Raw genomic sequence first — 54,179 nt, 5'->3', positions numbered from 1 at the left:
AGTGGTGCCAATAGTGGTGCCAATAGTGGTGCCAATAGTGGTGCCAATAGTGGTGCCAATAGTGGTGGTGGAGGAGTCACGATCCACCAGCGCGACGCCGAGCTGCTCGCGGGACGCCTCTCGCCCGGCATCGAGGTAGCGGTGCCGGCCGCGCCCCACGTGCACGTGTTCGTCGCGGTGGGGTCGGCCGAGCTCGACGGCGCCGGCAGGCTCGGCACTGGTGACGCGGCACGGCTCACCGATGAAGGCCCGCACACGCTCGTCGCGGGAACCGCGGGAGCCGAGGTGCTGGTCTGGGTCACGGCATAGCCGCGTGCGCGTCGTCGCGGTCGACTGGTCCGGACGCGCGAAGAGCGAACGACGCGCGATCTGGTTGGCGGAAGCCCGCGACGGTGAGCTCGTCCGGCTCGAGGACGGCCGTAGTCGAGACCAGGTGGCAGATCACGTCCTCGCGCTCGCCGCCGCCGATCCCGAGCTCGTGGTGGGCTTCGACTTCTCGTTCTCGCTGCCCGCGTGGTTCTTCGAGGAACGCGGCTTCACGACCGTCGACGAGCTGTGGGGCGCGGCCGCGCGCGATGGCGAACGATGGCTCTCCGACTGCGACCCGCCGTTCTGGGGTCGACCCGGCCGGCCACGCCCCGATCTGCCGTCGCACCTCCGGGTGACCGAGGCTGCGATCGCGTCGTCCGGCGGCGTACGCCCGAAGTCGACGTTCCAGGTGGGCGGCAACGGCAGCGTGGGTACGGGCTCGATCCGCGGCTGGCCGGTGTTGGCTCGGCTGCGGCGGGAAGGCTTCGCGATCTGGCCGTTCGATCACGCGCGCGTGCCGCTCGCCGTAGAGGTCTACCCGCGCGCGTGCACCGGCGCAGTCGTGAAGACCGACGCCCGGCAGCGCGCCGCGCTGCTCGACCAGCAGTTCCCCAGCCTCGATCGTGGGCTACGCGACTTCGCGGTCGCGAGCGACGACGCGTTCGACGCTGCCGTCACCGCGCTGGTGATGGCCGCGCACGCCGACGGGTTCACCGAGCTCGCGTGGCCCGCCGAGCGCGCAACTCGCCGCGAAGGCTGGGTCTGGATGCCGTAACGTTCGCTCGAATGGCGACGACGGGCCTGCTCCGCGCGGTCACCGTCATCGTCGGCGGCACGCTGTTCCTGCTTCTGGTCCAGATCCTCTGGGGACCTCCCGCGGGGATCGTCGTGCAGGGCGCGCTGCTCGGCGGGCTCACCGCGCTCATCTCGCTCGGGATCGCGCTCGTGTACCGCGCCAACCGGATCCTCAACTTCGCGCAGGGCGATCTCGGCGCGGCACCCGCTTCGCTCGCGGTACTGCTCGTGGTGAGCAGCGGCGCGAGCTGGCTCGTCGCGTTCGTCACCGGCATCGCCGCCGCAGTGCTGCTCGGTGCGGCCGTCGAGCTCCTCGTGATCCGGCGGTTCTTCCGCGCGCCGCGCCTCATCTTGAGCGTCGCCACGATCGGACTCGCGCAGGTGCTCGCGGGCATCGGGCTCCTGCTGCCCCGCTGGTTCGACGTGAGCACGCCGCCGCAGAGCTTCCCCTCGCCGATCGACGCGTCGTTCAAGGTGGGTTTGGTCCGTTTCGGCGGTAACGAGCTGATCGCCGCGATCGCGGTGCCGCTGGTGTGCGCGCTCCTCGCGCTCTTTCTGCGCACGCGCGTGGGCGTCGCGGTGCGCGGTACCGCCGAGAACGCCGATCGCGCCGCGCTGCTCGGCATCCCGGTCCGCCGGCTCGAGACGGTCGTCTGGGTCATCGCCGCAGTCCTCGCCTTTCTATCGGTGTTCCTGCGCGCGGGGATCGTCGGACTCCCGATCGGCACCGTGCTCGGTCCCGCGATCCTGTTGCGGGCGCTGGCGGCCGCGGTGATCGGCGGGATGGAGCGTCTCCCGACGATCGTGATCGCTGCGGTCGGGCTCGGCATCGTCGAACAGTCGGTGGTGTGGGGTTGGGGGCAACGGCAGTACATCGAGCCTGTGGTGTTCGTGATCGTGCTCGTCGCACTCGTGGTCACCCCTGCGGGCCGCGGCCTGCGCGGCCGCATCGAGCCGTCGACGTGGCGAGCGGCGCGGGAGCCGCGGCCGGTACCGCGCGAGCTCGCACGTCTGCCGGAGGTGCGCGCGACGGGCATCGGGCTCGTGCTGTTGGTCGCGCTCGCGCTCGTCACCCTCCCCGCATTCCTGAGCGAGAGCCGCATCAACCTCGCCGCAGTCGCGGTGATCTACGCGGTGATCGCGCTCTCGTTGGTGGTGCTGACCGGGTGGGCGGGCGAGATCAGCCTCGGGCAGATGGCGTTCGTCGCGATCGGCGCGGCAGTCGGCGGCTCGATCACCGCGCGCTGGAGATGGGACCTCGGTTTCGGGTTGCTCGGCGCGGCTCTGGTCGGCGCGGCGGTGGCGACGCTGATCGGCCTACCGGTACTGCGACGGCGCGGCCTCACCATCGCGGTGGTCACGCTGTCGTTCTCGCTCATGACGACCGCATGGCTCTTGAACCCGCGGTTCTTCGGCGAGGGTGCGCGCTTCGACTGGCTGCCGCCCGCGCGCGTCGAGCGCAGCGATCTGTTCGGTTTCGTCGACGTCGGCTCCGAGACGCGCTACTACTTCCTCTGCCTCGTGGCACTCGGGCTGGCGATCGTCGCGGCGCGCGGGATCCGCCGGTCGCGCACCGGGCGCGTGTTCGTCGCGATCCGCGAGAACGAACCGGCCACGAGCGCGTACGGCGTGAACACGCGCCGCACCACGCTCCTCGCGTTCGCGATCTCGGGCTTTCTCGCCGCGTTCGCGGGCGCGCTGTTCGTGCACCATCAGAACGGCCTCCAGCTCGACACCTACTCGGCGTCGGAGAGCCTCGTGGTGTTCGCGATGGTGGTGATCGGCGGCCTCGGCTCGATCCCCGGTGCCCTGCTCGGCGCGCTCTACGTGCGTGGCGTCACGTGGGCGCTCCCGCTCGATTGGCAGATCTTTGCCACCGGTGCGGGGCTGCTGGTCGTGCTGCTCCTGTTCCCCGGCGGGCTCGGCGCCGCGTTCGCCGACCTGCGCGACCTCCTGCTCCGATGGGTCGCGCGGCGGCGCGGTCTTGCCGAGCTCGCGGCGATTCCGGGTACGCCGGCGATCACCCCGCCTTTCCGACCGGTACCGGCCGCCGAGCCCACAGGTGTGCTCGTCGTACGTGGGCTCGACGTGGAGTACGACGGCGTGCAGGTGCTGTTCGGCGCGGACCTCGACGTGCAGGCGGGCGAGATCGTCACCGTGCTCGGCACGAACGGCTCCGGGAAGTCGACACTCCTGCGCGCGGTGTCCGGCCTGGTCCGTCCCCGGCACGGCACCGTCACGATCGACCGGCGAAGCACGACGCACGTGTCGCCGGAGCGGATTGCGGCCATGGGCGTTGCCCACGCGCCGGGCGGCGAGGGCGTCTTCCCATCGCTCACGGTCGCCGAGCATCTGCGGCTCGCACGCTGGCTCGTGCGCGACCGACGCGCCGCCGCCGCCGACGTCCGCGACGCGCTCGAGCGGTTCCCTGCGCTCGCGGCGCGAATCGGCGAGCCGGCCGGCAATCTCTCGGGCGGTGAGCAACACCTCCTCACGCTCGCGATGGCACTGGTTGCCCGCCCACATCTGCTGCTCGTCGACGAGCTCACCCACGGGCTCGCGCCGGCCGCTGCCGAACAGGTGGTCGCGCTGCTCCAGCAGCTGCGCGCGTCGGGCACGACCATCGTGGTCGTCGAGCAGTCGCTCGACCTCGCACTCCGCATCGCCGACCGCGTGTACTTCCTCGAACACGGCGAGGTCCGCTTCGCGGGAGCGCCGGCCGACCTCCTCGAGCGACATGACCTCGTACGCGCCGTGTTCATCGGGCAGGCGCACGGTGCGCCGGAACCCCGACCCGACACCGGAACCGACACTCTCGAGCGCGTGACGCGGCTGGCAGTGAACGGGCTGCGGAAGCGTTTCGGCGGTGTGGTTGCACTCGACGACGTGTCATTCACCGTGGGAAGCGCCGAGATCGTCGGCTTCGTCGGTGCGAACGGCGCGGGCAAGACCACGCTCTTCGACGTGCTCTCGGGCTTCACGCGCGCCGACGACGGCGCCATCACGCTCTACTCGGACACCGGCGCGGTCGTCGACCTCGCGCATCTCCCGACGTACGCACGGGCCCGGCTCGGACTCGGACGATCGTTCCAGGACGGTCGCCTCTTCCCCGCGCTCACGGTCGCCGAGACCATCGCAGTAGCCCTCGAGCACGCCGTGCGGGTGCGCAATCCGGTCGCCGCGGCGCTGCATCTGCCCGCGGTGTCGCGATCCGAAGCTGCGGTCACGCGCCGTGTCGAGGAGCTGGTCGCGCTCCTCGGGCTCGGTGCATACGACGATGCGTTCGTGCACGAGCTCTCCACCGGAACTCGTCGAATCGTCGATCTCGCGTGTGCCCTCGCACACGAGCCGTCGGTGCTCCTCCTCGACGAGCCGTCGAGCGGCATCGCGCAGCGAGAGGCGGAGGCGCTGGCACCCCTGCTCGTGCGAGTGCGCGACACGCTCGGCACGAGCCTGCTCGTGATCGAGCACGACGTGCCAATGCTCCGCGCGGTGTCGGAGCGGCTCGTCGCCCTCGACCTCGGCCGGGTGGTGGCAGTCGGCGATCCCGACACGGTGCTCCGGAACCCGTCCGTGGCGCGGACGTTCCTCGGCCCCCGCGCGCCCTGACCCTGCGCGAGGCGTCGGCCGCGCGACGATCTCCCCATGCGTCAGGGGCAACGTTGGGTCGCGGTCCTGACCGTGATCCTCGCCACCCTCGGTTCCGGCGTCGTTGACGGGGCCTCCGGCACCACTGACGGACGCCAAAACAGGGATCCGAGCGCGCCGCTCACGTTCGACCAGGCGAAGGCCCAGGGCAAGAACGTCGACTGGGGGCCGAACTGCGACACGAGCACGGGCCGCCTCGCGGTGCCGAGCGGCTACGCGCCTCCGTGCGTGGAGCCGTGGAAGGGGGGCGACAACGGCGGCGCGACGGCGCGGGGCGTCACCAAGGACACGATCACCGTCGCGCTCTACCAGGCGCAACCCGATCTGCTCCAGCAGACGTTCTTCGCGAACACCGGCAGCGACGAGAGCCTCGCCAAGGAGCGCGACACCACGCAGGAGTACATCGACTACTTCTCCGCGCACTACGAGCTCTACGGCCGCAAGATCGAGCTCGTCACGGTGAAGGCGAGTGGTGCGCCCGACGACGACGTTGCGGCCAAGGCCGACGCGATCAAGGTGGCGACGGAAGTGAAGGCTCTCGCGTCGTTCGGTGGTCCGGGCGAGACGAGCGCGTACGCCGAGGAGCTCGCGGCGCGCGGCGTGCTGTGTGTCGGCGACTGTCTCATCGCGCAACCGCAGCGCTTCCTCGAAGAGCACTCGCCGTACCTCTGGCCCACCCTCGCGTCCCCGGAACAGGCGAGCGAGCACTGGGCGGCATTCGTCGGTAAGCAGCTGGCGCGCGGCAAGGCCGTCCACGCGGGCTCGCGCGAGCTTGCGGCGAAGAAGCGCGTGTTCGGTGTCGTCCACTACGACGACGACGCGGGCACGTTCCGGCGCAGCGTCGCGCATTTCAAGGATCTACTCGGCAGGTACGGGGTGAAGCCGGCGGTGACGGTCCCGTACACACTCGACATCGGGACGGCACAAGAAGACGCACGGCTCGTCATCACCAAATTGCAGACGGCGCGCGTCACGAGCGTGATCCTCGCCGGCGATCCCCTCTTCCCCACGTTCCTCACGAAGGAAGCCACGACCCAGGGCTTCTTCCCCGAGTGGGTGGTGCTCGGCTACGCGTTCACCGACACCGCGGTGTTCGGCCGCCAGTACGACCCGAAGCAGTGGTCGCACGCGTTCGGCGTGTCGTTGCTGCCGGCGCGCACAGCCGACGACGTCGACGAGCTCGCCAATCTCATCACGTGGCAGACGGGCCAACCGCCCTCCGCGAAGACATTCCGCGAGCTGGTGCAGGCACCGTTGGTGTTCTTCACCGGCGTGCACCTCGCGGGGCCACGCCTCACCGCGAAGACGTTTCGGGCGGGACTGTTCCGCTTCCCGTCCGCGACCACGACCACGCCCACGCGCCTGCATCTCTCGTGGGGCAGGCACCGGACCTGGAAGGGGATCGACCTCACCGGCAGCGACGACGCGACCGTGGTGTGGTGGGATCCCGACGCAAGCGGTCCGGACGAGGTCGGGCGCGCCGGCTCGGGTCTGTACCGCTACGCCGACGGGGGGAAGCGGTACCTGCCCGGCAACTGGCCCGCGAAGCCGGTCGGCCTGTACGACGACGCGACGTCGGTGACCGTGCTCACGAAGCTCCCGCCCGAGGACGCCCTGCCTGCCTACCCGTCGCCAACCTAGATCATGGGTCGCTCACTGCGCGCCGGGGTACCCGGCTCGCAGCCGTTCGCTCCTCAGGCACCCGCACCCAACCCTCGCCGTCGACGTAGCGGCGGATCACGCGCGCGGGGCTGCCGACGGCGACGCTGAAGTCGGGCAACGGGCCGGTGACCACCGAGCCGGCGCCCACGGCCACGTGGCGGCCGATGTCGGCGCCCGGCAGGACCACGACGCCGTGCCCGAGCCAGGACCCGTCACCGACGCGCACCGGCTTGGCCTCGCCGAATTGCCGGCCGATCGGGAGCGTGACGTCCTCGTAGCCGTGGCTGGCGTCGGTGATGTAGACGTAGTGGCCGGTGAAGACGTCGTCGCCGATCTCGATCGAGTCGTGCGTGACGATGCCGCTGCCCTTGCCCAGGAGGCACCGGTCGCCGATGCGGAGCCGGGGGACGTTCCCCAGCGTGTGGCCGGGCATGATCCCGGCCGACATCGTGCAGTGCGGACCGACGATGGAACCCTCGCCGATCTCCATGTACTCCTCACCGAAGAGCGCGGCGACGGGAAAACAGATCGCGGACCGCTCACCGAATCGGCGGAATCGTCGGGCCCGCGCGCTCCCGGGTTTGATGGTTGCGGCGCGGGCGAACCCCTCCCACGCGTAATGGACGGCGTCGCCCGCGAGCACGCGGAGGCGGTCGGGCAACGACGGCACGCCCGAGCGTAACTCCGGCAGCGTACGATGCGCGCGGGAAGGGGCCGCCATGACGACGGAGCCATGATGACGACGGCGCCGGTCACACGCAGTGATCCCACGGTCAAGCTGCTGATCCCTCTGCTCGCGGGCGGCGCGGTCTCGGTGGCTCTCGGCGTGTACAGCCACGTGCACGACCCCACCGGCGAGAAGCCGTACACGCTGTTCTTCACGGGGACGATCGAGCTCAAGGTGTGGTTCGCCACCGCGGTCGTGGTGCTCGCGGTCGCGCAGCTACTGCTCGCGATGCGCATCTACGGCAAGCTGAACGTGCCACGCACTGTGCCACCATGGCTCGGTGACGCCCACCGGCTCGTGGGCACCGCCGCGTTCGCGCTCAGCCTGCCGGTCGCGTACCAGTGCCTCTGGGGCATCGGCTTCCAGTCCACCGACTCCCGGGTGCTGGTCCACTCGATTCTCGGCTGCGTGTTCTACGGCGCGTTCACGGTGAAGGTGCTGGCCGTACGAATGCACGGCCTTCCCGGCCGAGCGCTGCCGATCGTCGGCGGCCTCGTGTTCGCCGCGCTCGTGGGGATCTGGCTCACGAGCAGCGTCTGGTTCTTCACGTCGCGGCCGCCGGCCATCCCCCTCTTCTGATGTTCAAGCGCATCGTGAACGTGGTGGAGGTACTGGCGCTGGTTGCAGCCGCGGTGTTCTTCCTGCTGCTGTTCACGAACGAGCCATCGGAGTCGGGTGGCAGCAGCGGTGCGAACGCGTCACCGGGCGCCGCGTTGTTCGCCGCCAACTGCGCTCGGTGTCATGGCAGCGACGGCGGTGGTGGCCTTGGTCCACAGCTCTCCGACGGGGCGGTCGCGAAGCGCTTCCCGAACGTCGCCGACGAGGTGAAGTTCGTCACGCGCGGCGCGAGCGGCATGCCCGCGTTCGGCGGCCAGCTGTCGGCCAACGAGATCCAGCAGGTCGTCGACTACACGCGCTCGCTGTGAACCATGAGAAGGCAGAAGAAGGAGAGGTGGCGTCATGGGTGGTCTGATCGCGATCATCGTGGTGGTCGTGTTGATCATCGCGATCGTTCTCAAGTCGTTCCATTCGATCGGCCCGGCCGAGGTGGGACTGGTCTCGAAGCGGTTCGCGTTCCGCAAGCTCTCCGAAGACAACCCGATCGGGTTCCGCGGCGAGGCGGGTTACCAGGCCACGCTGCTCATGCCGGGGTTGCGTCTCAAGCTGTGGCCGATGTTCGGGGTGAAGAAGTTCCCGTGGGTGCAGGTGCCCGCAGGTGAGATCGGCGTGGTGATCGCGCAAGTGGGAGCGCCGCTGCCGATCGGCGCGAAGAGCGCCGAGTACAAGACCGAGTTCGGCAACTTCTCCGCACTCCAGGGTTTCGTCGAGGGCGGCGGGCAGAAGGGCGTACAACGGCCGGTCCTCCCACCGGGCACCCTCGTGCCCATCCACCCCGTCGCGTTCCTCGTGGTCACCACCCAAGGCGTGTACGGGTTGCCGGTGTCGCCGGAGCTCGTCTCGCAATCGAAAGGCGGGATGCTCTCACCGCAGTCGTTCGGTCTGTCGCCCGATCAACTCCGCGTGGTCATCATCGCGCCCGACGGCGCGATCGACCTGATCGGCGTGGTGACCACGCTCGAGGGACCACCGCTGCCGTCGGGCGACATCGCGAGCCGGCTGGGCGGGTTCGACGACATCGCCGAGATGGAAACCCGTGAGGGAGGCGTGCAAGACGCCGACCTCATCGAAGTGCTGCTCGGCAGCAAGAACGAGGTGCACAACAACTACCAGGACTACCAGGCCTTCCTCGACGCCGGCGGAAAGATCGGGCTGCAGCACGACCCGCTGCTCTACGGCGCGTACCTGCTGAACCCGTTCCTGGTGCGCGTCGATCTCGTGCCGATGCTCGTCGTGAACCAGGGTGAGGTCGCGGTGATCAAGGGCTTCGTCGGTCTTCCCACGCTCGACACGTCGGGAGCGGAGTTCAAGTTCGGGTCGATCGTGCGACCGGGCCACCGCGGCATCTGGCAGGAGCCGTTGCGCACCGGCAAGTACCCCATCAACCCGCGCGTCTACGCGGCCGAGATCGTTCCCACGTTCATCCTCACGTTGAACTGGGCCGACGCGACTTCCGAAGCACACGACCTCGACGCGCAGCTGTCGTCGATCGTCGGCAAGAGCCGTGAAGGATTCGTGTTCCAGATCGACCTGCAAGTGCAGATCCACGTGCCCGACACGCGCGCGCCCAAGGTGATCTCGATGGTCGGCACGATGCGGAACCTGGTGAGCGAGGTGCTCCAGTCGGCGGTGGGCAACCACTTCCGCAACACGCTCCAGGCGCTCGAAGCGGTGAAGTTCATCGAGACGCGGCGCGAAGTGCAGGCCGCGGCACTGGAGGCGATCACGCGCTATCTCGTCCAATACGAGGTGGAGACGCGGGGTGTGTACATCCAGGACGTCGTGTTCCCACCCGAGCTCGTGCTCGTGCTCACCCAGCGCGAGATCGCGAATCAGGAAAAGGCGACCTTCGAGGAGCAACAACGCGCGCAGACCTCGCGCATCGAGATGGAGAAGGCGAAGGGCACCGCCGACATGCAGGCTCAACTCGCGGGCGCGCAAGTGGGCGTGCAGATCAAGGCCAACGAAGCCGAGGCACGAGAGAACGAAGGCAAAGGCGAGGCCGCGTACGTCGAGCTCACCGGTCGTGCCGAGGCGACGAAGGTCCAGGCGATCGGGCTCGCCGAGGCGAAGGCCACCGAGGCCCTCGGCCTCGCGCGCGCGATCGGGTTCGAAGCCCAGACCAAGGCGCTCGGAGGCGGCGCCACGGCGGTTGTCGCGGTCGCGAACGCGGTGGCCGAGGGCCACATCACGGTGGTGCCCGAGGTGCTCGTCACCGGCGGTGGCGGGGGTGGGGGCCCGATCGACGGGCTCGCGGCGACGCTCATGCGCTTCTTCTCCAATGGTGGTAGTGGTGGCGGCGGCGGAGGAAGCGGGAGCAGCGGCGGTGGCAGCGACACGCCGGCGGCTCCCGGCACCGTTGCCATCGGCGCATCCGAAACGGTCCCCGAACCGGTCCCGGAGCCGCCGAGCGGCCTCGACGAGCCCCCGATGAAGGAATGAACGTCCTCGATCGAGGAATGAGTGTCTTACCCCGGCGCGATGCTCGCGGAGTGAGCATCCACAGCACCGGGAGGCACTTCATGGAGAGCGTGATCGAGAACACGATCGAGGCCGGGGCACTGCGGTTCGAAGCCTGCGCGCAGTTCCACCCGTCGGCCGACGATCTCCTGATCTGTGCCTGTGGCTGGCTGGAAGAGGACCACGGCGAGCTGGCCGCCGTCCGGGTGAGGCGCCGCCACCGCCGCTCCGAGGTCATCGCTCCGGAGCGCAAAGCCTCGTAGTCGTTCCTACTCCGGTGCGCCCGAGGAGCTTGCGGCGGCAGAAGCCGAACTTGGTCTGCGGGCCGGCCCTCACGCGTGAGCGCGCTCGTTCTCGACGCCGGCGCGCTCGTCGCGGTTGACCGTGGCGACCGCGCCATCACGCGTCGACTCAGAGTCGCACAGATACACGGTCTCGAGCTGCGCACCCATCCGCTCGTCGTCGCGCAGGTTTGGCGCGACGCGAGCGGGCGCCAGGCCAACGTTGGCTGGTTGTTGAAGGCCGTCGACGTGGTGCCCATCGACGATCAGTTGGGCCGTGCCTGCGGAGTACTGCTGAGTGTCGCCGGTACTGGCGGCGCCATCGACGCAGCGGTCGTCCTCGTCGCCCGCGATGGCGACGAGATCATCACGAGCGATCCGGACGATGTCGGGCACCTCGTCACCGCGGCCGGGCTCTCCGTGCGCGTCGTCACCGCGTAGGCATCGTCAACACGTCGACGAGCGCGTCGGGGTCTTCCACCGACACCAGGAGCACGCGGACCCGAACAGGGAAGCCCGTCACCCGGCCATGCCCTGCGGGATCCAGCTCGATGCGCACGAGCCCCGACGACGAGCCGTTCACCAGCCATGTTCCTCGCCAGCCGTGCACACCCCAGGCCCACACGCGGCGGTCGTCGTGCGCCGCGGCGCGAACGTTCGCGCGCGGTACGTCGAGCCGGAACGCCCACGCCATGCGCACACGGAGCTCCCCCTCGTCAACTTCCACTCGGCAGTGGTCGGGCACGATCCCGAGCAGCACCATGGCGCGGTTCGCCCAGGTGAATCGGATCGGGAATCGCGCGGGCATGGCCATGGTCAGGAGTCCGCTCGCGTTCCCACCGCGATGTAGTGAGGGTGTAGCCGCCCGCGGTCGAGCCGACGCGCGTCAACGGTGAGCCCGGCCGCCGTCATCGTCGCGACCACTTCGGCGCGCGGGATCAGTTCGAGCTCCTCGCCTTCCGTGATGCGCATGACGCGCGTCGCGAGCAGCTCCTGGAACCGGCTCCACCGCGCCTTCCACGCCGGCGTCACGTCGAGCTCCTTCACCACGAGGCGACCGCCGGGCGCGAGCGCCGCTGCTGCGATGCGCAGCCACTCGGCTGAGCGCGTGCAACCGAGGAGGTAGAGCATGTCGACCTCCACGATCGCGTCCCACTGCGGGTCCGGACGCCAGTCGGGATCGACTCGTTCGAACGTCACGCGCTTCTCGACGTGCGCCGCGGCCATGGCTCGACGCGCCACCACGAGCTTCTCGTCGTCGATGTCGACGCCGGTGATGCGGCGCTCGGGTGCCTGCGCCGCCAGATAGAGGCTGAGGAGGCCGTGGCCGCAGCCGGCGTCGAGGATTTCACCGTGGCACGGCACCACGGCGGCGACGTCACGGAACGGGCAGGTGCGCCACCGGAGGGCGGTGTGCACGCGCGTGCCGATCGACTCGGATGCGTACGCGCGGCGGGCAGTCGCCGCCGCGGCGTCGATCACGTGAGATACCAGTGGCGCGCGAATCCGAACGCGCCGATCACGAGGAGCGTGCCCGCTCCGACCAGCACCGGCGTACGCACCCGCGGTCGTTCGGCGAGCAGCGTGCCCGCGAGCGCGAACACCGGGAATGCCCCGAGCAGGTACCGGCCCATTCCCTGGAAGTTGCTGGTCGCGACCGCGGGGAGCGCGACCGCGGCGAGCGTGTACGCACCGTACGACGCACCAAAGCGACGGGCGACGAGCGGAACTGCGACCAGCACCACGAGCGTGAGCAGCGCCTGCACGACGAGCCCGGCGCGGTAGCCGAAGTCGGAATCGTGGAGCACCTGATAGCCGAAGGTGAGCTTGAACCAGGTGTGTGGTCCCTCTGCCTGTTGCCACGCCTTCTGCACGGTGGAGTACGCGAAGGGGTCGTCGAACCGGGCCCAGAGCCACACGGACCACGCGACCAGGCCCGCGGGTGCGAGGAGCACCCACAGGTCTCGGCGTTGCAGCGCGCGGAGGTCGAGTCGTGCCGGGATGCCGAACGCCCCGAGTCGCGTGCTGTCGGTGCGCGCGGGAAGCCCACCTCTCCGCTCGATGGCGCGCAGGAGCAGGCCGACGGCCACCGCGACGCCGACCGGTCGGGTGGCGCCCGCGGCCGCCCCGGCGAGCCCGGCGAGCAACGCGTGATCGCGTTCGAGGAGCACGAACGCGCCGATGGCGAGCGCGAGGAACAGCGCATCCGCATACCCGGCGCCGTAGAGGAACCACCCGTACGGGTAGAGAGCGAAGCAGGCAACAGTGGTCAACGCGGTGCGTCGCTCGAGCCTCGTCGCGCACCAGAACGCGAACAGCATCACGGTCGCAAGGCCCGCGACCCACGTGACCATGATCAGCGCGAGCGGTGTGTTGTCGATCAGCCGCGCGAGCGGACGCGCGACCAGCGGATAGCCCGGGAAGAAGGCAACCGACGACTGAGTACCGGGAATGTAGAAGTACCCGCGGTCGGCGATGTCGACGTACCAGCCGCAGTCGTAGTGACACCACCCGGCGAGTACGTCGGAACCGCCGAACTCGAGCGTGCCCTTCGTATCGGGAAGGCTCGTGGCGAGCGCGCCGACAGCCGTGAGCGCGATCGCGATCGCGACGTAGGCGAGCGCGGCTCGGCGGACGAGCCATGTGGCGCCTGACCGGTCGGTGCCCTCCGCAACAAGCGCAGCTCCGTGCGCCGGCTCGGTGAGCACGAACCGCAGCCTACCGGCGCGTCTCTCGGTTGGCCTGCCGCGGCATGCCGAGATCGGCGAACGTACCGAGCCGGAAGCCGGCGCGTTCCACGGCGGCGCGTGCCTCCTTCGACACGAGCGCGTCGAGCTCGTCTTGGCCGCGGTAGTTCCATCCGAGCGCGGCGAGCTCGGTGTCGGCATCCTCGCTGGGATGGCAGACGAGCTCTGCGCTCGACACGCCGAGCTTGGCCAACCGCTGGAGCGAGCCGCGGAGCCGCTCGAGATCGAGCCGCCCCGCTTCGTCGAACCCGGCGGTGGCGTCGGGGAACAGCACGTTGGCCTTCTGGGCGCGCGCCTCGAGTCGCGTCGAGAGGTGTCGTACGCCGAGCGCGATCGGTGACCACCCAGCTGTTCGCGTCACGCGAATCGCCGAAATGCCGCTCGTCGACGCGAGCTCGACGGTGACGCGCGCGATGCTCGGCCACAGGTGGAGGTTCTGGTGCGTGTCGAGGTGCGTGAGCGTCAGACCGCAGGCGCGGAGCACCTCGACCTGCGCGGTGAACTCGCGGCGCACATCTTCGGGATCGATCCGCCTGAGCGCGCAGCGCGTGAGGAAGGGCCGCCAGCCCGGCGCCAGGTGGCCGTACCGGTCGACGAGCGTCGGCACCTCGCGGGCTTCGAGCACCGGGGCTTGGTGGCCGACGACCGCGAGGTGGGCGCCCACGCCGAGGCCGGAGTCGCGCAGCGCCGCTGCGGAACCCGGGAGCGCGGCGCCGTTGGCGAGGGCCGACGTGCTGGTGACGATCCCGCGCTCACCCCCGCGCAGGACGGCGCGACAGAGGTTCGCGGTCAGACCAAAGTCGTCGGCGTTCACGATGAGCAGCGGCCCCGTCATGGCGGGGCCGAAACTAGACCAGCCCCGCTCGTTTCAGCGTGAGTTGCCGATGCCGGGCGGCCCCAAGCGGCGGATCTCCGGGGCGAGCGCGCGCCATTCGCTGAGGATGCCCGAAATCGTCCCCCACGACGACAGCGTGGAGACGCCACGCGAACGCGCGAAGTAGTCGAGACCGACCTGCACGATGCTGAAGCCCATCCGGTCGGCGCGGGCCATGAGCTCGGCGTCGATGAACGAGCCCTCGCTCTCGAGCTGCACCGCGTCGAGCACCCGTCGGCGCAGGAGCTTGCACGCGAAGTTCACGTCGCGCACCCGAAGACCGAGTGAGAGCCGGATGAGGCCGTTGTACACACCCGAGTAGAGCGTGCGGCGGAAGCCCTCGCTCCGACGATCGAGCCGGTAGCCACTGAGCACGTCGGCCTGGTACGTGCGCACGATCCGCATGAGCCGCCCGATCTCGCGCAGGTCGAACGGGAGATCGGCGTCGGTGTAGAGCACGAGGTCGCCGGTAGACGCAGCGAGCCCCGAGCGGACCGCGCCGCCCAAGCCACGATTGCGCTCGTGACGGACGACGTGAATGCGTGAGTCGGACGCCGCGAGCTCGTCGAGCAACTTGCCGGTGCCATCGGTCGACGCGTCGTCGACGAGGACCATCTCATAGCCCCCGAGCTCGGCATCGGCGACGAGAGCATCAAGGGCCGCGCGCGCGACGTCGACCATGACCTGAATGGCCTCCTCCTCGTTCCAGATCGGAACGACGAGGCTCAACCGTTCGTCGATGGGGGTAGGCATCAACACTCGCTCAGTGTCGGCGGAACGAACAATGTACGCCGGCTGAGCAGCGTCGAGAGCCCATGGCTCCGTGTCACGCACTGGTAGCGTTCCGCCGGGTCATGGCCGAGCAGCGTGCAATCGGATGATCACCGGGTTGCGCCGCTTCTGGGGCCGGCCCATCGGCGTGGCGTGTGCGAGCGGAGTCATCGCGCTGCTCGTCGTCGCCGGGATCGCGCTCGCGTCGGAACACGGCGTCTCCGGTTTTGTGCACGCGGCGCCCCCGTGGACCGATCCCGCGGCCGCTCCGAGCTCGCTCGAGGTGCTCCCGCGCGGCAGCACGTTCGACGGGCAGTTCTATTACCGCATGGCCGTCAGGCCGTTCTCCACCGCCGAGCGCGTCGAGGGCGTCATCTTCGACACGCCGGCGCTGCGCAGCGCGCGGATCGGGTATCCGCTGCTCGGGTACCTCGGGAGCTTGGGCGACCCCGACCTGGTGCCGCTCGCGCTGATCGCGGTCAACGTGCTCGCGATGTTCGCCCTCGGATGGTTCGGAGGCGCGCTCGCCGTGGACAGCGGCAGACCCGCGGTATGGGGGCTGCTCCTGCCGCTCTATCCGGGCTTCGTCTACTCACTCGGGTTCGATCTCACCGAGATCGTCGCCGCGGCTTCGCTCGCGGGAGCCGTGCTGGCGCTGCGCCGTCAGCACACCGTGGTCGCGGTGCTGTTGGCGACGTACGCGGTGTTGACGCGCGAGACGGCCGCAGTGCTGCCGATTGCGCTCGTGGTGATGTGGGTCTGGGAGTTCGCACGCCGTCGCATCGGCGCGGGCGAGCAGCGGGCGCAGCTGATCGTCGGTGTCATCCCTCTCGCGGTCGCTGCGGTCTGGCAGATCGCACTCCGGTTGCAGTGGGGAAGTTTCCCGATCGGCGACTCCGGCAACACGAACATCGTGGTCCCACTCTCCGGGCTCATCGACGCGCGCGACAAGTTCTCACCCTCGAGCGGTGCCGGGCTCTTCCGTGACGCGTCTCTCGCTTTTCTCGTGCTCGCGATCACGGTTGCGGCTGTCTCGCTCGCGCGTTCCCACGCGCGGCCCTACGAGAAGGCGGCGTTCGTGTTCGCGGTGGTGGTCGCCATGTTGCCCAACCACTTCATCTGGGCCGGCGCCACGTCGTTCATGCGCGCGGCCACCGAGGCCTATGTGTTCGCGGTCATCGTCGTCATGGGCGCGCGGATCGCCGCCGACAAGCTGCTCGCGGCGTCGACGGTGGCAATGTTCGGGCTCACCGTCGGCTCCGAGATCAGCAAGGCGAAGTAACCAGCTCAGGCCGATCTTCGCGTGCGCTTGGCGGTGATCTTCTTCGCCGAAGCCTTCTTCGCGGCTGCCTTCTTCGCGGGTACCCCGCGCTTCGACGACTTGGCGGAGCGTGACGCAGCCGTCTTCTTGGCGGAACCGCGTCCGCTACTCGCCTGTTTCGCGCCCGCGCGAGCGAGGCTCGCTTCGAGCGCGGCCATCAGGTCGAGCACCTTGGCCGGCTCTTGCGCGGTGGGGGCAGCGACGATCTCCTCGCCGGCAGCTTTCTTGTCGATGAGTGCGAGCAACTCCTCGCGGTATTCGTCGTGGTACTTCTCGGGATCGAACTTCGCGGTGAGCGAGCCCACGAGTTGACGCGCCATCACCATCTCGCGCTCGGTGGGCTCGCTGGCCGGCTCGGCCAGCGGCTGCTCACGGTCGGGCGCGAGCACCTCGTCGGCGAAACGCATCGTCTCGAGCACCAGCACGCCGTCGACCGGACGGATCGCGACGAGTGCCTCCTTCGAACGGAGCACGAAGCGTCCGATCGCGACCTTGTAAAGCTCCTGCATCACGTCGGCGAGCAGGCGGTACGCCTTGGCGTTGTCTTTGTCGGGGATGAGGTAGTACGGCTGCTCGAAGTAGACGGGATCGATGTCGGCGAGGTCGACGAAGTCTTCGATCTCGATCTGGCGGCTCGCCTTCGGCTTGAGGCCTGCGATCTCGTCGGCCTCCACCACCACGTAGCGGCCGGGCTCGAATTCGTATCCCTTCACGATCTTTTCGTTCGGGACCTCTTCGCCGGACTGCTCGGCCACGCGGCGGTAGCGGATGCGGGAGCCGGTGCCTTCCTCGAGTTGGTGGAACCGGACGTCGAGGGACCGCGTCGCGGAGATCATCTTGATCGGCACGGTGACCAGCCCAAAGCTGATCGAGCCGCGCCAAATTGCGCTGGGCACGGGGTTTCTCCTGGGTCGAATCGGAGGTCGAGTCAGCCCGCTTCAGGGGCTACTACCTTCGCAGGTCGTGGCCACTCGGTCCAAGGGTACGGGACGCGCAGGGGCGGAAACGCTCGTCGAGGTCGGCGGTCGCCAACTCCGGCTGACCAACCTCGACAAGGTGTTGTACCCCGCGACCGGCTTCACCAAAGGCCAGGTCGTCGATTACTACACCCGGGTCGCCTCGGCGCTGCTCCCCCACCTCGGGGACCGCCCGCTCACGATGGTGCGGCTCCCCGACGGCGTAGAAGGCGAGCGCTTCTTCGAGAAGCGCTGCCCCGGCCACCGTCCGCCGTGGGTCGAGACGGTGCCGCTCGACGCGGGCTCCGACATCCAGGCGTGCTCGATCCAGGACGTTCCGGGGCTCGTGTGGACGGCAAACCTCGCCGCGCTGGAGCTCCACACCCCCCAGGCACGTGCGAGCGACCCGTGGCACCCCACCGCGATGGTGTTCGACCTCGACCCGGGCGCGCCGGCTGACATCGTCGATTGCGCGCGTGTTGCGCTCGACGTGCGCGAGCTGCTCGACCAACTGGGTCTGCACGTGGTCGCGAAGACGTCGGGCTCGAAGGGGATCCATCTCTCGGTCGGGCTCCGGCCGTCTGTAGACGCCGAAGCCACGAAGGCGTTCGCGCTCGCGGTCGGGCGGATCCTCGAGTCACGCGACAAGAAGCACGTCACGGTGACCATGGCGCGCGATCAGCGGAACGGAAAGGTGTTCGTCGACTGGAGCCAGAACGACCGGCACAAGACAACCGTGTGCGCGTACTCGTTGCGCGCGACACCGGAGCCGAGCGTGTCGACGCCGGTCACGTGGGACGAGGTCGGGACTGCCGCCGAGAGCGGCGACGGCGACGCGCTGCAGTTCGATCCCGCCACGGTCCTCGCTCGCGTCACCGAGCACAACGACCTCTACGCCCCCAGCCTCGCCCAGGACCAGGAGTTGCCCGAACTCAGCTGATTCCGCCGTGAACTGACGTGCGAGTCAGCTGAGGATGTCTTTGCGGCGGAACCACCACACCGCGATCCCGGTGAAGAGGAGCACGTAGCCGAACATCAACAGCGCGCCGCGCGCCATATCGGACGTAGCGTGACCCTGGAAGATGAGGGCGCGCCACGCGTCCAGGTAGTGCGTGGGTAACACGTACCGCAACGATCCGAGCGGCTCGATCGCGTCGAGAATCTGCGACGCGATGTAGAGACCGACGCCGGTGACGGTGGCGGCGGCCGGCGAGTCGGTCATGCACGAGAGCAGGAACGTGAACGCGACGAGACCTGTGAGCATCCACGCGATGTAGGCGGTCGCGATCCCGAGGTTCACGAGTTGATCGCCGGTTGTTTGGTTCAGAAGCGTCAGTGGCTGCCAGCCAAACGCGATGGCTCCGGCTGCGAGCCCGACCAACGTGACGGTGAGTACCGCGGCCCACGACACGAGCGCCGCAACCAGAAGCTTGGCCGCGAGCAGCTTGACCCTCCCGACCGGCCGCATCAGGATGAACCGCAGGTTCCCCCACGAAGCGTCGCTCGCCATCGCGTCGCCGCCGAAGATGGCCACGATGATGATGAGCATGAACGTGCTCATCAGTGCGAGGGCCGCCGCCGGCATGACGAGCCCCGAGAAGCGCGCGGCGAGGAAGAACAGACCGCCGCCACCGCCATGCTCCTCCCCCGGATCGGGCGGGTTGGCCTTGAGCGCGACCGTCATGATGATCGGGATCACCACCACCACCGCGAACGCGATGTAGGTGCGCAGGCGGCGTGTGGCCTTCACCGTTTCGGTGCGGACGAGCCCCATCAGTTCTCGCCCTCCACCAGCCCGAGGAACGCATCCTCGAGGCGGCGGCGCGACATCACCGTCTCCACACCGACACCCGCGCGCACGAGCGCGGCAACGAGCTCCGAGCGTGAACCGCTGTTGATGCCAACCGTGAGCCCGGGCGGTTCGGCGTCGACCCGCGTCACGGTTCGGACCTCTTGCAACACCCGCTGCGCGGCGGCGACGTCGTCGACCTCGAAGTAGATGGAACCCGAGACCCCGATGAGCTCGGTCACCGAGCCGGACGCGACCAGGCGACCCTTGTCCATCACCACGGCATGGGTGCAGATCTGTTCGACCTCGGCGAGGACGTGGCTCGAGAAGAGCACGGTGGCGCCGGCGTCGGCTACGCGGTGCACGAGCTGGCGCACCTCGCGCATCTCGCCGGGATCGAGACCGTTCGTCGGCTCGTCGAGCACGAGCACCTCGGGCCGGCCGAGCAGCACACGCGCAAGGCCGAGCCGTTGGCGCATGCCCTGGGAGTAGGTCTTCACCTTGCGGTTGATCGCGTCTCCGAGCCCGGCGATCGCCAGCGCGCTGTCGAGATCAGCGTCGGCAAGACGGGCGCCGCCCGCCTCCCACCAGAGCTCGAGGTTCGTCATCCCCGAGAGGTGCGGGACGAACGCCGCGGTCTCGATGAGTGCGCCGACCCTGCCGAGCAACGGGGTACCTGGGCGAACGCGCCGGCCGAAGAGGCACGCCTCACCGGCGGTGGGGTAGATCAAGCCGAGCAGCACGCGGAGGGCTGTGGTCTTTCCCGCGCCGTTCGGGCCGAGCAACCCGCAGATCTGACCCTGGTCCACCTGGAAGCTCAGATCGTCGACCGCGAGGACACCCGCGCCGAAGCGCTTCGAGAGGCCGCGCACCTCGATGATCGGCCCGCTCATCGGCGCACGCGGCGCGACAGGCTGCTGGTACGCGGGGGCGGCACGCGCGGAGCCTACCGTGACGGTCGATGGACGGTTCCGCAACGTCTCAGGATGATCTCAGGGGGCCGCGCCGTCCTCGCGATGCGCAGCGGACGCGCCTGTACCTCGCCGAGACTCCGCTGCCGTCGAGCCCGCTTCCGGGACTCGAAGCCTGCGCGCGCTTCGTCGACCGCGTGGTCGGCTCGATGTGGTGGCACCTGCGCTTTCCCGACCGGAACCTCTCGACGGTGCCGCGCCTGCGCCCGGGCAACGGCGCTCGCCAGGCTTTCTACCGTGAAGAGGAAGCGGGCCCGACGATCACGCTCCCCCGCCGCTACCGAACGAAGGGCGTGGTGCTGCACGAGCTCGTGCACTTCGCGCTCGGACTCGACTCCGGTCTGCCGCACCATGGCCGGACGTTCGCGCGCGTGCTCCTCGACGCCACCGACGAGTTCTGCGGACCCGATCGAGCGACCGCGCTCGCCGACTCGTACCGCGAGCATGGCGTGCATGTCGGCCGCGCCGCGCGCGTCGGACCCGATGGGCGCCTCCGGTACGGCTGGGACGAGCGGATCCGACTCGGACGCGGGCGCACGCTTTGTATCGCGTGCACCACACCGGATGGGGCGCCGCAGTCGGTCACCGGACGGCTCGAGGGCTACGAGCGCGGTTCGTCGATCGTGCGCATGTCGGCGCCCGACGGTACCGTCACACGGGTCGCGACCGCCTCGGTGTGGGACGTCGCCGATGCATGACGGGACTCGGCGGGCAATCGTCGCCGCGTTCCTCGCCAACCTCGGCATCGCAGCGGCGAAGTTCCTCGCGTTCGCCGTCACCGGATCGGCTTCGATGCTCGCGGAGGCGGTCCACTCGGTGGCCGACACCGGCAACCAAGGACTGCTGTTCCTCGGTGGTCGACGCAGCCGGCGCGCGCCCACCAAAGTGCACCCGTTCGGCTTCGGACCGGAGCGCTACTTCTGGGCGTTCGTGGTCGCGTTGGTGCTCTTCTCGCTCGGTTCGCTCTTCGCGCTCGCCGAGGGTGTCGACAAGTTGCGCAACCCCGAGCATCTCGATTCGCCGCTGGTGGCCTACGCGGTGCTCGGAGTCGCGATCGTGCTCGAAGCACTGTCGCTCCGGACGGCTCGGCGCGAGGCCCTGCCGATGCGCGAGGGCCGGTCGTGGTGGAGCTTCATCCGCAACACCAAGAACGCGGAGATCCCCGTGGTCCTCCTCGAGGACACCGGCGCGCTGGTCGGCCTCGCCATCGCACTGGTCGGCATCACGATCTCGGAGGTCACCGACGATCCGCGGTGGGACGCGGCGGGAAGCCTCGGCATAGGCGCGTTGCTGGGCGTCATCGCGGTGGTGCTCGCGATCGAGATGAAGAGCCTGCTCATCGGCGAGGCGGTCACACCGGAGTACGACGAGCAAATTCGGGCTGCGATCTCCGACGGACCGGAGGTCACTCGCATCATCCATCTGCGCACGATGCACCTCGGTCCTGACGACGTGCTCGTCGCCGCCAAACTCGAGCTCGCGTGCGACACAATACGGGGGCTCGCGCGCGCGATCGACACGGTCGAAGCGCGCGTGAGAGCCTCGGTGCCCGTCGCCAAGCTCATCTTCGTCGAACCCGACATCTACCGAAACCCAGAAGACGACACAGGAGGCCTGATGGCTCACGACACCACCGCGACAGTCGCGGCCGTCGAAACGTTCAACGAGGCCTTCAACCGTCACGACGTCGACGCGGTAATGGCGGCGATGACGGACGACTGCGTGTTCGAGAGCACGTCGCCACCGATGGGCGAGCGCCGCGTTGGACAGTCGGCGGTGCGCGCGGCATGGGAGGACTTCTTCGGTTCCACCCCCACCGCGCACTTCGACGCGGAGGACGTGATCGCGACCGCCGACCGCTGCGTGGTGCAGTGGCGGTTCACGTGGAAGAACGACGACGGCACCGAGAGCGCCGTACGCGGCGTCGACGTGATCCGGGTGCGCGACGGGAAGGTCGCCGAGAAGTTCGCCTACGTGAAGGGGTAGGCCGTGAAGGGTCAATCGAGCCGGCGCAGTTCCTTGCGGTACCGCACCGCGTTCGCGACGTAGAGGCCCGCGATGCGTTCGATCTCCTGGGTGTCGGCCGAGTCGGGGCGCAGCTTCGCCGGCACACCAAGCGCCATCGCTCCCGCCGGCACGATCATGTCGTTCGGCACGACCGCGCCCGCACCCACGAGCGCACCCGACTCGACCACTGCGCGGTGCAGCACGATCGACCCGGTGCCGACAAGCGCGCGGTCGTGGATGATGCAGCACTCGAGGTGCGCGAGGTGTCCGACAACGCAGTCGTCGCCGATGATCGTGGGGTACTCGGCGGTGCAGTGGACCACCGTGCCGTCCTGGATCGAGGTGCGGGCCCCGATCGTGATGTAGCCGTAGTCGCCCCGGAGGACGGCTTGGGGCCAGATGGTCGACTCCGCTCCGATCGCGACGTTGCCGATGACGGTGGCATCGGGGTGCACGTAGGCGGCGGGATGGATGCGGGGCTCGACGTCGCCGAGCGCATAGAGCGCCACGGGACTGACCCTACAGGGACGCAGGTAGGAGGCCGATACCCGGGGAACATGGCCGAGGCGCCCACGCTCGACACGCTGACCCCGAAACAGCTGGGCAAGCACCTGCGCGACGTCCGGCGGCGCAAGGGCTTGTCGCAGTCGGAGGTGGCACGCGGCGCGGGCCTGACGCGGCGTGAGCTGAACGCATACGAGAAGGGTCGCATCCCGATCCCCGACAGCGACCTGTTCGTGCTCGCCGGATCGTGTGGTGTCGACGTGTCGGAGCTTCGAGTGCCGGCGTCGACCCCCGAGCTCGAGGCTGCACTCGCGACCGACACACCGGCACCGGCCGTCGCCGACCTGCCGATGCCCTCGAGCATCGAAGACACCGTCGCGCAGCTTCGGCAAAGCCAAGAAGTCGCGCCGCCGACCGTCCCGGCTGTCACCGGGCGGCGGCGAGCGCGCGCCATCGCAGCGGCGAGCGAGCCTGCACCGGCCGAGGACGACTGGCCGATCGAGCGGATCGATCCGCTCGAGGCGGTGCGGTGGCCGGGCGACGCGTCGATCCCGTCGCCCGCCACGCCCACGACCCCGTCGCCCGCGGAGCCCGTCGATGTCTTCGAGGAGCTCGCGCGGCTGCCCGAGCCGTTGCCACTACCGAGCGACGAAACGAACGACGACCCCTTCGCGAAGTCGCCCGAACTCGTCACACCGCCGCCTCCCGGCGCGGTCGAGGACGTCGACGCACAGCCGTACGACGAGTGGCCGACGTTCGAGGCTGACTACAAGTCGGAATTCGAACCGGACGACACCGACGAGGAGGAGTCGGAGTCGGTGCTCGTCGAGATGCCGAACGCGCAGAGCACCGTTGCCGATCTGACGAACGCTGCGGATGCTCCACCGATCGACGTCGCGATGCGGGGCGAGTCGTACGTGTCGCCGTGGGATGCCTTGCAGGGCCCCTCGGGGTTCGACACGCCGGCCGACACGCCCGCTGAGCTCCCGCCCGATATCGAATCCGAGCCCGGCGTCACCGACGCGTGGGATCCGGTGCAGCCGACCTGGGCCACACCCTGGTCCGAACAGCCTCCTGTTGTCGCGACACCGGACACGGACCCGGCGGCGTTCGGCGTGAACGAGAACGACGCGTGGGCGACGGAAGCCGCGGACACCGTCGACGTTGCGACGCCGACCGAGGTCTTCGATCCTCGGTTCGCGACCGCGACACCGTTCGAAGCCGTTCCCGGACCGTGGGCGCACGAACCCGACCCGGAGGCGACGAACACCGGGTTCTACATCGACTGGGGCGATGCGGAAGCCGACGCGCCGGTGGCGATCGAACCGGGACCCGCGTCGTGGGATCCCCTCACGCCGAGGCCAGTCGGCGAACCGGTGGCGGAGCCGGAGACCGAAGTCGGCCGCAACTCCGTCGCCGAGGTCGCCGCGGAACCCGCGGAACCCGAAACCGACATCGAAGTCGCCGCGCACGAGCCCGAGCTCGAAGTCGAGCTCGACGCTGTCGAAGACATCGATGACGAGCTGCCGCTGATCAGCTGGCGCCCACAGTGGGACGACTCGCCCGCCGCGGCGATCGGTGCGGCCGCGTTCGCAGTCGACGAACCTTCGGTGCCCGAGCCCGAGCCCGAGGAGCAGTTCGTCGTAGCCGGCACGGAGTGGGTGCTCGGCAACGCAGTCCCGCTCGTGGAAGTGCGCAGCACCGGCAGCCTCGTGATGCGCCGCGCCGACGAACGCTGGGCCTTGGCCGACGTGACGGCTGCGTCCGACTTCGCGCTCGAGACGTACGTCGACCTCCGGTCAGGCCCCGGATTCGGCCTGCTCTTCCGTGCGATGATCGACGACGACGGCCGCATGTCGGGCTACTCGTTCGACGTCGATCCGGTGTACGAAGGTGGCAGCTACCTGGTGCGCGAATGGCGCGCCGACCGCGAGCTGTGGAACCCGATCGCACGGGTTCCCGCGTCAGACCCGGAGGCGATGCACGGGCTCCTCGCCGTGCGCCTCACCGTCGACGATGAGCGACTCGTCGCGTCGGTGAACGGCGAGACCGTGCTCGAGGTCGACAGCCTGAAGCAGGCCTCGGTCGACCGCGGACGCGAAGGCGCATTTGGCAACCGCGTGGGTATCCAGGCCTGGTCGTCGACCGATCTCGTCATCGACGAGCTCCGCGTCGCGCAGCGCTGATTCGCGTCGGCGGTACCCTCCCGGCCAGTGGAGGTCGAGGAGTACGCGCGCATTGCGACGGCCGAGGACGAGCACTGGTGGTACCGCAACACGCGGGCACTGGCGGCTGATCTCCTGGCGTCCCGCCTGTCCGATGCCCGTCGCATCCTCGACGCGGGATGCGGACCGGGGGGAAACGGGGCGTGGCTCGCGCAATACGGCACCCTCGTCGGGATCGACGTGTCGTCTGACGCGCTTGCGTTCGTCCGCGCGCGCCGGCCACAGATGCGTCCGGTGCAAGGGTCGCTCGAGGCGCTCCCCTTCCCCGACCGGAGCTTCGACGCGGTGATGGGCATCACCGTGCTGTACACCGTCCACGACGACGTGCTCGCGTTCCGTGAGCTGGCGCGTGTGCTCGCGCCCGGCGGTGTGCTGTTGCTGCTCGAGCCCGCCTTCGAGTCGCTCCGGCGCGAGCACGACGTGACAGTGCACGGACAGCGGCGCTACCGACGGGCGGAGCTCGTGGAACTGGCACGCGACAACGGCCTGACCGTGCAGCGCTCGACGTACGCCTACTCGTTCCTCGCTCCGCCCGCCGCGGTTCTCGGTGGGCTCGAACGGATGCGACGCCCGGCGACCGCGACGGCAACCGCAACCTCGACGGAGTCCGACGTGGCGCGCCGCTCGCTCGACCGCGTGTTCGCGCCGCTGGCAAAGGCCGAGCGGCGCGTGCTGTCGCGTCGGGACATGCCATTCGGCACGTCGGTGATCGTCGTGGCGTCTCGGGGATCGCGCTAAGAGCGAAGGGGGCGGGGTTATCCCCGATTCGCCTGAGCGACCCGTATGTCAGCGGCCGCGCCGCAGTACGACGAGGCCCACCCACAAGCCCGCGAGGGCCCAGAGCGTGCGGGCGATCGCAGGAAGGCGGAAAAACTCCGACTTGCCGTAGACGCGACGGTAATGGTGGACACCCACCTCGGTGAATCGTGCTCCGGAGTCCTGGAGCTTGCGCACGAGCTCCACGCAGATCACGCCCGTGGTGTGCACGAGCTCGATCTGGTCGAGCGAGCTGCGGCGGATCAGCCGGAAGTCGCAGTCGGTGTCGCGGATCCGCAGCCCGAAGAAGAACGCCACAAATCGGTGGTAGAGGCGGCCGATCACGCGCCGGAGCACGCCGTCGGCTCGACGCAGCTTGTAGCCCTGCACGACGTCGACATCGTCAGACCCGTTCCGCACCAAGAGCTCGAGCTCGGCGGGATCGAACTGACCGTCACCGTCCGTGTAGAAGACCCACTGCTTGGTCGCGTTGGCGAAGCCCGACAACAACGCTCCCCCGTAGCCGCGGTTCTGGTCGTGCGTGACGACGCGCAGCAGCGGCTCCTCGGTGACGAGCTCGGCGAGCACCTTTGGCGAATTGTCGAACGATCCGTCGTCGATGACGATGACTTCGGCATCGCACACGCCGACGCGCTCGAACGTCGACACCGCGAGCCGCACCATCGAGGCGATCGTCGCCTCGTCGTTGTAACAGGGAAAGAACGCAGAAATGGCCTCGACCGCCGGGTTCAGGGGAGTGCTCGACACACCACCCCGATCTCGTCGTCGGTCATCTCGGGGAAGCACGGGAGCGACACACACTCCGCCGCCCACGCCTCGGCTTCGGGGCAGGGAGCGCTGACGAACTGCAGGTACGCGGGCTGCTCTGTAAGCGCTCGCGGGTAGTGCACGCCAGTGCCGAACGGCATCCGCGCGCGGAACGCATCACGATCAGGGACGCGCGACACGCACAGGTGGTACACGTGGTGCTCGTGCGGCGACTGCCACCGGAGATCGGGTGCGGCGTCGCGGTAGCGCGCCGCGATCTCCCGACGGCGCTCGTTCTGCGCGGCGAGCCGGCGCAGCCCGACCCGCAGCGCGGCGGCTTCGATCTCGGACATACGCGCATTCGTGGAGATGCGGACGTGCGTATACGCATCCGTGACGCCGTGCGCGCGGAGCAGCCGTACCGTGGCCGCGAGGTCGTCGTCGTCGGTGACGACCGCGCCACCGTCGCCGATGCCACCGAGGTTCTTGGTGGGATAGAAGCTGTACGCCGCCGCCGCCGAGCCCGAAGCCGGATCCAGTGCGCCATGCGCCTGGGCGCCGTCTTCGAGCACGGGCACCCCGAGCTCGGGGATCGGCGCAGGGCGACCGTAAAGGTGCACCGGGATGACCGCGCCCGTGCGCGGGGTCACGGCCGCGGCGGCCGAGTCGGGATCGATCACCGCGGTGTCGGGATCGACGTCGACGAGTACGGGAACCGCGCCCGCCGCGCACACTGCGGCGGCGGTCGGAACCGCGGTGAACGCGGGCACGATCACCTCGTGACCGGGCCCGACGCCGAGCGCGATCAGCGCGAGCCGCAGCGCGTCGCTGCCGGATGCGACGCCGACGGCATGAAGCCGGCCGGTGAACGCCGCGAACTCCGCTTCGAACGCCTCGAGCTCGGGCCCGAGGAGGTAGTGCCCCGACCGCACCACGCGGCCGACCGCCTCCGACAACTCGGGTTCGAGCGCGGCCGCGCGCCGCGCGAGGTCGACGACGGGGACCTTCGTCGACGTGGTCACCGGTACCACGAACGGCGCGAACGGTAAAACGCGATCGTCCGCTCGATTCCCTCCGTGAACGCCGTGCGCGGCTCCCAGCCGAGCATGCGCTTCGCCTTGGACGAGTCGCCGAAGTACGAACCGATGTCGATGGAGTCGCGGTCGGAGGGCCACTCGACGTGCTCCACCCGACCCGACCCCGCCGCGCGCACGATCGCCTCGGCGATGACGCGGAGTTCGAGGTGCTCGTCGTTCCCCACATTGAAGAGCTGCCCGGGCGCGTCGGGCGCGATCGCGGCGAGAAGGAGGCACTCCACCACGTCGTCGACGAACAGGCAGTCGCGTTCCTGGCGGCCGTCGCCGAACACGGTGATCACATCGCCGTCGAGCGCGCGCCGAACGAAGATCGGGAGGAAGCCCTGGAACTCGTCACGCAGGCGCTGACGTGGTCCATACACGTTGGTGAGCCGGACCGCGCACGCGGGGAGACCGTAGACCTCGTGATAGAGGAGATGCAGCTGCTCGGTCGCGTACTTCGTGATGCCGTTCACGTCGACGGGCGCGACGGGATGTTCCTCGTCGACGGGGAGGTAGCGCGGCTTGCCGAACAGCTGGCGAGTCGACGTGAACACGACTCGCGTCGACAGGTTCTCGCGCCGAAGGAAGTCGAGGAACGCGAACTGGCTCGTGGTGTTCGACTGGAGGTCGAACAGCGGGTCGTTCATCGAGTCGACGTGGCTCACCTGGCCGGCGAGGTTGAACACAACTTCGGCACCCTGCGCTACGGCCCTCACCTCGGGTCGCTCGACGTCGGCGAGATCGGCATCGAGCACCGTGATCCTCGCGTCGGGCTCCGTGCCGCCGTCGGGCACCAGGTTCCACGGGTTGGCGCCGTGGCGTGGCACGCGCGCGTCGAGGACCGTCACCGCCGCCCCCTGACGCACCAGAGCCAGGGCGAGGTTCGATCCGATGAAGCCGAGGCCGCCCGTAACCAGGCACCGACGACCGGCGAATGCGTCACGCGGTATTGCGTCCAGAGCGGCGGTCAGCTTAGGCGAATCCTTCAGTCGTCAAGTAGAGACGCGCGGGGACCGATATCGAAGGGTCCCGCGCATCCATGGTCGCGCGGGCCTAGCCTCGGCGTCGCGATCGGGGCGGAGGGTGAGAGGAGAGTCCCGCTTGTCGCGCTTCCTCGACCGGCTCGGGCGAAATGCCGCACGGCACCACTGGTGGTTCATCGGCGCATGGTTCGTCGCGGCCGTCGTCGCCGTTTTCGTCGCCGCCGGTCTCGACGGCCAGACCAACGACAGCTTCCAGATCCCCGGCGCACAATCGCAGCAGGCCCTCGATCTCCTCGAGACGCGGTTCCCCACCCAGGCGGGCGCAACCGCCACCGTCGTGTTCGATGCGCAACCGGGACTCGACAACCCGCAGGTACAGCCGCCGATCCAGTCGAGCATTACGGCACTTGGGAAACTGCCGCACGTCGCGAGCGTCGGCGCCTTGATCACCGCCAAGAAGGAGCCGTACGCAGGGAAGATCGGCCTCGTCACCGTGCAATACGACACGCAGGTGCAAGACGTCGGGCTCGACGCGTACAAGCAACTGCAACAGGCCACCGAGCCCGCGGCGAAGGCCGGAGTGCGGCTTGCGTACGGCGGCGCGGTCGTCGACTACTCGAACCGTCCACCGCAGGGCAACGCCGACCTCGTCGGCATCATGGCTGCGGTGGTGATCCTGCTGTTCGCGTTCGGATCCGTCGTCGCGATGGGGCTTCCGATTCTCACGGCGCTCTTCGGGCTCGGCGTGGGCATCGCGCTGATCCACGTGATCGCGGCCGTCACGACGATCGGCACGCTCGCACCCATACTCGCCACGATGATCGGGCTCGGCGTGGGCATCGACTACTCGCTGTTCATCATCACTCGTTACCGCGAGAACGTGGCCGACGGTATGACGATCGAGGCGGCGGCGGGACACTCGGTCGCGACCGCAGGTCAAGCAGTGCTCTTCGCGGGCTGCACAGTGGTGATCGCGATCTGCGGTCTCGCGATCTCGGGGATCCCCTACGTCGCCAAGCTCGGTTACATGTCGGCGCTCGTCGTGGTCGTGATGATGATCGCCGCGATGACCCTGCTCCCAGCGATGATCGGTCTCGTGGGAAAGTCGATCGACCGGTGGCGCGTCCCCAGCCCGTTCCATCATCACGATCGATCCGGCCATTCACAAACGGAGTCGATCTGGGCCCGCTGGGCCACCACGGTGGCGCGTCACGCCTGGGGGTTCGCGATCGTGGGCATCGCGATCCTCCTCCTGCTGGCGTGGCCGGTGCTGAGCATGCGGCTCGGCGAGTCCGACGACGGCAACCTGCCCACCTCGACCACCCAGCGCCAGGCCTACGACCTCATCGCCGACGGCTTCGGCGCGGGAACGAACGGTCCGTTGCTCGTGGTCGTGCAGCTCCCCACGGCGAACGACACCGAGCTGCTCACGAGCATCTCCCAGGCAATTTCGAAGAACAGCAACGTCGCCGACGTCCTTCCACCCGACCTCAGCCCGAACACAACGGGCCCGCGGGTCGCGGTCCTCACGGTTTTCCCCAAGACCTCACCCGAAAGCCCGCAGACATCCGCACTCGTGGAGGAACTGCGGAGCAGCGTGCTCCCGGCGGTCATCGCCACGGGCGGCGCGCAAGCGTACGTCGGCGGGCTCACCGCCGCCTACATCGACATCGGCAACCGGATCAGCGACCGGCTCCCCTACTTCATCGGCGCCGTCGTGCTGTTCTCGTTCCTGCTGCTCATGCTGGTGTTCCATTCGGTGCTCGTGCCGCTCACCGCCGCGGTGATGAACCTGCTGTCGGTCGCCGCGGCGTACGGAGTGACGGTGGCGGTGTTCCAGTGGGGCTGGGCCAAGGACGTCATCGGGCTCGAGAGCACGGTGCCCATCGTGCCGTTCATACCCATGATGATGTTCGCGGTGCTGTTCGGGCTCTCGATGGACTACCAGGTGTTCCTGCTCACGCGCATCCGCGAGGAGTACGACCTGAGTGGCAACACTCGTCAGGCCGTTGTGCTCGGGCTGGCACGCACGGCGCGTGTCATCACGTCGGCCGCGCTGATCATGATCTTCGTGTTCGGCGCGTTCATCGCCAACCTCACACCGGAAGTAAAGATGTTCGGCTTGGGCCTCGCGTTCGCAGTGCTCGTCGACGCGACGATCGTGCGCATGATGCTCGTGCCCTCGATCATGGAGATCCTCGGCGACGCGAACTGGTGGTTCCCCAAGTGGCTCTCCTGGCTGCCCCGCCTCGACATCGACAGCGCAGCGAAACCCGCGCCGAATCCCCAACCCCAGCCCCATCCCGAACCGGCGTCAGTAGGCCGCGGATAGCGCCGAGGTCTGCTGACGCCGGTTCGTAGGAGAAGTCAGTCGAGGAGTTCGAGGACCTTCTCGCTGGGGCGGCAGATGAGGGCGCGATCGCCGTGGAACACCACGGGGCGCTCCATGAGCTCGGGGTGCGCGAGCAGCACGGCGACGACCTGCTCCATGGTCTCGTAGTCACCCTCGTCGAGACCGAGCTCCTTGAAGCGCTTGTCCTTGCGGACCAGTGCCGACGGGGGGTCAGGGATCGCGTCGACGATGCGCTCGAGGTCGGCACGACTCGGCAGCTCCTTCAGGTACTCGATCACCTCGAAGTGGGCGCCCTTGTCCTGCAGGATCTCGACCGCGCCGCGCGCTTTGCTGCAGACCGGGTTGAAGTACACGATCATGTCTTCTCCGGGCATGTCTTCTCTGGGCATGTCTTCTCTCGGCATGTCTTCTTTGGGCTCGTCCATGGTTCGGGAATCTACTCGGGGACACCCGAGAACACCTCGGGCTGCGGCAGGGCGATCGCGGCTTCGAGTCGGCGGAGGTACTCGTCGCGCGGCACGTCGACCGCGCCGAGCGACTCGAGATGCGGCGTGGTCCACTGCACGTCGAGCAACGTTGCACCCCCGGCGCGCATGACGTCGACAAGCCCGACGAGCGCGACCTTCGACGCGTCGCGCTCGCGGTGGAACTTCGACTCGGCTGCGAAGAGCCCGCCGATCGCCACTCCGTAGAGTCCGCCCGCGAGCTCGTCGTCGCGCCACGCCTCGACGCTGTGTGCCCACCCGAGGCGGTGCAACGCGACGTACGCAGTGACGAACTGCTCGTCGATCCAACCGTGTGGACGTCGCGGGTCCGCGCACGCGCGCATGACTGCTTCGAACGCGGAATCGACACGTATCTCGAAGGGCCGGCACGAACGGCGCAGCGATCGGCTCACGTGCAGGGCGTCGAGCGGGATCACTCCACGCGGGTCAGGCGACCACCACGCGAGCGGGCCTTGCGCGCGCAGGCGCATCGGGAACAGCCCGGTGCGGTAGGCGCCCAGGAGCGTGCCCGGCTCGAGATCCGCCCCGATCCCCACGATCTCGCCGTCGACAGGCTCCCGGGGTGACGGGAGCGCCCACCGGGTCGGCGCTGGCTCGGTCACCAAGAAGACTGACGCTACCGTGTTGCGATCCCGCAGAAGATGCTCGTCCCTACGCGCGCGACGATCGTCGCCGTCATTGCGCTCCTCGCGTTGCCGCTGGTCGGTGGGCCCGCGCGCGCGGCCGACGCGGACGGCGAGCAGAGTATCGCCGCGCTGCGCTCGCAAGCCGACGCCATCGCGGGTCGCTACTTCGACGCGCTCGCGCGATACGCGACCCTCGATCGCGAGATCACGGCGAACCGGAAGGTGGTTGCCGCGCTCGCGGCGGGTGCACGCAGAGCACGGGCCGACGCTCGCGATCGAGCGGTGTCGGCGTACCGGACATCTTCCGCGCAGTTGTCGAGCATCGTGGACAGTCATGACTCGCTCGCAGCCGCGCGCCGGGTTCGGCTCATCGACCACGTGAACGAGCGCGATCAGGCGATCTACTCCCGGCTGCGCGCGACCACCAAGGCGCTGAGCATGAGGCGCCGCGCACTCGAGGCCGACCGCAAGGCGCAGGCCGACGCCCTCGACTCGCTCCACGAGCAGAGCACGGCGATGGAGGCGAAACTCGCGCTCGCGCAGCAGCAGCAGCAGCAGCAGCAGGAGCAGGAGCAGGCACGGCTCGCGGCCCAAACCATCGCGGCGCCGGCGACGACGGCCGCACCGCCGGACAGCACGTTGCCCACCACGACTGCCCCACCGCCAAAGGTCGTGACGCCGGCCCCGCCCCCCAACTACCAGGGAACGCCGGGTGTCCACCCCAAGCACGTCGACCCCTTCCTCACCTGCGTGCGGACGCGCGAGAGCGGGGGCAACTACCGCGCAGTGAATCCGGCAGGTCCGTACCTCGGCGCCTACCAGTTCCTCCAGGCAACGTGGAACGGCGCCGCGAACCACGCGGGACGCACGAATCTCGTGGGGGTCCCGGCGAACCTCGCGACGCCCTACGACCAGGACGACGTAGCGTGGGCGCTCTACCAGTGGCAGGGTGCCGGCCCGTGGGGTGGAGCCTGCCCATGATCCCACGTGCGGAGAGCGGGGAGAGATGACCGAGACGAGCGCGAACCCGCATCACATCACCGTGGAAGACGTCGACGACGTCGTGCGTGTCGAGGTCGACGGCACGGTCCTCGCCGAGTCGTCCCGCGCGCGAGTGCTGCGCGAAGGCGCGATCACTCCGCGCTACTACTTTCCGCCCGACGACGTGAACACGGAGTTCCTCGTCGCCACCGACAACAGCTCGACGTGTCCGTTCAAGGGAGATGCGTCGTACTGGTCGGTCGTGCTCGGCGACGTGCACCACAAGAATCTTGTGTGGAGCTACGAAGCGCCGATCTCCGGCATGGAGCCCATCACCGAGCTCCTGTGCTTCTACAACGAGCGCGTCGACCTCTACGTGGGCGGTGAGCTCCAAGCCTGAGCATCGACGGTTCGCGTCACACGTACCGCCTCGAGCAGTGCGCGGTCGTGCGACACGAGCAGCAGGGTGCCGTCGTACCCGTCGAGCGCAAGTTCCAGCTGCTCGATGGCAGGCAGGTCGAGGTGGTTCGTGGGCTCGTCGAGCACCAGGCAATTCACGCCCTGCGCGGCGAAGCTCGCGAGCACTGCGCGTGTCCGTTCGCCCGGGGACAGCGTCGCCGCCCTACGCAACACGTGGTCGGCACCGAGTCCGAACTTCGCGAGCAACGAGCGCGCCTCGCCGCGCGTCAGGCGTGTTGCGGTGACGAACGTGTCGAGCAGGGGACGGTCGGACACAAACGCCGATCGCGCCTGGTCCATCTCGCCGACCACCACACCCGGTCCGAGCCAGCGTTCCCCCACCGACAGCGGCACGTCCCCCAGCAGCGCCCCGAGCAGCGTCGTCTTGCCCGAGCCGTTCGGCCCGACGATGGCCACCCGTTCTGCCCATCCGATCTCGAGATCGACCGGGCCGAGCCGGAAACTGCCGCGTTCGATCACCGCGCCGGCGAGCCTCAGCACCACGTTGCCACTGCGCGACGCGGTTGCCACGGTGAAGCGGAGGTCCCAGCTCTCCCATGGCTTCTCCACCGCCTCCAGCCGAGTGAGCGCGTGGCCGGTTGCCCGCACCTTGGATGCCTGCCGCTCTGAAGCGTTGATCCGGAAGTCACGCTGCATCTTGTCGTTGTCGGGGCTGCGCCTCGCCTTCCGCACGCCCTCGACCGCCCACTGGCGCTGCGTGCGCGCCCGCGCCTCGAGCCGGCTCCGTTCGGCCCGATAGGCGGCGTACTCGTCCTCGGCATGACGGCGCGCCGTCGCGCGGGCTTCGAGGTAGCCGGACCAGCCGCCACCGAGCTCGGTCCCGGTGCGCGCGTGTTCGTCGAGCTCGAGCACGCGGGTCACGGTCCGATCGAGGAATGTGCGGTCGTGGCTCACGACGACCACGCCGCCGTCGAGCCCGTCGAGGAACCGCTCGAGCCGAGCGAGGCCCGCGAAGTCGAGATCGTTCGTGGGCTCGTCGAGCAGGAACACGTCGAAGCGGCTCACGACGATCGCGGCAAGGGACGCGCGCGCCGCCTGACCACCGGACAATATCGCGGTGGGCGCGGAGAGCAGTGCCTCGGGCAGCCCCAGGTCGGCGCACGTCGCGCGCGCACGAGGGTCGAAGTCGGGACCACCCGCGGCGAGATAGTCATCGAGGGCGCGCGCGTATTCGTTATCGCTACCGGCCGCGCCCCTGGCAAGCGCGGCGGTGGCGCGCTCGAGCTCGGCGTCGGCCGCGCTGACACCCGAACGCCGACCGAGGAACTCGAGCAGCGTTTCGTGCGCGGATCGCTCGGGCTCTTGTGGCAGATAGCCGACGCGCGCGTTCGGCGGTGTGCGCGTGACGGTGCCGCGGTCGGCTTGGTCGAGCCCCGCGAGGAGCCGCAACAGTGTGGTCTTGCCGACGCCGTTGGGCCCCACGACGCCGAGGCGGGTACGCCGGCTGACGGTGAGGTCGACGCCGTCGAGCACCGTTGTGCCACCTCGGAAACGCGCGAGGTCACGGGCGACGAGCGAGAAGGAGGAAGGAGACATGCGACGATCCCGGTTCGCAGAGACGAGGAAATGGCGGGGATCGGGCGTGTTACACGCCGTGAGCGTACCCTGCGCGGTATCGCACGAGACGAAGCATTGCGCGAAGAGCTGCTCGGCATGGTTGCGACCGGGCCCGACCCCGAAACCCTGCGCGCCTACGCCGAACGTCTGTGGGAGATCCTCGACGACTACGAGGTGTGGCCGGGTCGACGATTGGTCGGCGGCGACGGCTCGCGCGCCGCGTGGCTCATTGCCCAGTTTGCGATCGAAGACCCCGGGCTGCAGAAGCGGTGCCTCGAAGCACTGGAGGTCGCGGTCGCGTACGGCGACGCCGATCCAGTGCACTCCGCGTACCTCGTCGATCGCGTGCGCATGGCCGACGGTCTCGATCAGCTCTACGGATCGCAGTTCGTGACCGGCGCCGACGGCGAGTTGATGCCATGGCCGGTCGACGACCCGGTGAAGGTGGAGGCAAGGCGGCAGCGCCTCGGACTCCCGCCGTTCGCCGAGCACGCCGCCGAGATGGCCGCGCAGTGGCGTCGCCGTCAGCCGGCGCCGAACTGATCGTCGGCGGCGCGCCAGCAGTACCACGCCGCGACCGACCGGTGCGGGCGGAACTCGTCACCGAGCGGCTGCAGGGCCCGCGGTGTCGGGAGCTCCGCGAGGCCGTACAGCCGCGCGTAACCCTTCCGCACGCCGAAATCGTCGACGGGCCAGACGTCGAGACGACCGAGCTGGAACATCAGGAACATCTCCGCCGTCCACCGGCCGATGCCACGCACCAGGGTGAGCTCCTCGACGACCCGCGCGTCGCAACGCCGCGCGATGCGATCGAGCGCGACGGTGCCGGCGACCACGTGCTCGGCGAGGTCGCGAATCGACGCCACCTTCGACGCCGAGAGCCCGACCCCGCGGAGTGTGTCGACCGACGCCGTGAGCACCCGCTCCGGTGTGGGATCGCCGTCGAAGAGACCTTCGAATCGTCCGTGGATCGCCCTCGCCGCAGACCCGGCGAGCTGTTGGTAGCACACCGCGCGGGCGAGCTCGGCGAAGTGCGTGCGGCGCAGGCGGCCGCGTCGCAGCTCGCACGGACCGGCCGTCTTCACGATCGCAGCAAAATGCGGGGAACGACGAGCGAGGTCGTCGCTCGCCTCGACGAGCTCACGGCGCGCCATCAGGGCGGCACCGTATCCGCGGCGACTTCCGCTAGTCTTCTCGCCTTGTGAACCGCCACATCCGCCCCGCGTTTGCCGCCGTCGTCACGCTGAGCCTCCTCGCTGCCGGTTGTGGCGGACGGGGCGACGCGTCGCTCGGGCGCACCGTGGAAATCACGACCCCGCCCCCGACGGCGACCGGAGCCACGCAGTCACGGTTTCCCTTTGTGGCCAAAGCGATCGTGCCGCAGCTCGCGGTGTACAACGCGCCCGAGGACAGCCAGGCCGACCGAGTGCTCGACAACCCCTGGGTCCTCGACCCTGCCTATCCCGACCAGACGGTCCCACAGGTGTTCCTCGTGAAGGAGCAACGGGCCGACGGTTGGGTGCGAGTGCTCCTCCCCATCCGCCCCAACGGGAGCACCGGTTGGGTACGCGCGACCGACGTAAGCCTCACACCGAACCCCTTTCGCGTGACGGTCGAGCTCGGCGCACACCGGATCACGGTCACAAACGACCAGACCGTCCTCTACCAGGGCGACATCGCGATCGGCACCGGCGACACGCCCACGCCCACCGGCGCGTACTTCGTACGCGTGAAGATACGGGCGATCGATCCCACCACGGTGTACGGGCCGTATGCGTGGGGCCTGTCGAGCCACTCAGATGTGCTCGAAACGTTCAATGGCGGTGACGGCGAGATCGGCATCCACGGCAACAACGACGCCTCGGTACTCGGCCGCGACGTCACCCACGGCTGCGTGCGGATGGACAACGACGCGATCACCACGCTCACGAACACGATCACGCTCGGGACACCCGTCGACATCGTGGCTTGAGCGCGCGTCGCCGCTTGCGGTTGCACACCGCGCTGCTCGTCTCGGCCGTCGCAGTCGCCGTCGTCGCACTCGTTACGGTCGCTTCGGCCACCTCGACCGCCACGGCCGCCCCCAAGAGCGTCGCCAAGGAGTTTCCCCCGTCGAGCCGCAAGGAACTGGTGAAGATCTTCGCGCCCAAGATCGCCCCGCTCGGGTTGCACATCACGCGCGCGGCATTGGTCGACAGCAAGAACCGTCGCTCCACGACGGGCACGCATCTCGCGGTCTACGTAGAACCCGACGGCGAGTACAGCCCTGCCGAATATCTGAACGGCATCGCGACCGTGAGCCGCGTGTTCCTGCCGTTCGTCTTCGACCGGTGGCCGGGTCTGCGTTCCTTCGACGTGTGCCAGGAACCGCTCCCCGAGCGCGACAAGCGGTCCGAGCCCCCACCGGAGACGCAGGTATTCGTGCTGCGCCGCGGTGTCGACGCGGTCGACTGGGAGCACGTCGACCTCGCCGAGCTGCTCGCCCGTGGGGCCCGAGCTTCCCGGAAGGCAGGTGACTCGGGGCGGGTCGAGCTCTCGGTGTTCGTCGCCAAGCGTCTGCAGACGGTTCCCGAGTTCACGGACGCGTTCTCGCGCGCCGCCGACGAAGTCCAGACCAAACCGACTTCGTCGACCCGGTACCGCTGACCGCCCGCATCGCTGACAAAGGAGACACTCGTGCGGATCGAGGGTTCTCGAATCATCGTCACCGGCGCGTCATCCGGGATCGGTGCGGCTCTCGCGGAGATGCTCGCCGAACGCGGCGCCACCGTCGGGCTCGTCGCCCGCCGCGAGGACCGGCTGCACACCGTGCTCGCGGCGTGCCGGGAGCATGCGCCCGACTCCCGGTACTGGGCCGCCGATCTCGCCGACCTCGAGCGTGCCGAGCAGGTCGTGCACAAAGCGTGGGACACGTTCGGCGGTGTCGACTGCCTCGTCAACAACGCCGGGATACCGAAGCGCACACCGGTTCCGCGCCTGACACCGTCCGACGTGGCGCACGTGATGGACGTGAACTTCCACGCGCCGGTTCGCATGACCCTCGCCTTGTTACCGCATTGGCTCGAGCGCGGTGCGGGTTGTGTCGTGAACGTCTCGAGCCTCGGAGGTCGGCTCCCGATCGCTCATGAGGCCGCGTATTGCGCGAGCAAGTTCGCGCTGTGCGGGTGGAGCGAAGCGATGGCCGTCGACCTCCACGGCACCGGCGTCGACGTGAAGCTGATGCTCCCCGGCCCGATCGACACCGAGATCTGGGACCAGCCCGACAACGACCCTGCGCCCTTCAAGGGTCCGTTCGTGCCGGCGGTCGAGTGCGCCGCCGCGATCATGGAGGGCATGGAGGGCGACGGCTTCGAGTACTACGTGCCAGCTGCGTTCCCCGGCGGCGGCACGCAGTACGACGTTGTCGTGAACAAGACGGCCGACACCGACGCCTTCGTGAGGCTGATGGGCACGCTCGACGAGTCCACTCGCGGGGACTGACGCGCTCAGGAGCCGGATACGCTGGCACGACCGAGAGCGGGATCGAACGAGGAGATGCCGATGAGCGAGCCGCCTGCCGTCCTGCGCTACGGGGAACGTGAGCTCGAGCTCCCGCTCGTCGTCGGTACCGAGGGCGAACGGGCGCTCGACATCTCGAAGCTGCGCGCCGAGAGCGGTTTCGTCACGCTCGACAACGGCTTCGTGAACACCGCGTCGTGCGAGTCGTCGATCACGTTCATCGACGGCGAGGCCGGCATCCTCCGCTACCGCGGCATCGACATCGAAGAGCTCGTATCGGTACCGGTCCCCTCGTTCCTCGAGACGTCGTATCTGCTCATCTATGGCGAACTCCCCAACACCGCGCAACTCGACGACTTCCGGTTCGGGATCCGCAAGCACACACTGCTCCACGAAGACGCGAAGCGCCTCTTCGACGCGTTCCCCAAGGACGCGCACCCCATGGGCACGCTGTCGGCCGCGGTGAGCGCACTGTCCACCTTCTACCAGGACAGCAGCGATCCCCACGACCCCGATCAGGTGCAGCTCTCGATCATCCGCCTGATGGCCAAGCTGCCCACGATCGCCGCGTACTCGTACAAGAAGTCGATCGGCCAGCCCTTCCTCTACCCCGACAACAGCCTCGACCTCATCGAGAACTTCCTCACGATGATGTTCGCGGTGCCGTCGGAGCGTTACGAGGTGAGCCAGACCGTCGTGCACGCGCTCAAGGAGCTCCTCATCCTGCACGCCGACCACGAACAGAACTGCTCCACGTCCACGGTGCGGCTGGTGGGTTCGAGCGAGGCCAACCTCTTTGCCTCGATCGCGGCCGGGATCAACGCGCTGTGGGGTCCGCTCCACGGCGGCGCCAACCAGGCCGTGATGGAGATGCTCGAGGAGATCCACGCGAGCGGCGACGACATCGCCCCCTACGTGAAGATGGCGAAGGACCCGTCGAACGCGTTCAAGCTCTCGGGCTTCGGCCACCGCGTCTACAAGAACTACGACCCGCGCGCCCGCATCCTCAAGGAAGCATGCCACCGCGTGATCGGCGAGCTCGGCAGCATGGACCACCTGCTCGATCTCGCGCTGCGGCTCGAAGACGTCGCGCTGAACGACGAGTACTTCGTGGAACGAAGGCTCTATCCCAACGTCGACTTCTACTCGGGCCTCATCTACCGCGCGATGGGATTCCCCAAGCAGATGTTCCCTGTGCTGTTCGCGATGGGCCGGCTACCCGGCTGGATCGCGCACTGGAAAGAGATGATGGAGAGCCCCGCCACCAAGATCGGCCGACCGCGCCAGATCTACGTGGGCCCCACGAAGCACCCCTACGTTCCGATCGACGAGCGCGGCTAACCGGCCGGGACTCGCTCGTTGTAGTCGGCGATCACAGCAGTGCTGTCCGACGCCGCAGCTTTCACCGCAGCATCGGGACTCTTGCCCTCGAGGAACATGCTGTTCTCCGCGTCGCGTACCACATCGCGGACCTCAACATACGGGCCGATCACCGAGCCGGCAGTTGCCGGGCTGTTCACCCCCTGGAGCAGCTGGTTGTACGCCACCTCGTACCCGGGGTTGTTCGCCCAGAAGTCCTTCACGGTGGTGCTCGCCGCGGCCTTCTTGACGATCGGGATGTAGCCGGTGCCCACGGCCCACGTGGCCTGTGACTCCGGCGTGTCGAGGAACTTCATGAACTGCCATGCCGCCGCCTGCTTCGCAGGTTCCGACTTGTTCACGATGTAGAGCGAGCCCCCACTGACGAGCACCCCACCCTTGCCCGACGGCCCGGGCATCGGGCCGACGCCGATCTCCAGGCCCGGGTACGCACCACTCGCCACCAACTGAGTGATGGTGCCGAGTACGGCACTGGTATCGATGGCCATGGCGTGGTTACCGTTCGCGATGCCGAAGAGATCGTCGTACTGGCTGGCCCCGCTGTCCGGATTGACCTCGGCGAGCCCGTCCTTCACCATGCCCGACATCCAGGCGAAGATCTCGCGACCCACCGCGTCGTCGAAGGCGGCCTTGGCGGCCCGGGCCTTCCGCCCGTTGCTGTTGTTCACGAAGAGCTTGTTCGCCATGGCGCGCCAGTGCTCGAAGAACCCGGGCTCGGTCACGAGCCCGAGGCCGGCGTTCTTGACCGCGCCGCTGCTCTTGAGCTTCTGGGCATACTGCCGAACCTCGTCGAGCGTTGCCGGCGGCTTTTCAGGATCGAGCCCGGCTTTGCGGAACGCGTTCTTGTCGTAGAAGAGGACCGGGCCCGACGTGTTGAACGGCATCGCGTACATCTTCCCCTTCACGGTGAAGTAGCTCACGACGCGAGGGAGGAAGCCGGAGAAGCTGTAATGGTCGGCCTTGGCGCAATCACCAGAGGGAACAACGGTGCGCGTGTCGATCATCTGCTGCTGCTCGGTTTCTTGCAGCTGCACGATGTCGGGAAGATCACCGCTCGACAGGCCGGCCTTGTACTTCGTGAACGTGTCGTCGTAGCTCACCTGGTAGACGAGCGTCACCTTCACGGCCGACTGCGACGAGTTGAACTTGTCGGCGAGCGCGGTGAGGGTCTCTTCGTTCGCACGTCCCATCGAGTGCCACATCGTGATCTCGACCGGTTTCTTTGCCTTCTTCAGCGCGGCGAGCGGGCACGAGTCGGCCGCACCGGCCGGGTCGGCGCCTGCGACCGTCACCAGACTCGCACCGATCACCAACACGGCCGCGGCAACGCCCGCCAGCTGCTTCGAACTCCGCCCTCGCATCATCAGGTTCCCCCTCGTCGTCGTCGTACCCATTCTTGTCAGGTTTTCCGCTCTCGGGGCTTCGCCTCGGGGCGCTCTACTCCACCTATACCGAACGGCTCGCTGCGGCGCACGATACGTGCGCCGCGGACGCTCGCCTCAACCTTTCACCGCTCCGGCGGTCAGGCCCCGAACCAGTTGCTTCTGGAACACCAGGAGCAGGATCACGAGCGGGAGCACCGCGATGATCGCCCCCGCGAACGTGATGTTGACCTGGTCGATGCTCACACCCTGCAGCTGCTTGAGTCCGATCTGCACGGTGCGCAGAGAGTCGTCCTTCGTAACCAGCAGCGGCCAGAGGTACTGGTTCCACGCCGCCAGGAAGGCGAAGACAGTCAACGCGGCAACGGCGGGCCGCGCGAGGGGTACCGCCACGCGAGTGAGGAACCGCCAGTGGCCGTAGCCGTCGAGCGCGGCTGCGTCGCGCAGATCGTGGGGCAGAACGAGGAATGCCTGACGCATCAGGAAGGCGCCGAACCCGGTGGCGAGGAACGGCACCGCGAGGCCAGCGTAGGTGTTGTACCAGCCGATGTCGCTGACGGTGGTGATGTTGGTGACGATCGTGACCTCGAACGGCACCATCAACGTCGCGAGGAACACGACGAACAGCGTGCGCTTGAACGGGAACGAGAGAAACGCGAACGCGTAACCGGCGAGGATCGCGGTGACCACCTGCCCCGCGGTGATGATGAAGGTCACGATGAAGCTGTTCTTCAAGTAGGTGGACATGTTCCCGTAGTCCCACGCCTTGCTGTACGAGCTCCACTGCGGGTCAGTGGGGAAGAGCTTCGGCGGCTGTCGAGTGATCTGCGCCGGCTTGAGCAGCGAGTTCACCAGGGTGATGTAGATCGGGAACAGCACGATCACCGCGAGCACCGTGAGCAGCGCGTAGCGCGCCACCTTCCGCGCGATGAGTTTCCTGCGTCCGACGCCGATCTCTGCGGCCTCAACGCTCATAGCTGACCCGCCGCTCGAGGAGCCGGATCTGGGCGAGCGCGAGCAGCAGCGTGAGCAGGAACAGAGCGACCGCGAGCACCGCGGCCTTTCCCGGATCGCTGTTCAACTCGGTGTAGACGAAGTACGTGAGCACGTTGGTCTTCTTCAAGGGCCCGCCCTGGGTGAGCAGGTCGATCTGGCCGAACGTCTGGAAGGCGAAGATCGATCCGATGACCACTGCGAAGAAGACGGTGGGCGAGAGCATCGGGAGGGTCACGTGCCAGAAGCGCGACCATGCACCGGCGCCGTCGACGCGCGCGGCTTCGAGCAGGTCGTCGGGCACGCTCTGGAGGCCGGCGGACATCAGGATGAACGTGAGCCCGAGCGTCTGCCAGACGGTGACGCCCGCCACCGCGGGCAGCGCCCACGTGGTGTTCTGGAGAATCGGCGGCTGCGTGGTGATCCCGAGCCAGGGCAACAGGCCGACCTGCGGGCTCAGCAGCGTTCCGAAGATGACCGCAGCGACCGCGACCGACGTGGCGACCGTCGACGAGAAGAACGTGCGGTAGATCCCGATCCCGCGCAGTTGCTGGTGCGCAAGTACCGCGAGGCCGAGGCCGAGCGCGATGCCGGTGGGCACCGTCATCACCGCGAAGAGCACGGTGGTCTTCAGGCTGTCGAAGAACTCCTGCGAACCGAGGACGTCCTTGTACTGGTCGAATCCCACGTATCGACTCGGCAGCCCGGGGAACGGCGGGCTCCGGTAGAACCCGAGGTACACGTTGTGGATCAGCGGGTAGAAGATGAAGACGGCGAAGATCACGAGCGCGGGCAGCAGCATCAGGTAACCGAGCCCACGTTCTTTCCACTTCGTCTTCGCGCCGAGCACCCGATCGTCGACGACGGCCGTCACGGATCGATCCGGTTGCCGGAGGTGGGATCGAAGACGTGCAGTACCTCCGCGTGAGCAATGAGCCGCACGTTCTCCTCGGGCGCGGGCACATCGGCCTCAGCGCGTTGGCGCACGATCACCAATTGCCCGTCGGGGAGACGGCATGCGACATGGCACTCGTGCCCCAACGCTTCCACCACCGCCACGGTGGCCGTCACTCCCCCTTCGCGACCGAGCCGGAGGTCTTCGGGACGCACGCCGAGCACCACGTTCTGGAACCCCGCAGCTTCGACCGCGCGCGCGAGTTGCGGCGTGAGCGGCGCCCTCCCCCCGGGCAGCTCCACCACGAGGCTGTCTCCGACGCGCGCGATGCGACCGTCGACCGTGTTCATGGGCGGACTGCCGATGAAGCGCGCCACGAACAGGTTCGCGGGTCGCGCGTACACGTCCTGCGGCGGGCCTACTTGCTGGAGCACGCCGGCATCGAGCACTGCGATGCGGTGTCCCATGGTCATCGCTTCGACCTGGTCGTGCGTGACGTAGACGATCGTGGCGGACAAGCGGCGCTGAAGCTCGACGAGCTCGGCGCGCGTCTGCACGCGCAGCTTGGCGTCGAGGTTCGAGAGTGGCTCGTCCATGAGAAACGCCTGCGGTCGCCGCACGATGGCGCGCGCGAGCGCGACTCGTTGGCGTTGACCACCCGAGAGCTGGGCCGGCTTCCGTTCGAGGAGATCCTCGAGCCCGAGGCTGTCGGCGGCGTCCGCGACGAGTTGGTCGCGGTCGGCCGACGCGACACGGCGCGATCGCAGCGGGAACTCGATATTGCGGCGCACGGTCATGTGCGGATACAGCGCGTAGCTCTGGAACACCATCGCGATGTCGCGATCCTTCGGCTCGACGTCGTTCACGACACGATCGCCGATCGTGATCGTGCCCGCAGTGGGTGTCTCGAGGCCGGCGATCATGCGCAGCGCGGTGGACTTGCCGCAGCCCGACGGGCCGAGCAGCACGAGGAATTCCTCGTCGGCCACCGCGAGGCTCAAGTCGTCGACCGCGGTGGTGGCGTCGAACCGCTTGGTGACGTGCTCGAGCGTGACGCGCCCCATGGGTTTCAGCTACCGGAGTCGGCCTGTTTGGGCGGGCGCCAGAACGCGAGCAGGAACAGCGCTGCACCACCGATGCCGACGACCGCGGTGATGAGCAGCGCCTTCTTCGGGTCGAACGGGAACGAAAAGTCGGCCGCGTCGTCGAGTGACCACTGGCCCGGGCCGAGCGTCCCGAGCGAGATCGACAACACCGCGACGGTGACGACGTACTCGTAACCCTCCTTCGCGCTGCTGAGGAAGAAGCCGTTCTTCAGATGGTTGGTGAGGAACGCCACGAGCATGAGCGCCACCACACCCGCGTACATCAGAGGCGTGAAGAACCCGAGGACGAGCCCGACGGGAATCGCGAGCTCGGTAGCCGTGACGAGCTGCGCGTGGAGCGGGCCGGGCTTGAGGCCGAGGCTCTCGAACCAGTTCGCCATCCCGGGGCCCGAACGGATGGACTTCACGTGCCGCCACCCGTGGGCCAAGATCATGATGGCGATCCAGACCCGCGCGAGCAGGAGCGCGAAGTTGATCGAGTCCCCGTACCCGTACACCCGCATGCCTCCCGGTCCGTCCCCTGGGCGCTCGCAGGACGCTACCCCGCTCGGAACACCGACGCCGCGGACCCGAACGCGGCTGCCTCAGCCGCTGGCGGCGCGGTGCCGCAGGCGGGGTACGAGCCCCGCACCCGCGAGCATGCGTACTGCACGCTCCTCTTCGACGTCGATCACGAGCGCCTCACCCGGCCGTCGCCCGACGACGAACGTGACCACGCAGTCGTCGCACGCGGTGGTGTGGCGCATCACGCACTCCGCACAGTCGATGGTGAGCATGCCGAGAGCATCACACGAGGGTACGACACTTATTCGACGGCCTCGACCGGCATCTCGTCAACCGGCATCTCGTCAACCGGCATCTCGTCAACCGGCACTTCGTCAACCGGCACCTCGTCGACGGGGATCTCCTCGATCGACGCTCCGGAAGCCCCGCACCATCGGCACGTGACCTCTTCCACCCGGGCGTCGAGGACCTCTTCCCCCTCGATCGAGAGGTCGCCGCCCACGCTGAAGTGGTGGAACGCGCGCGTCCGCCGCGACGAGACGACGTCGAAGCGCGTGAGGTTGCCGCACCCGGAGCAGCGATAACGCGCCGATACACCGTTATCCGGCACGGCCGCTACCCGGAGGCGCCCACGCTGCCGAACGCCGCAGTGTCGTGTCGCCGTCGGCGCCGTTGGGCCCACGAGCGCCCGCCCTCGATGAACGACTGCACGAGCAACGCGGTGACCAGCGCCCAGATGAGAGTGCCGACGGCGAGACGCGTGTACCGGTCGGTACCCGAACCCACGAAGACGTCGAGCACGTCGTTCTTCTTGATGAGCTCGAACTCGTACGCGGGCCACGCCGTGATCATGAAGCCGAGGGGCACCGCGACCAGCCACGCGACGAAACGCCAGTACCAGCGGACGCGACGGCGCGGGGCGGAAGCCGCAGGAGACCGCTTCGACGGTGCCGACGCGGGCGGTCGGCCGTCGCTGTCGGTCGCGGACACGGTCGCGCTCACCGCGATGACCTCACGCGCGGGAGGGATACCCGGCGCGCGCCGGCGCGGCGGTGGCGCGATCGCTGAGGCGCCGCTCGACGCCGCGACCGCGGCGGGCACCTTGAGTGTCTGCCCGCAGCGTTCGCATCGGAATGTAGACGCCGGCTCGAGGTCGTCGAGCCGGTGCTTCGCGCCACACGCGGGGCACTCGAGCGCCTTCGCCATCAGGTGTCACCGGACTCTCGTGCCGCAACGGTGACGCGCACGAGCGCATCGAGGGTCGCGGCCGCGCGCCCGTCGTCGAGGATCGCGCCCGCAAGCTCGACTCCCGCGCCGAGGTCGGGAACGAGTTCGGCAACGAGCAGTGCCGCCGCGGCGTTCAACGAGACGATGTCGCGGATCGGTCCCTTCGCACCGGCGAGCACCTTGTGCACCACCTCGGCGTTGCCGGCCGCGTCACCGCCGGCCAGCGCGGTGAGGTCGGCGTGCGGGATCCCGAGAGCGGTCGGGTCGACGTCGTACACACTGATCGCGCCGTCGCGCAGCTCGTGGACGGTGGAGGTCGTCGTGACCGTGAGCTCGTCGAGCCCGTCGTGGCCGTAGAACACCAGCGCTCGCTCGGCACCGAGCTCTGCAAGCATTCCGACCAGCCGGTCGGCCATCGTGGGGTCGGACACGCCCACGATCTGCCGCTTGACGCCGGCCGGGTTGGCAAGCGGCGCGGCGAAGTTGAACGTGGTGGGCGTACCGAGCTCGCGGCGCGCGGTTGCGGCGAAGCGCAGCCCGGCGTGGAAGCGCGGTGCGAAGCAGAAGCCGATCCCGACCTCGCGGATGCTGCGCGCAACGCCGTCGGGACCGAGGTCGATCACCACACCGAGTGCCTCGAGCACGTCGGCCGAACCGCATTGCGACGAAGCGGCGCGTCCACCGTGCTTCGCGACGCGCGCACCGGCCGCGGCCGCGACCAACGCGGCCATCGTGGAGACGTTCACCGTGCCGGCGCGATCACCACCGGTGCCGCACGTGTCGATGATCGGGCCGTCGACATCACTGAGGTCGACGCGCTCGGCGAAGCGCAACATGGTGCGCACGAGCGCGGCGAGCTCCGCGGCGGTCTCGCCCTTCGAACGGAGCGCGACTGCGAAGCCGGCGATCTGCGCGTCGGTGGCCTCGCCCGAGAGGATCGCCGTCATCACCTGTTCGACGAGCTCGACCGGAAGCTCCTCGCGCCGGAGCAGACGCCCGATCGCGTCGGGCCAGAGCGCTTCGCTCATATCGACGACGACATTACCGGCGGGCCTACTTCATCGGCTCACTCACTGCGAGCCGCTCGAGGGCTCGATCAGGCGGTCTTGCGACGCTGGCGAATGAGGCGGCGGCGTTCCTTCTCGGTGAGCCCGCCCCACACGCCCTGCTTCTCGCGAGCGGTGATCGCGTGGTCGAGGCACGGCTCGCGCACGGGACAGACCGCGCAGATGCTCTTCGCCGCAGCTGCGTCGTCGGACGCGGGGTAGAAGAGCTCGGGGTCGGCCCCGAGACATCGGGCGTACTGTCGCCAATGCTGGGTCATCGGTGGCGCCTTCTCGGTCCTGCTCCGGCTCGCCCGGAGCATGGATCTCACGATGAAGCTTCGGCTCGTCTTCCCGCCATCCTGAGTCGAATCGACCGATTCCCGCCCGATGTGAGCGCCCGCTTCGACCCTCGACCCGTAGGATGCAGCGGGATATGACCCCCGCTCAACCCGAGACCCCGACGCGCCGGCTCGGGAACTCTCTGGCCATCGGGGGGGCGGTAGCGGTCACACTCCCCGGGCTGATCGCCCGCCTGGCCGGTGCCGGCCTCCCGGACGTCGTGGCCCCGGTGGTCTTCGGGCTCGCCATCCTCGGATCGGCCTTCCTGCTCGCCTGGGCTGCCGAGGTGCTCCAGCTCGACGTGTCGCAAGGCCTCGCCCTCACCGTGCTCGCGCTCATCGCCGTGCTCCCCGAGTACGCGGTCGACTTCACCTTCGCGTGGAAGGCCGGGGAGGATCCCGACAAGTTCGCTCCCCTCGCACTCGCCAACATGACCGGATCGAACCGGCTGCTGATCGGCCTCGGCTGGTCGATGGTCGTGCTCATCGCCGCCTGGCGCATGACGCGCATCGCGCGCCGGAGCGGGTACACGGGCGAGATCGACACCGACGTGAAGCTCGAGCGTCCCCATGCGATCGAGATCGCGTTCCTCGCGATCGCGACCCTCTATTCGCTCACCCTCCCCCTGAAGCGCACGCTGACACTCGTCGATGCCGTCATCCTGATCGGGATCTTCGTGGTGTTCGTCGTGCGCATCGCCCGGTCCCCGTCGGAAGAACCCCATCTCGTGGGACCGGCGAAGCTCATCGCCACCCTCACGCCCAACCGCCGTCGCACCGTCGTCGGCGCGCTGCTCGTGTACGCGGCGTTCGCGATCTTTGCCTGCGCGGAGCCGTTCGCCGAGTCACTCGTGCATCTCGGCGAGCAGGCAGGTATCAGCACGTTCCTGCTCGTCCAGTGGGTCGCGCCGCTCGCCTCCGAAGCGCCGGAGCTCATCGTCGCCGGGATGTTCGCGTGGCGACTCCAGACGAGTGCGGGCTTCGGCACGCTGCTGTCGTCGAAGCTGAACCAGTGGACCCTGCTCGTGGGCTCGCTTCCCATCGTGTTCGCGATCTCCGCCGGGCATCTGTCGGGGCTTCCGCTCGACCCACGGCAGCGTGAGGAGCTGTTCCTCACCGCCGCGCAGTCGGTGTTCGCGATCGCGGTGCTCGTGAGCCGGAGCATCAGTGTCAAGGAGGCGCTCGCGCTGCTCGGCCTCTTCCTCGGTCAGTTCGTGCTCGGCGGTGTGCTGCCCGGTGACCTGCGCGAGCTCGAGCGCATCACCGTGGGCATCATCTACCTCGTGCTCGCCGCGGTGATCATGTTCCAGCAACGGCGTTTCCTGAAGCCGCTCGCCCGCGACGGCCTCCTCGAACCGGTCGGCGAGCTCTTCCACGAGGAGCCCGACGCCGCCTCCGCGGCACCTGCACCGCGCGGGGCATCATCATGACCATGTCGGACGACGCGCCCACCCCAGCGGTGCCTACCGGGGAGTCGTCGGTGATCCAGTGGCGCGCCGTGTTGGTCGGCGCGCTCGTTGGTCTCGTACTGCTGGTCACGTTGAGCGTGATCGCGGCGATCCTCGACCACTACCTCGACGACTTCGACGACAGCGGATGGATCTACCCGCTGTTTGTCGGCGTGATCGTGAGCTACGCGGTGGGCGGTTTCGTCGCGGGGCGCCGCGCTCCCGACGGCGCGCTGACGAACGGGACGCTCGCGGGCCTCGGCGCGTTCGTGCTGTGGATCCCGGTGCGGACCCTCATCTGGGTCGCGCGCGACGAGAACAAGGGACTGTTCAGCGGCCACTCGGCGGTGCTGCGTCCCGGGCAGATCTTCGGCCACATCGTCATCGCGGCGGCACTCGGCATGCTCGGCGGCTGGATCGGCGCAGGGGCCGTCGCACGCAGAAAGCTGTGAATCAGGAACGCGGCCTGCGCGAGCGTCGTAAACTTGCGTGTGGCAGCGAGCCGGCCGGGCGGCCGCGTACCGGGCTTTTCGAGCACCGGTCCGAGGAACGTCCGGACTTCGTAGGGCACGGTGCTGGGTAACACCCAGTCGGGGCGACCCGCAGGACAGTGCAACAGAGAGCAGACCGCCGATGGCACCGGTTCGCCGGTGCACAGGTAAGGGTGAAACGGTGCGGTAAGAGCGCACCAGCACCCGGGGTGACCCGGGTGGCTCTGCAAACCCCACCGGGAGCAAGGCCGAACAGGGGGAGGGCTGCCCGCCCGATGACCCCCGGGTAGGCCGCACGAGCCGTCGGGCAACCGCCGGCCGAGATGGATGGCCGCCGCGGACGCAGGTCCGCACAGAATCCGGCGTACAGGCCGACTCGCTGCCCCACCGGTCCTGACCTGCGGAAACGTAGGTCAGGACCGACCGTGGGACGCGGTCGGGCCGCGAGATGTTGAGCACCGCGTCGACCGCTTCGCGTGTCTTGTCTTCACTGTCGGGCCAGAGGTGTGAGTACGTGTCGAGGGTCTCGGCCGCGCTCGCGTGCCCGAGTCTCGCTTGGACGACCTTCACCGATTCGCCGTGTCGGATCAGTAGCGATGCGTAGTAGTGGCGGAGCGAGTGGAAGCCGGTGCCGGTTGGCGCGTGCGACGCCTTCACCGCCTTGCGCCACGGGTCGGAGAAGCGGGTCCGGCTGATCGGCTCGCCCTTCTCGTTGGTGAAGAGGAGCTGGGTCTCGTTCGGCGGGAATCGTTCGAGGTGCCGGGCGAGCGCGTCGGCGACGGACTGCGGAAGCGGGATCGATCGCACGCTTGCGTCGGTCTTGGGCGGCGCGATGAAGGGCGGCCGGTTCTGCACGAGCACGAGCTGCTGGACGACTTCGAGCCGCCGGCGGAGGAAATCGACGTGCGGGACGCTGAGCCCGAAGGCCTCGCCCTGCCGGAGGCCGGTGCCGGCGGCGAGCACGACGAGCGCTCGGTAGCGGCCCGGGAGCGCGTCGGCGATTGCGAGCACGACGTCTGTCTCGAGCGGTTGGACGCGCTTCCGGTCGATCTTCGGCAGAGAGATGCGATCGCACGGGCTCACCGCGATGAGTCGGTCGGCGACGGCGCTCTTGAAGATCGATGCGAGGTGCCGGTACACGACCTCGACGGTCGACGGCTGCATCTTCGTCGAGAGCTCCTTGACGAACGCCTGGATCTCCGAGCGCCGGATCGATCCGATCGGCCGATCCTCGAACCGGGGCAAGACGTGCAGCCGCAAGTGCGAGTCGACCTGAACCTCGGTCGACGGTCGATGCACGCGCGTCGCCTGCCATTCGCGCCCGTACTCGCCGAAGCGCTTCTTGCCGCCGGCAGGGTCGACGTAAGTCCCGTGCGCGAGGTCGCCGCGGACGGTGTCGAGCCACTGCTCGGCGTCGCTCTTCTTGACGAAGCTGCGCGAGCGCTCTGAACCGTCGGGCGCGCGGTAGCGAGCGCGCCACGAGGTTCGGCCGCCCCGGTTCCGCTTCTCGATGTGAGCCACGGTCAGGCTCGAGTGTGCCGGTCGCGCTGCTCGTCGAGCCAGCGGTCGACGTCCTCGAGCCGGTACCGGACGTGCCGCCCGACGCGGATGCCCGGCGGCCCGTCGCCGCGGCTACGCCAGCGGTAGATCGTCGCAAGCGGGATCCCGAGGAGCAATGCCAGCTCGTCCGGCCGGAGCAACCGCCGCTCGTCACTGAGTCGATTCGTGTCCATGCGCGGCATCCTGCGCTCGACTACTCCCGGAATTACTCCCGGAACTACTCCCGGATCGGCGATTTCTTCGTCGCGATTCCTCACGAGCGTTCAACACCTGTCGTTGTCGCGCATGCTGACGACGCGCGCGGCGATCGCGGGCCGCATCGCGTGCGCGCACCTGCCTGCCGGAAGCGGAGCGACCATCACGCTCGTCACCGTGCCCGCGCCGCCCGGATGACTACTCCCAGAATTACTCCCGCTCAGTTCCGCCTGCGGAACTGAGAAGTGTGTCTCTGCTGATTTCGTGAGTTGGGATGGCTTGGAGTGGTGGGGTCTCGGTTGGCTTGGGGTCGGGATGGTGGGTTGGCTCTTCGGTTTCGCGGTGGGGTGGTTCTCGGGGTTTGGTCGGTGGGTGGTGGTTGGGCGGGGTGGTTGGACACTTGTTCTGAGTGATGTTCGGGACGAGGTCTGACCAATGCGGCGAGCGGCAGCCGCCGCGCACGTCAGCCCGCTGCCCGCCCCCCGGCGTCGCGTCCTTCGCACACCAGGGATCCGATGCGCGACGCAGCCTCCTCCGCGTTCTCGTGCTCCCACACCCGAACGACGGTCCATCCTGCCCGGGCAAGGTCTTCATCGATCTGACGATCGCGCTCAACGTTGCGGCGCAGCTTCGGCACCCAGTAACCAGCATTGGACCGCGGCATCCTCCCGTGCACGGGACAGCCGTGCCAGAAGCAGCCGTCGACGAACACGGCGACTCTCGCGCGCGTGAAGACGACGTCTGGACGAACCTTTCGTCCTTCGACAACCAGCGGGAGATCCTTGCGGAATCGCAGCCCGCGACCGTGGAGGTCCGACCGGAGCCTGACCTCAGGGATCGTGTCCTTGCGCTTGTTTCCCTCACCAACGCGCGTTGCCGCAGCGTTCGTCGGCACCGGATAGGGAACACGCTTGCCGCCGCCAAGAGCCACCGTTCGGCCGCGAGCAGCTTCAGCCCGTGCCGTGATTCCAGGCTTTGCTGTCACACCCTCAGGGTCTACTACGCGCCATGAGGCGATCCACGGAGGAGCTCCAGTGCACCGACCAGCAGCTACGTCTCCCGCTTGCCAGGATGCGCGGGTCGAAGCCGTTCGCCCGTCAGAATGACGGCATGAGCGGAGCGGCCATCTCCTTGTTCTCGGGCGCAGGGGGCCTCGATCTCGGCATCGAAGAGGGCGGCTTCCAGACGGTCGCCGCCGTTGAGTGGGACGCTGACGCGGCCGACTCGATGGAGAAGAACGCGCCGACCTACTTTCCGCAGCTCCGTGAAGTCATGCGCGAGAACCTCTACCCGCTCGCTGCGGGGAACGACGACGGCGTCACGACGCGGGACATCCTCAAGGCCGGAGGACTCAGCACCCGGAATCGTCCAGACCTTCTCGTCGGTGGGCCGCCTTGCGTCGCGTTCTCCAAGTCTGGGTTCTGGCTCGACTGGAAGCGTGACGGCGTGGATCCCGCTGCCAGCCTGCTGCAGGCATACACAAGGGTGCTCGCAGAGGCGAAGCCGCGCTTCTTCATCCTCGAGAACGTGTACGCCCTGACCTTCAACAACAAGGCGAGCAAGCCCGCGTTCGAGCGCCTGCTCAAGGAGATTGATCAGGCGGGCTACCAGTTTCAGTGGAGGGTGCTGAACGCTGCCGACTATGGCGTGCCGCAGGCGCGGCCACGGCTGTTCATCGTCGGGTCACGAAAGCGCGACCGGCTGCCCGAGCTCCCTGAGCCAACCCACCACGGCCAGTGGGAGCGCCGGGTGACCCAGGGCGGCCCGCTTCCGCATGCGACGGCTGGTCAAGCGCTCAAGGGGCTAGCCACGCAACCGGAATCGGACGAGGTTGTTCGGGGACAGTGGGGCCATCTGCTTCCCGACATCCCGCCCGGTGACAACTACTTGTACTTCACCGAAGAGCGCGGACACCCCGAGCCGATCTTCAAGTGGCGGTCTCGCTACTGGTCCTTCTTGCTCAAGCTCGACCCCGATCGGCCCGCGCCAACAATTCAGGCCCAACCCGGCCCAAACGTTGGTCCGTTTCACTGGGAGAACCGCCGGCTCCGAGTACCCGAGCTCCGACGCCTTTTCACGTTCCCCGATGATTACGAGTTCGTCGGAAGGCGCATTTCGATCCAGTCACAGATCGGTAACTGCGTACCGCCCTTGCTTGCTCGACAGGTCGCGGAAGCCCTCGTCGCTGCGACGTGATCAACAATCACATCGCAGCCCAGTCATAGCGCGTCTCGAAGTACGAATACCGCGCGTCGAACATGGCGGCAAGGGGACGCGCGGCGGCGATCACGGGTTCCGTGAGCACGTCGAGGGTGGAATCCACGAAGGCCGCCGCCGATCCATTCACCCCGGCTTGCTCGAGGATCTCCGGGCTCAACTTCACGGTTCGAGTCGTCGGATCGATCCAGATGAGATGGCGATCGAACGCAGCATGGTGATTGCTGCACAGGCACAGGCCGTTCGTGACCTCATCCGGCGACGCGGGGGCCGACGCCGGATAGATGTGGGCCCCTTGAACCAGGCCGAGATCGAGCCCGCACATCGCGCAGAGCCCCTCGTAAGCGTCGATGACCGAGCGTGAGAAGCGAGCATCGCGAACGATGGAACTGACTGATCGACGACCGCGCTCGACTGGTGAGTCATCCGCGCCGGCCGCCACGCCGGCGGCTTCGACAGCGAGCGCCACCTCGTCAAATGGAAGGGCAACATCGGCCGCCGCCGCCTCGGCCATGGCCGGAAGAAGCTCCGGATACAAGCACGGCATCACTTCGCCGTCGGTGTTGACATTCTCGCTCCACCCAGCTGCGACGCATTCGACGAGCGCATCGACGCGCACGAACATCGAGTGTCGGGTCGTCAAGCCCTCGCGCTTGCGCGCATCCGCCAACACGAACACGGGATGAGCTATCTCGATCAGGCCATCATCGAGCCAAGCTCCGACGAGAAGTGGTACCCGGTCGGGCGGCACGATGAGTGGCCGCCCATTCCAGCCCAAGTCCGCATGCTCTTGCGCGTTTGCGGCCGGATTTTGGAATCGCCGCTCGACCTCATCACGGCCGCGATGGGAAAGGCCGACTGGAGCGGCGAAAAGAGCGACAGGGATATCTCCATCCGGTGATGCGACCCGGCCGAGCGCCGGCCAGCCATTTGCAGCATCGTCGATTACGAAGGACTCGCCCGCGCGAGCCGCGATCTCTAGTGCGAGCTCAGCGCGCGTCGGCGGCACCACGAACCTCCACGTCCCGGATGGATTGGATCTTCGCGCGCGCAGGGCGCTTCGCCACGACCTCGAATCACTCGATCCGGAGTTAGCTCCCATGGCCCCTGGCGGGGCCGCTCTCGGCGGATGAGAATCGGTGTGT

The 54,179-nt window shown here is 68.5% G+C and carries 57 protein-coding genes, 1 other RNA gene and 1 pseudogene; 29 read left to right on the top strand and 30 right to left on the bottom strand.

Annotated features, from left to right (window positions below):
* The 4 genes from WD271_04760 to WD271_04745 form a co-directional block, all read left to right on the top strand.
* Positions 1-309: hypothetical protein (locus tag WD271_04760; protein MEX1007137.1), on the top strand; the 309-nt coding region annotated here is incomplete at its 5' end.
* 4 nt (positions 310-313) lie between these two features.
* Entirely contained in the window at positions 314-1,084 is a 771-nt protein-coding gene (locus WD271_04755; GenBank protein MEX1007136.1) for a DUF429 domain-containing protein, read from the top strand.
* 11 nt (positions 1,085-1,095) lie between these two features.
* A complete protein-coding gene (locus WD271_04750; GenBank protein ID MEX1007135.1) occupies positions 1,096-4,713 on the top strand; it encodes an ATP-binding cassette domain-containing protein in 3,618 nt (1,205 codons plus the stop codon).
* Between the two features lie 36 nt (positions 4,714-4,749).
* Positions 4,750-6,393 (top strand): ABC transporter substrate-binding protein, encoded by a 1,644-nt coding sequence (locus WD271_04745; GenBank protein ID MEX1007134.1) that lies wholly within the window; start codon positions 4,750-4,752, stop codon positions 6,391-6,393.
* A 1-nt stretch (position 6,394) separates the two neighbouring features.
* On the opposite strand, the gene WD271_04740 is transcribed toward WD271_04745, so the two are convergent.
* Positions 6,395-7,084, bottom strand: coding sequence for an acyltransferase (locus WD271_04740; protein MEX1007133.1), 690 nt, complete (start codon positions 7,082-7,084; stop codon positions 6,395-6,397).
* 66 nt (positions 7,085-7,150) lie between these two features.
* Here WD271_04740 and WD271_04735 point away from each other — a divergent pair, with 66 nt between their 5' ends.
* The 5 genes from WD271_04735 (at position 7,151) to WD271_04715 (ending at position 10,941) form a co-directional block, all read left to right on the top strand.
* Positions 7,151-7,720, top strand: a complete 570-nt coding sequence (locus tag WD271_04735; protein MEX1007132.1) for a DUF6529 family protein — start codon at positions 7,151-7,153, stop codon at positions 7,718-7,720.
* Entirely contained in the window at positions 7,720-8,067 is a 348-nt protein-coding gene (locus WD271_04730; GenBank protein MEX1007131.1) for a cytochrome c, read from the top strand. Before WD271_04735 ends, WD271_04730 begins: the two co-directional genes overlap by 1 nt.
* Positions 8,068-8,101: 34 nt before the next feature.
* The gene (locus WD271_04725; GenBank protein ID MEX1007130.1) at positions 8,102-10,201 is read left to right on the top strand and encodes an SPFH domain-containing protein; all 2,100 of its coding nucleotides are present in this window, start codon (positions 8,102-8,104) and stop codon (positions 10,199-10,201) included.
* A gap of 80 nt (positions 10,202-10,281) precedes the next feature.
* Positions 10,282-10,482: a hypothetical protein gene (locus WD271_04720; GenBank protein MEX1007129.1), complete on the top strand. Its 201-nt coding sequence runs from the start codon at positions 10,282-10,284 to the stop codon at positions 10,480-10,482.
* Positions 10,483-10,557: 75 nt separating this feature from the next.
* Positions 10,558-10,941 carry a hypothetical protein gene (locus WD271_04715; GenBank protein ID MEX1007128.1) on the top strand — a complete coding sequence of 128 codons (384 nt, stop codon included), beginning with the start codon at positions 10,558-10,560 and terminating at the stop codon, positions 10,939-10,941.
* Here WD271_04715 and WD271_04710 read toward each other — a convergent pair.
* Genes WD271_04710 through WD271_04690 form a run of 5 tightly spaced genes read right to left on the bottom strand, consistent with a single transcriptional unit; the run spans position 10,931 to position 14,874 of the window.
* Entirely contained in the window at positions 10,931-11,314 is a 384-nt protein-coding gene (locus WD271_04710; GenBank protein MEX1007127.1) for a hypothetical protein, read from the bottom strand. The two genes, WD271_04715 and WD271_04710, sit on opposite strands and share 11 nt — an antisense overlap.
* A 2-nt stretch (positions 11,315-11,316) precedes the next feature.
* The gene (locus tag WD271_04705) at positions 11,317-11,982 is read right to left on the bottom strand and encodes a class I SAM-dependent methyltransferase (protein ID MEX1007126.1); all 666 of its coding nucleotides are present in this window, start codon (positions 11,980-11,982) and stop codon (positions 11,317-11,319) included.
* Positions 11,979-13,208, bottom strand: a complete 1,230-nt coding sequence (locus tag WD271_04700) for a hypothetical protein (GenBank protein ID MEX1007125.1) — start codon at positions 13,206-13,208, stop codon at positions 11,979-11,981. Before WD271_04700 ends, WD271_04705 begins: the two co-directional genes overlap by 4 nt.
* 10 nt (positions 13,209-13,218) lie before the next feature.
* Positions 13,219-14,082, bottom strand: a complete 864-nt coding sequence (locus WD271_04695) for a ChbG/HpnK family deacetylase (GenBank protein MEX1007124.1) — start codon at positions 14,080-14,082, stop codon at positions 13,219-13,221.
* A 33-nt stretch (positions 14,083-14,115) separates the two neighbouring features.
* A complete protein-coding gene (locus WD271_04690; protein MEX1007123.1) occupies positions 14,116-14,874 on the bottom strand; it encodes a glycosyltransferase family 2 protein in 759 nt (252 codons plus the stop codon).
* A 124-nt stretch (positions 14,875-14,998) separates the two neighbouring features.
* Between WD271_04690 and WD271_04685 the strand changes: the two genes are divergently transcribed.
* Positions 14,999-16,174, top strand: coding sequence for a hypothetical protein (locus WD271_04685; GenBank protein MEX1007122.1), 1,176 nt, complete (start codon positions 14,999-15,001; stop codon positions 16,172-16,174).
* Positions 16,175-16,179: 5 nt separating this feature from the next.
* Here WD271_04685 and WD271_04680 read toward each other — a convergent pair whose 3' ends face one another.
* The gene (locus WD271_04680; protein ID MEX1007121.1) at positions 16,180-17,109 is read right to left on the bottom strand and encodes a Ku protein; all 930 of its coding nucleotides are present in this window, start codon (positions 17,107-17,109) and stop codon (positions 16,180-16,182) included.
* 67 nt (positions 17,110-17,176) lie between these two features.
* On the opposite strand from WD271_04680, the gene ligD reads away from it, so the two are divergent.
* The gene (ligD, locus tag WD271_04675; protein ID MEX1007120.1) at positions 17,177-18,109 is read left to right on the top strand and encodes a non-homologous end-joining DNA ligase; all 933 of its coding nucleotides are present in this window, start codon (positions 17,177-17,179) and stop codon (positions 18,107-18,109) included.
* A gap of 24 nt (positions 18,110-18,133) precedes the next feature.
* Here the strand turns inward: ligD and WD271_04670 are convergent, their stop codons facing one another.
* Together WD271_04670 and WD271_04665 are read right to left on the bottom strand one after the other, a co-directional pair.
* Positions 18,134-18,943 (bottom strand): ABC transporter permease subunit, encoded by an 810-nt coding sequence (locus WD271_04670; GenBank protein ID MEX1007119.1) that lies wholly within the window; start codon positions 18,941-18,943, stop codon positions 18,134-18,136.
* Positions 18,943-19,851 carry an ABC transporter ATP-binding protein gene (locus tag WD271_04665; protein ID MEX1007118.1) on the bottom strand — a complete coding sequence of 303 codons (909 nt, stop codon included), beginning with the start codon at positions 19,849-19,851 and terminating at the stop codon, positions 18,943-18,945. The genes WD271_04670 and WD271_04665 overlap by 1 nt, the downstream gene beginning before the upstream one ends.
* 68 nt (positions 19,852-19,919) lie before the next feature.
* On the opposite strand from WD271_04665, the gene WD271_04660 reads away from it, so the two are divergent.
* The 3 genes and pseudogenes from WD271_04660 (at position 19,920) to WD271_04650 (ending at position 21,915) form a co-directional block, all read left to right on the top strand.
* Positions 19,920-20,627, top strand: coding sequence for a hypothetical protein (locus WD271_04660; protein ID MEX1007117.1), 708 nt, complete (start codon positions 19,920-19,922; stop codon positions 20,625-20,627).
* Positions 20,620-21,522, top strand: a pseudogene (locus WD271_04655) (cation diffusion facilitator family transporter). Before WD271_04660 ends, WD271_04655 begins: the two are co-directional and overlap by 8 nt.
* Positions 21,523-21,546: 24 nt before the next feature.
* Entirely contained in the window at positions 21,547-21,915 is a 369-nt protein-coding gene (locus WD271_04650; GenBank protein ID MEX1007116.1) for a nuclear transport factor 2 family protein, read from the top strand.
* 11 nt (positions 21,916-21,926) lie between these two features.
* On the opposite strand, the gene WD271_04645 is transcribed toward WD271_04650, so the two are convergent.
* Positions 21,927-22,445 (bottom strand): gamma carbonic anhydrase family protein, encoded by a 519-nt coding sequence (locus tag WD271_04645; GenBank protein MEX1007115.1) that lies wholly within the window; start codon positions 22,443-22,445, stop codon positions 21,927-21,929.
* Between the two features lie 48 nt (positions 22,446-22,493).
* On the opposite strand from WD271_04645, the gene WD271_04640 reads away from it, so the two are divergent.
* Positions 22,494-24,626 carry a helix-turn-helix domain-containing protein gene (locus WD271_04640; protein MEX1007114.1) on the top strand — a complete coding sequence of 711 codons (2,133 nt, stop codon included), beginning with the start codon at positions 22,494-22,496 and terminating at the stop codon, positions 24,624-24,626.
* A 27-nt stretch (positions 24,627-24,653) separates the two neighbouring features.
* The gene (locus tag WD271_04635; GenBank protein ID MEX1007113.1) at positions 24,654-25,403 is read left to right on the top strand and encodes a class I SAM-dependent methyltransferase; all 750 of its coding nucleotides are present in this window, start codon (positions 24,654-24,656) and stop codon (positions 25,401-25,403) included.
* Positions 25,404-25,451: 48 nt separating this feature from the next.
* Here the strand turns inward: WD271_04635 and WD271_04630 are convergent, their stop codons facing one another.
* From WD271_04630 to WD271_04620, 3 genes are read right to left on the bottom strand one after another with little or no spacing between them, the layout of a single operon-like run.
* Positions 25,452-26,189: a glycosyltransferase family 2 protein gene (locus WD271_04630; GenBank protein ID MEX1007112.1), complete on the bottom strand. Its 738-nt coding sequence runs from the start codon at positions 26,187-26,189 to the stop codon at positions 25,452-25,454.
* Complete coding sequence (locus WD271_04625) at positions 26,171-27,211, bottom strand: DegT/DnrJ/EryC1/StrS family aminotransferase (GenBank protein MEX1007111.1); 1,041 nt, start codon at positions 27,209-27,211, stop codon at positions 26,171-26,173. The genes WD271_04630 and WD271_04625 overlap by 19 nt, the downstream gene beginning before the upstream one ends.
* Complete coding sequence (locus WD271_04620; protein MEX1007110.1) at positions 27,208-28,185, bottom strand: GDP-mannose 4,6-dehydratase; 978 nt, start codon at positions 28,183-28,185, stop codon at positions 27,208-27,210. Before WD271_04620 ends, WD271_04625 begins: the two co-directional genes overlap by 4 nt.
* A 184-nt stretch (positions 28,186-28,369) precedes the next feature.
* Here WD271_04620 and WD271_04615 point away from each other — a divergent pair, with 184 nt between their 5' ends.
* Entirely contained in the window at positions 28,370-30,583 is a 2,214-nt protein-coding gene (locus tag WD271_04615) for an MMPL family transporter (protein MEX1007109.1), read from the top strand.
* 35 nt (positions 30,584-30,618) lie between these two features.
* Here WD271_04615 and WD271_04610 read toward each other — a convergent pair whose 3' ends face one another.
* Positions 30,619-31,029 carry an ArsC/Spx/MgsR family protein gene (locus tag WD271_04610; GenBank protein ID MEX1007108.1) on the bottom strand — a complete coding sequence of 137 codons (411 nt, stop codon included), beginning with the start codon at positions 31,027-31,029 and terminating at the stop codon, positions 30,619-30,621.
* Positions 31,030-31,040: 11 nt separating this feature from the next.
* Positions 31,041-31,712 carry a leucyl/phenylalanyl-tRNA--protein transferase gene (aat, locus tag WD271_04605; protein MEX1007107.1) on the bottom strand — a complete coding sequence of 224 codons (672 nt, stop codon included), beginning with the start codon at positions 31,710-31,712 and terminating at the stop codon, positions 31,041-31,043.
* A 39-nt stretch (positions 31,713-31,751) separates the two neighbouring features.
* On the opposite strand from aat, the gene WD271_04600 reads away from it, so the two are divergent.
* On the top strand, positions 31,752-32,717 hold the full coding sequence (locus tag WD271_04600) for a transglycosylase family protein (protein ID MEX1007106.1): 966 nt from the start codon (positions 31,752-31,754) through the stop codon (positions 32,715-32,717).
* Between the two features lie 25 nt (positions 32,718-32,742).
* The gene (locus WD271_04595; GenBank protein ID MEX1007105.1) at positions 32,743-33,117 is read left to right on the top strand and encodes a DUF427 domain-containing protein; all 375 of its coding nucleotides are present in this window, start codon (positions 32,743-32,745) and stop codon (positions 33,115-33,117) included.
* Here the strand turns inward: WD271_04595 and WD271_04590 are convergent.
* Positions 33,090-34,733 (bottom strand): ABC-F family ATP-binding cassette domain-containing protein, encoded by a 1,644-nt coding sequence (locus tag WD271_04590; protein MEX1007104.1) that lies wholly within the window; start codon positions 34,731-34,733, stop codon positions 33,090-33,092. The genes WD271_04595 and WD271_04590 overlap by 28 nt on opposite strands.
* A 96-nt stretch (positions 34,734-34,829) precedes the next feature.
* On the opposite strand from WD271_04590, the gene WD271_04585 reads away from it, so the two are divergent.
* Positions 34,830-35,297 carry a DUF6624 domain-containing protein gene (locus tag WD271_04585; protein ID MEX1007103.1) on the top strand — a complete coding sequence of 156 codons (468 nt, stop codon included), beginning with the start codon at positions 34,830-34,832 and terminating at the stop codon, positions 35,295-35,297.
* Here WD271_04585 and WD271_04580 read toward each other — a convergent pair.
* On the bottom strand, positions 35,279-35,908 hold the full coding sequence (locus WD271_04580; GenBank protein ID MEX1007102.1) for a DNA-3-methyladenine glycosylase 2 family protein: 630 nt from the start codon (positions 35,906-35,908) through the stop codon (positions 35,279-35,281). The two genes, WD271_04585 and WD271_04580, sit on opposite strands and share 19 nt — an antisense overlap.
* A gap of 47 nt (positions 35,909-35,955) precedes the next feature.
* Between WD271_04580 and WD271_04575 the strand changes: the two genes are divergently transcribed.
* The 4 genes from WD271_04575 to WD271_04560 are packed head-to-tail and all read left to right on the top strand — an operon-like array spanning position 35,956 to position 39,593.
* Positions 35,956-36,726 carry a L,D-transpeptidase gene (locus WD271_04575; GenBank protein MEX1007101.1) on the top strand — a complete coding sequence of 257 codons (771 nt, stop codon included), beginning with the start codon at positions 35,956-35,958 and terminating at the stop codon, positions 36,724-36,726.
* Positions 36,723-37,400, top strand: a complete 678-nt coding sequence (locus tag WD271_04570) for a hypothetical protein (protein MEX1007100.1) — start codon at positions 36,723-36,725, stop codon at positions 37,398-37,400. The genes WD271_04575 and WD271_04570 overlap by 4 nt, the downstream gene beginning before the upstream one ends.
* Before the next feature lie 30 nt (positions 37,401-37,430).
* Positions 37,431-38,234: an SDR family NAD(P)-dependent oxidoreductase gene (locus WD271_04565; GenBank protein MEX1007099.1), complete on the top strand. Its 804-nt coding sequence runs from the start codon at positions 37,431-37,433 to the stop codon at positions 38,232-38,234.
* Between the two features lie 60 nt (positions 38,235-38,294).
* The gene (locus WD271_04560) at positions 38,295-39,593 is read left to right on the top strand and encodes a citrate synthase (protein ID MEX1007098.1); all 1,299 of its coding nucleotides are present in this window, start codon (positions 38,295-38,297) and stop codon (positions 39,591-39,593) included.
* Here the strand turns inward: WD271_04560 and WD271_04555 are convergent.
* From WD271_04555 to WD271_04510, 10 genes are all read right to left on the bottom strand, one after another.
* The gene (locus WD271_04555; GenBank protein MEX1007097.1) at positions 39,590-40,924 is read right to left on the bottom strand and encodes an ABC transporter substrate-binding protein; all 1,335 of its coding nucleotides are present in this window, start codon (positions 40,922-40,924) and stop codon (positions 39,590-39,592) included. The genes WD271_04560 and WD271_04555 overlap by 4 nt on opposite strands.
* Positions 40,925-41,131: 207 nt before the next feature.
* The gene (locus WD271_04550; protein MEX1007096.1) at positions 41,132-41,989 is read right to left on the bottom strand and encodes a carbohydrate ABC transporter permease; all 858 of its coding nucleotides are present in this window, start codon (positions 41,987-41,989) and stop codon (positions 41,132-41,134) included.
* Positions 41,979-42,881, bottom strand: coding sequence for a sugar ABC transporter permease (locus WD271_04545; GenBank protein ID MEX1007095.1), 903 nt, complete (start codon positions 42,879-42,881; stop codon positions 41,979-41,981). Before WD271_04545 ends, WD271_04550 begins: the two co-directional genes overlap by 11 nt.
* Positions 42,878-43,966, bottom strand: a complete 1,089-nt coding sequence (locus WD271_04540; GenBank protein MEX1007094.1) for an ABC transporter ATP-binding protein — start codon at positions 43,964-43,966, stop codon at positions 42,878-42,880. Before WD271_04540 ends, WD271_04545 begins: the two co-directional genes overlap by 4 nt.
* A gap of 5 nt (positions 43,967-43,971) precedes the next feature.
* The gene (locus WD271_04535) at positions 43,972-44,511 is read right to left on the bottom strand and encodes a DoxX family protein (protein ID MEX1007093.1); all 540 of its coding nucleotides are present in this window, start codon (positions 44,509-44,511) and stop codon (positions 43,972-43,974) included.
* Between the two features lie 81 nt (positions 44,512-44,592).
* The gene (locus WD271_04530; GenBank protein MEX1007092.1) at positions 44,593-44,784 is read right to left on the bottom strand and encodes a hypothetical protein; all 192 of its coding nucleotides are present in this window, start codon (positions 44,782-44,784) and stop codon (positions 44,593-44,595) included.
* A gap of 29 nt (positions 44,785-44,813) precedes the next feature.
* Positions 44,814-45,122, bottom strand: coding sequence for a hypothetical protein (locus WD271_04525; protein ID MEX1007091.1), 309 nt, complete (start codon positions 45,120-45,122; stop codon positions 44,814-44,816).
* 5 nt (positions 45,123-45,127) lie between these two features.
* Positions 45,128-45,718, bottom strand: a complete 591-nt coding sequence (locus WD271_04520; protein MEX1007090.1) for a hypothetical protein — start codon at positions 45,716-45,718, stop codon at positions 45,128-45,130.
* Positions 45,718-46,767, bottom strand: coding sequence for an anthranilate phosphoribosyltransferase (trpD, locus tag WD271_04515; protein MEX1007089.1), 1,050 nt, complete (start codon positions 46,765-46,767; stop codon positions 45,718-45,720). Before trpD ends, WD271_04520 begins: the two co-directional genes overlap by 1 nt.
* A 68-nt stretch (positions 46,768-46,835) precedes the next feature.
* Positions 46,836-47,063 (bottom strand): WhiB family transcriptional regulator, encoded by a 228-nt coding sequence (locus WD271_04510; protein MEX1007088.1) that lies wholly within the window; start codon positions 47,061-47,063, stop codon positions 46,836-46,838.
* A gap of 155 nt (positions 47,064-47,218) precedes the next feature.
* On the opposite strand from WD271_04510, the gene WD271_04505 reads away from it, so the two are divergent.
* From WD271_04505 to WD271_04490, 4 genes are all read left to right on the top strand, one after another.
* On the top strand, positions 47,219-48,553 hold the full coding sequence (locus tag WD271_04505; GenBank protein ID MEX1007087.1) for a sodium:proton exchanger: 1,335 nt from the start codon (positions 47,219-47,221) through the stop codon (positions 48,551-48,553).
* A 2-nt stretch (positions 48,554-48,555) separates the two neighbouring features.
* Complete coding sequence (locus WD271_04500; GenBank protein ID MEX1007086.1) at positions 48,556-49,023, top strand: TIGR04086 family membrane protein; 468 nt, start codon at positions 48,556-48,558, stop codon at positions 49,021-49,023.
* Between the two features lie 46 nt (positions 49,024-49,069).
* Positions 49,070-49,445, top strand: an RNA gene (rnpB, locus tag WD271_04495) — RNase P RNA component class A.
* Positions 49,446-49,965: 520 nt separating this feature from the next.
* On the top strand, positions 49,966-50,511 hold the full coding sequence (locus tag WD271_04490; protein MEX1007085.1) for a hypothetical protein: 546 nt from the start codon (positions 49,966-49,968) through the stop codon (positions 50,509-50,511).
* Positions 50,512-50,585: 74 nt separating this feature from the next.
* Here the strand turns inward: WD271_04490 and WD271_04485 are convergent, their stop codons facing one another.
* Entirely contained in the window at positions 50,586-50,795 is a 210-nt protein-coding gene (locus WD271_04485; protein MEX1007084.1) for a helix-turn-helix domain-containing protein, read from the bottom strand.
* 485 nt (positions 50,796-51,280) lie between these two features.
* Positions 51,281-51,712: a very short patch repair endonuclease gene (locus WD271_04480; GenBank protein ID MEX1007083.1), complete on the bottom strand. Its 432-nt coding sequence runs from the start codon at positions 51,710-51,712 to the stop codon at positions 51,281-51,283.
* A gap of 215 nt (positions 51,713-51,927) precedes the next feature.
* Between WD271_04480 and WD271_04475 the strand changes: the two genes are divergently transcribed.
* Positions 51,928-53,013, top strand: coding sequence for a DNA cytosine methyltransferase (locus WD271_04475; GenBank protein MEX1007082.1), 1,086 nt, complete (start codon positions 51,928-51,930; stop codon positions 53,011-53,013).
* Between the two features lie 7 nt (positions 53,014-53,020).
* Here WD271_04475 and WD271_04470 read toward each other — a convergent pair whose 3' ends face one another.
* Complete coding sequence (locus WD271_04470; protein ID MEX1007081.1) at positions 53,021-54,043, bottom strand: HNH endonuclease; 1,023 nt, start codon at positions 54,041-54,043, stop codon at positions 53,021-53,023.
* Positions 54,044-54,179: the final 136 nt, after the last annotated feature.

Source organism: Acidimicrobiia bacterium (genome assembly GCA_040880805.1).
In the GTDB taxonomy this organism is placed as follows: Bacteria; Actinomycetota; Acidimicrobiia; order IMCC26256; family DASPTH01; genus DASPTH01.
This window is presented reverse-complemented; position numbering and strand designations above follow the sequence as displayed.

Coding starts and splice junctions, on each gene's coding strand:
- WD271_04485 (MEX1007084.1), bottom strand. CDS start 50,795: ATGGACACGAATCGACTCAGTGACGAGCGGCGGTTGCTCCGGCCGGAC.
- WD271_04520 (MEX1007090.1), bottom strand. CDS start 45,718: ATGGCGAAGGCGCTCGAGTGCCCCGCGTGTGGCGCGAAGCACCGGCTC.
- WD271_04695 (MEX1007124.1), bottom strand. CDS start 14,082: ATGACGGGGCCGCTGCTCATCGTGAACGCCGACGACTTTGGTCTGACC.
- WD271_04690 (MEX1007123.1), bottom strand. CDS start 14,874: ATGCCTACCCCCATCGACGAACGGTTGAGCCTCGTCGTTCCGATCTGG.
- WD271_04505 (MEX1007087.1), top strand. CDS start 47,219: ATGACCCCCGCTCAACCCGAGACCCCGACGCGCCGGCTCGGGAACTCT.
- WD271_04735 (MEX1007132.1), top strand. CDS start 7,151: ATGACGACGGCGCCGGTCACACGCAGTGATCCCACGGTCAAGCTGCTG.
- WD271_04745 (MEX1007134.1), top strand. CDS start 4,750: ATGCGTCAGGGGCAACGTTGGGTCGCGGTCCTGACCGTGATCCTCGCC.
- WD271_04475 (MEX1007082.1), top strand. CDS start 51,928: ATGAGCGGAGCGGCCATCTCCTTGTTCTCGGGCGCAGGGGGCCTCGAT.
- WD271_04685 (MEX1007122.1), top strand. CDS start 14,999: ATGATCACCGGGTTGCGCCGCTTCTGGGGCCGGCCCATCGGCGTGGCG.
- trpD (MEX1007089.1), bottom strand. CDS start 46,767: ATGAGCGAAGCGCTCTGGCCCGACGCGATCGGGCGTCTGCTCCGGCGC.
- WD271_04560 (MEX1007098.1), top strand. CDS start 38,295: ATGAGCGAGCCGCCTGCCGTCCTGCGCTACGGGGAACGTGAGCTCGAG.
- WD271_04725 (MEX1007130.1), top strand. CDS start 8,102: ATGGGTGGTCTGATCGCGATCATCGTGGTGGTCGTGTTGATCATCGCG.
- WD271_04550 (MEX1007096.1), bottom strand. CDS start 41,989: ATGAGCGTTGAGGCCGCAGAGATCGGCGTCGGACGCAGGAAACTCATC.
- WD271_04590 (MEX1007104.1), bottom strand. CDS start 34,733: ATGTCTCCTTCCTCCTTCTCGCTCGTCGCCCGTGACCTCGCGCGTTTC.
- WD271_04730 (MEX1007131.1), top strand. CDS start 7,720: ATGTTCAAGCGCATCGTGAACGTGGTGGAGGTACTGGCGCTGGTTGCA.
- WD271_04750 (MEX1007135.1), top strand. CDS start 1,096: ATGGCGACGACGGGCCTGCTCCGCGCGGTCACCGTCATCGTCGGCGGC.
- WD271_04510 (MEX1007088.1), bottom strand. CDS start 47,063: ATGACCCAGCATTGGCGACAGTACGCCCGATGTCTCGGGGCCGACCCC.
- WD271_04650 (MEX1007116.1), top strand. CDS start 21,547: ATGGCTCACGACACCACCGCGACAGTCGCGGCCGTCGAAACGTTCAAC.
- WD271_04640 (MEX1007114.1), top strand. CDS start 22,494: ATGGCCGAGGCGCCCACGCTCGACACGCTGACCCCGAAACAGCTGGGC.
- WD271_04595 (MEX1007105.1), top strand. CDS start 32,743: ATGACCGAGACGAGCGCGAACCCGCATCACATCACCGTGGAAGACGTC.
- WD271_04610 (MEX1007108.1), bottom strand. CDS start 31,029: ATGGACGAGCCCAAAGAAGACATGCCGAGAGAAGACATGCCCAGAGAA.
- WD271_04540 (MEX1007094.1), bottom strand. CDS start 43,966: ATGGGGCGCGTCACGCTCGAGCACGTCACCAAGCGGTTCGACGCCACC.
- WD271_04660 (MEX1007117.1), top strand. CDS start 19,920: ATGGACGGTTCCGCAACGTCTCAGGATGATCTCAGGGGGCCGCGCCGT.
- WD271_04535 (MEX1007093.1), bottom strand. CDS start 44,511: ATGCGGGTGTACGGGTACGGGGACTCGATCAACTTCGCGCTCCTGCTC.
- WD271_04530 (MEX1007092.1), bottom strand. CDS start 44,784: ATGCTCACCATCGACTGTGCGGAGTGCGTGATGCGCCACACCACCGCG.
- WD271_04665 (MEX1007118.1), bottom strand. CDS start 19,851: ATGAGCGGGCCGATCATCGAGGTGCGCGGCCTCTCGAAGCGCTTCGGC.
- WD271_04710 (MEX1007127.1), bottom strand. CDS start 11,314: ATGGCCATGCCCGCGCGATTCCCGATCCGATTCACCTGGGCGAACCGC.
- WD271_04670 (MEX1007119.1), bottom strand. CDS start 18,943: ATGGGGCTCGTCCGCACCGAAACGGTGAAGGCCACACGCCGCCTGCGC.
- WD271_04720 (MEX1007129.1), top strand. CDS start 10,282: ATGGAGAGCGTGATCGAGAACACGATCGAGGCCGGGGCACTGCGGTTC.
- WD271_04600 (MEX1007106.1), top strand. CDS start 31,752: ATGCTCGTCCCTACGCGCGCGACGATCGTCGCCGTCATTGCGCTCCTC.
- WD271_04580 (MEX1007102.1), bottom strand. CDS start 35,908: ATGGCGCGCCGTGAGCTCGTCGAGGCGAGCGACGACCTCGCTCGTCGT.
- WD271_04500 (MEX1007086.1), top strand. CDS start 48,556: ATGTCGGACGACGCGCCCACCCCAGCGGTGCCTACCGGGGAGTCGTCG.